The sequence below is a fragment of the Acinetobacter sp. TY1 genome (assembly GCF_048551395.1).
GTDB lineage: Bacteria > Pseudomonadota > Gammaproteobacteria > Pseudomonadales > Moraxellaceae > Acinetobacter.
On sequence record NZ_JBLYZK010000010.1, the window covers coordinates 57672 to 115139 of the forward strand.

Sequence of the window (57468 nt, forward strand, 5' to 3'; positions counted from 1 at the left end):
ATGAATTTGTTTTTGTTTAAAATAACTATTTTAAAAAATTTAATAATATTTGACTAGATTTAGAGTTGTAGTATTAAGAATGACTTTACCTGCGATATTTGGGTTATTTAATCTCTAACCGTGATAATAGTTAAAAAGTGGATATACTTTAAACAATAACCATTTTAAAATATCACATGAAATCGAACTCATTTTTAGATTTTAATTTTAAATCGATCAGATGTATTTAGGATGATCTATGTCTACGCAACCAAGCTCGCAACAATTAATGACCGTGATTCAAACCCAAACTGCCATTGCTAAATTGGGTTTAGACCTTAATGCGGTAATGACACTTGTTGCTGAGCAAGTTCAAGATATGACACAAGCCAAAGGTGCGATTGTTGAGCTTGCTGAAGATGGTGATATGGTTTATCGAGCAGTGTCGAATGGTGCAGATCAGTTTTTGGGCTTACGTTTAGGCATGCATAATAGTCTGTCAGGGTTGTGCATTGAACAAAATAAAACGCTGTATTGTCAGGACAGTGAACATGATGTTCGCGTAGACCGTGAAGCATGTCGCCGTGTCGGGTTACGTTCCATGGCAGTTGTACCTTTGATTCATGCAGGCGAACCTATCGGCGTATTGAAAATCTATTCAGAACGGGTTGATGCTTTTCAAGAAAGTGATATGAATTTATTAGGGCTTATGTCTGAATTGATTGCAGCAGCCATGTATCACGCTACTCGTTTTGGTGAGCAAGAACTTTATAAACTTGCGACACAAGATCATTTAACAGGGCTTGCCAATCGTGCATTATTCCTAGATTGCTTGCGACAAGGAGTTGAGAAAGCGAAACAAGCAGGTAAAGTTTTGGGCATTTTAATGATTGATATGGATGGGTTAAAACCAATTAATGATCAATATGGACATCGGCTTGGCGATGAGGCTCTCAAAGAAATTGCCCGTAGAATTGTCAATAATACTCGTCAAAATGACTTGGTTGCCCGTCTAGGCGGAGATGAGTTTGCTGTGATTTTAAGTTCAGTTGCCGATCAAGAATTAGCAACATCTGTGATGAATCGGGTTGCACAAGTATGTGGCTTACCCTTTGTGTTTGAAAATATTAAATTAACCATTGGTGCGAGTGTTGGCTTGGCATTTTACCCTGTGGATGCAGCTGAACTTAACCAACTGATTGAATGTGCAGATCAAAAAATGTATGCGCACAAACGACAAAAAAAATCTTTGAGTTTAAGTATTTAAGTTTAGGGATGTATTATTCCTTTCTTTCTCTTAAGAAAGTCATGGCACAAAATTTTCAACCAAGAAAAATTTAAAATTACAGTGCTTTTTTCATATATAGTGTAAAAATCATGTGAAAAGATTGTGTAAATGTTCGGTCGCTCTAAGGATATATGGATTATTTTTGCAGGCTTTATTGCTGCAATGCATATTGGAAAATTACCGCCAGTTGTACCTGTTTTACAACAAGAATTACAGATTAGCTTTTTTCAAGCAGGTTTACTGTTGTCCTTGGTACAAGGTGCAGGCATGTGTTTTGCCTTACTTTTTGGTAGTTATGTAGAAAAATTGGGGTTACGCCGTTGTATTGTTACAGGATTAATGCTGCTGACGAGTGCAAGTATTTTGGGCAGTATAAGCCAAAGCGTAAGTGCATTACTTTTCTTAAGAGTTATTGAGGGTTTTGGGTTTCTATTAGTGACGACAAGTGCGCCTGCATTGATCCGTCAAATTACATTACCTGAGCAAATTAATAAAAAAATGGGGCTCTGGAGTGCCTATATGGGCGGTGGTATGGGAATCGCTTTATTGTGTACGCCCTATTTATTATTGTTTATGGGATGGCAGGTGGGTATGGTTGTTCTTTGCAATGCTGTCCGGACTGATTGCATTCATTATTTATATTCAAATTCCTGAAACGCCTCGACATAGACAAACTGTAGATATTCAAAAACTCATTGCTATGACCTTAAAACATTCTCCTGCATGGTTGTTAGCACTGATGTTTGGTACTTATGCAGGACAGTGGTTGGGTTTGGTCGGATTTTTACCGACTATTTATCAACAGAATCAAATTTCATTACAAATGGCAGGTGTGCTGACGGCTGTTGTTGCCATGAGTAATGCTGTAGGCACTGCGTGGTGTGGCGTTTTACTACAACGAGGTATACAGGCAAAATTGTTGATGCAATTTGCTTATGTGGTCTTGATGGTCTGTGCGATTGCTTTTTATTGCTTTAAGCAATTTTTACCTTTTATCGTACAATATGTTTTAGTGTTGAGCTTTTCGTTATTCGGAGGCTATATTGCTGCGATTATTTTCTCTCAGGCAATTCATTTTGCAGCTAAGCCAATTGCAATTAGTACGACAATTGGTTTAGTTTTACAGTTTTCATCTATTTCTCAGTTCATTTTACCCCCTGTCATTGCATTCATTGTTTCAATTTCCGCAGACTCTTGGTTTTGGGTTGGAATCTTAATGGCGACACTATCTGGTTTCGGTATGATTTTATGTCAAAGACTATTTCATCCCAAAACGCTAAATCTTCAACGTGATGCAATTGTTGAGTAAAATTACTGAATTAGTATATAAATACAATGAGTCAAGAAAGGCTGGGGCACTAAGACTAGATTCTTAATATAGAGGTTAAGCTAGATCTATTAAGATTGTCCAATCAATAAAGAGAGTAATCCTGCTGCAATGAGTGGACCAACAGGCACGCCACGTAACAACGCAACGCCTGCAACTGTACCAATCAATAAGCCTGCGACTACATTAGGCTGATTACTCATCAATTTAACACCACGTCCACCAAGCCATGCCACTAAAAGTCCAATGGCAATCGCAAGTAATGACTTCCAACTTAAAAAGGATTTGAGAATTTCCTCTCCTGGAATTTTACCACTTGCAATAGGTGTGAGTACGCCAATGGTTAAAATAATAATACCGACTTCAAGTCCATGTGTTTGTAGTAATGGGAAAAATTGACTCAGTGGTGTGATTCTGAAGACAATCAGCACACCTGCGGCAATGGTGACAGCCGTATTGTGACTGAAAATTCCACAGCCAAGCAGCACCAATAAAACAATTAAATTTAAATCGAGATGGGACATATCAACTTCGATAACAAGGACAGCATATTATTGTAACGCTTTTTACTCGCTAGATTGAATTTGAGTTGAGTAAAATGATTAAGACTCAGCATAAAGATTGAAGTTAAGTTGCTAGGGATAGAGGTGTTCAATACTGCGTATAAGATTCTACACGAGGTCATGCCCTAGATCGGGTACACTACGCAGATTCAGAATGTATAGATTCAAAGGATTATGCCGTGTTACTCGAAAAAATGTTGCAATCACAGGGTTTTGGCTCTCGTAAACACTGTCAGCAATTGATTAAAAACGGTGCTGTGACTATCCATGGTGAGGTGATCAGTAATCCTAAGTTTAAACTGGATTTAAATGAATTGACTTATTCGGTCTATGGTCAGACGTGGCAATATCGTGAAAAGGTTTATATTGCGCTAAATAAACCACAAGGTTATGAATGTTCACACCAGTCGACGCATCATTTTAGTGTATTTGATTTATTTGATGATGTATTACTTAACCGAGGTTTACAGTGTGTGGGGCGACTTGACCAAGACACTACAGGTTTATTAATTTTGACTGATGATGGCCAATTTTTACAAGCTTTAACCCATCCTAAAAAGCATGTGCCTAAAGTCTATCAAATGCAAACAGCTGATCTCATAAACACAGAACAGATGGCTCAACTTGAAAGTGGGGTTGAGTTACGCAATGAAAAAGGTATTTTTGCTGCAACAGATGTTAAAGCATTGGCAGAAAGTAAATTACAAATGACTGTACATCAAGGGGTTTATCATCAAGTGAAGCGTATGCTTGCTGCTGTAGGCAATAAAGTTGAAAGCTTACATCGTGCACAAATTGGTCAACTTAGACTTTCACAATTGGCAGAAGGTGAATGGATATATTTAACGGAAGCACAAATACTCGCAGCTAAAAACACACTTGAGACATTGGTAGACATTTAGTCGTTTATTTTAGGAAGCAGTGATAGGTCTGAAACTCACTGTCTCTAACAAATCCCATCTGTTCATATAATTGGTGGGATTGATGGTTATTTTTTTGTGTTTCAAGGCTAATGCGCATAGCATTTTGTTGTTGTGCAAATAAAATCGCAGTATCAATTAATTGTTTTGCAGAGCCTTGTCGGCGATATATAGGTGTTACGTAAACATCATCTAAAATATAATACGTTGAACAAGCAACTGAAGAAAATCCAAGATATAACAGCACAAAACCTGTAAAGGTTTCATCTTTTACATGAATAAAAATGACACTTTGTTGATTATCAAAACGTTGTTTTAGAAATTGATGAGATTGTTTAATATTGGATGACGAACCATAAAATTGACGGTATTCATCGAAAAGAACAGCGAGTTGATTTAAATCTTCTTGAACAGCACGACGAACAATCATTTAGATGCTCCTTGCAGTTAATTTTAAACTCTGCATTGAGCATAACCAAAAGTGAACGCTAGAAATTTAAAAAATTGTTTAAAAATGCAACACTGTTAAGTTTTGTCGCTTTCATTCAAAATTGCATTCAACTCTGCAAAAATATCATCATCAATTGTAGTGTCATCCATTGTTTCTGATGAAAGGGCAGTGGATTGTTCAAGCTTTATTTTTTTTAATTTAAGTAATTGTTCCATATTGATACTTTGATTTTCAATTGCAAATGGAATCGATTTTGTCAGTACGACTTGTTTGAAAAACAATCTGACTGCTTGAGCAGGTGTAATTCCCAACTGCTTAAAAACAGCAAAAGCCTGTTTTTTTTCTTGTGAATCAAGTCGTACTTGGTAGACTTCAGTTTTTCTCATAATTACAGCCAAACAGATTTAAATTCTCAGCCTATTTTAATCAAATTTGCTGTAATTTCAATCGAAAATAGATAAAAAGTATACTTACTGTCATTACAATGGAATCACAATGTCAATTCTTTATTGGAGTGGAAGTGCATAGGTTGTTGTGTGATTGGATCTAAAAAGTATATTTCTTTAGCAAGCAGTTGTAGCGGCGCACTAAAATCGGCTGCATCTTTATGAATGACTTCAGGGTAAAACGGGTCATTCTGAATCGGAATATTCAAGGAATTGAGATGGACTCTGAGTTGATGTTGTTTACCTGTGATCGGTTTAAGTTGATATTTTGCCCAAGATTGATTGTGTTCAAGTAGATTAATTTCAGTGCTTGAATTTACCTGACCGCTAACAATTTTCATCGTATAAAAAGGTTCGCCTTTTTCCATACGTAATTCAACAGTTTGAGGGAACATTAATTCAGCATAATAAGGTGCAATTGCATGATAAATTTTTTGCACTTTTTTTTCTGCAAATAATTGTTGATAGATACCACGGCTACTTGGCTTTTTAGAAAATAAAACCACACCTGCTGTTTCTCGATCGAGTCGATGAATGGGGGTTAAGTCAGGGTTATTGATGGTTTTTTTAAGTCGAACCAATAGTGTTTCCTGAACATATTGCCCCGTTGGACTTATAGTTAAAAAGTGAGGTTTATCAACCACCAATAAGTCCTCATTTTCAAATAGAATTTTCTCTTGAAAGGGCACAAAAATTTCATGTGCTAAAAAGCGATAATAATAAATATGGGTATTGGCTTGAAAGGCACTCTCTAATGTTAAAACATTGCCTTTTAAGTCAAAAATTAGTTGATCATTGAAGCGTTGTTGCCACTCAGTGACTGTAATATGTGGAAATTGTTCACACAGATAGTTAAAAATAGTATTGAAATATTGTGTAGTTTCAGCCAAAAAAACTTTAGATGCAGTGACACCATTCAGCATTGGGGGAGTAAAATCGATGGTTTCTTGCACAGTTTAATGTTCCAAAGATTGAGCAGTTGGATGAAATTTTGGCGTAAAGCCATGACGAAAGGCATTCACTAGAGAAATAGGGGTAAGTACTTTAACCATCGTAGTTGAATCAAATTCAATTGTTGTTTGATAGCCTGTAAATGACCATGTTTGATAAAGTTGATTAGCGACAATCATCACTGCTTGGTCATGCCATTCAAAACAAGTGCCAATCGGAAGTTCTGCCAAAGTTGTTTGAAATGTCACTTTTTCGTGTGCAGAATTTATGCGTTCAAGGTGAAGCTGTTGATCGATGTCTGAAAGCTTAAATTTTTGACCTGAGGCATTGGCATTGACCCAAGCTATTTTAAATTGATTACTACGTTCACGTTGACATTCTGCACATGGGCGATGTCCTGCTGAAAAAGCAGTCGCTTCATCTAAAAAGAAGAGTTCTGAATAGCGTCCTTCACTGAAAATTTTTCGTGTATTACCTTTAAAAGACAATACACAGCTAATCCAAGCCTTGAGCTTCCAAGGGCGAACAATTTGCTGAGATTTATTGTGTAATACGCCTCGATTTCCCATTCGTGTTGCTGTTTTTACAGGATTTTGGTTGAGCCTTGACCACGGATCTACTCTGTTTTGTAAAGTCATGATCAATCCTAAAAGTTGTAAAGAAAACACGAGTTATAATGCGCATTTTACCACGAATAGCATAGTGAGTTATTCATACAGCTATACGCAATAAGAAACATTATCTTAGGCATTATCTTGGGTATTTGGCATGTGTAATGCTATCATATTGCCGAGTTCAAATCATGTTGTTAGTACAATGCAATATTCATGTAAATTAAGTCTAAGCAATGAGCAAGATACACAAAAAATGGCGGCTATATTGGCGCAGTCCATTGCAAAGGGCGTGATTTATCTTATCGGTGATTTAGGTGCAGGAAAAACCACACTGACCCGTTATTGGTTGCAAGGACTTGGGCACAAAGGTACAGTAAAAAGTCCTACCTATACCTTGGTTGAGCCTTACAATATTGAGGGTACAGACGTTTTCCATTTCGATTTATATCGTTTAAATGATCCTTATGAAATGGAATTGATGGGCATCCGTGATTATTTGGATGTGCCAAATGCTTTATTTTTATTTGAATGGCCGTCTAAAGGTGGCGATGAAATTCCGCAAGCAGACCATATTATTGAAATCCTAAAAACAGAGGATGAAATGGGGCGTGAAGTTCAAATAAGCAGTATTTCTGAAGATTTAATCAGTGCCTTAAAGGTACTTTAAACGTCTATTAAAAATCTCAGTGAATAAAGTATTCTGCTTTTTAAAAGAGATGATCGTTTACTTATTATGCCGTCCATTCGAAATTGAGGTTAATGCATGCAGCGTGAAGAAATCAGTGTCAGACGAATTCATACGCTCAATGCAGCACTTGCGAACCAAATTGCTGCAGGTGAGGTGATTGAGCGTCCGTCATCCGTGGTGAAAGAATTACTTGAAAATTCGATTGATGCGGGTGCAACAGAACTGATTATTCGGATTGCACAGGGTGGCAGTACGCTGATTGAAATCATTGACAATGGTCGTGGTATTCATGCTGAAGATTTAGCGTTGTCCGTGACTCGGCACGCAACGAGTAAAATTCAAACGGCAAATGATTTACACGCCATTATGAGTTTAGGCTTTCGTGGTGAGGCATTGGCATCGATTGCTGCGGTTTCACGTTTGACTTTAACGAGTAGTCAAGATGATTCAGGTGTAGGTTATCAGTTAGAAGTAAATGGTACAGCTTTTGATGGGCAGGATATTCAAGCAGTAGCGACACAGCAGGGTACGCATATCCGCATTCAAGATTTATTTTTTAATGTGCCTGCTCGTCGTAAATTCTTAAAAAAACCCACCACAGAATTTGGTCATATCGAAGAAATTGTGCGTCGTATGGCATTGACACACTTTGATATTCGCTTTGTTTTGGAACATAACGATAGTATTCGCCTTAATTTACCCATTGCAGACAGTGGTGAATTACGTTTTCAACGTGTTCAACAATTGCTTGGGCGAGCATTTACTGAAAATGCATATTGGATTGATGCTGATAGTATTAGTATGCGTTTGTCAGGGTGGCTAGGGCATCCTTCTGATGCACGCTCGCAGGCAGATTTACAATATGTGTATGTCAATGGACGCATCGTAAAAGATAAAACCATTTCACATGCTTTACGTATGGCGTATGACGGTATTTTGCATGGACATCAACATGCAGCATATCTGTTATTTTTAGAAGTTGAACCTGAAAATATTGATGTCAATGTGCATCCAACAAAACATGAAATTCGTTTTTTAAATCAACGTGAAGTACATGAGTTTGTACGCCATTTTGCCAAAAATACGTTGTCTCAATTTCAAACAGCAACGGCTGATTTGTCAAGTGCAATGAAACAGTCTGAAGATGCTTCTGTGCATTGGCAGCCACAGCCACGAATTCAAGAACAATTTGCCTTGCATCGCAATGTGGAATCACAAAATACAGTTAATATACAAGATATAAATAGCCTAAGTAGCACTAACGGTCATGCTTGGCAAGCAGATTCTTCTGAGTCAGCAGAGCGTCAAGCGGCATTTCAAGATGGACTCACTGAATTTCGTACGAATGTACCCATGTATACAGGTGTGCAACCAGTATCGTATGCATCTCAATCAGATTCACGAGCAAATTATCAAGGTTCTCAACAACTTAATAATGCACTTAAAAGTTATTTAGCTCCTTTGAGAGAACAATCGAGTTATTCGTCTGAAAATTCTAGTGAAGATTCACCAACGCAATTAAAGCAAAATCGTGTGGATGAGTTTCCGCTTGGGATTGCAATTGCGCAATTACATGGCATTTATATTTTAGCGCAGAATACAGAAGGGCTAATCATTGTCGATATGCATGCTGCACATGAGCGAATTTTGCTACAGCAAATGAAAATGGCATGGGATAAACCTGATTTTTGGATATCACAACAATTACTCATTCCTAAAGTCATCAGTATTACGCGCATGCAAGCGACTCGTATCGATGAATTAAAGCCACAATTAGAACGGCTTGGACTCGATATCGACCAATATGGCGATGAACAAGTCATTGTTCGAGGTGTACCTGCCATTTTGCATAAAGCAGATTTTGGCTCGCTCGTGCCTGAGTTACTGAATGATCTTGACCCCAATGATGAAGCACAGGCATTGCAACAAAAACGTGATCATTTACTTGCAGGCATGGCATGCCATGGTGCAGTGAGGGCACACCGAATGCTGAGTCTATCTGAAATGAATGCTTTACTGCGTCAGATGGAACAAACTGAATTTGCGAGTCAATGCAATCATGGTCGTCCGACATGGAGAGCTTTTCCATTGTCACAGCTTGATAAATTATTTGCTCGAGGAGAGTAGTTTTACATGTCAAATCAATTGCCCGTCATCAATTTAATGGGACCGACAGCCAGCGGTAAAACGGCTTTGGCTTGCGAACTGTATGAGCGTGGTAATTATGAGTTGATCTCTGTCGATTCAGCGCTTGTTTATCAAGATATGGATATTGGCACCGCAAAGCCAAGCAAAGAAGAACAGGCGCTTTATCCGCATCATCTAATCGATATTATTACGCCACTTGAAGTGTATTCGGCTGCAGAATTTGTGGAAGATGCATGTAAATTAATTGATGAAATTCATGGCCGTGGTAAAACACCGATTTTAGTTGGTGGCACAATGCTGTATTTTAAAGCACTGCTTGAGGGACTTTCGAGTAATTTGCCGAGTGCGGATTATCAAATTCGTGATGAGATTGTAGCAAAAGCAGATCGAGAGGGTTGGCAAGCGATTTATGAAGAGTTAAAAAGCGTTGATCCTTTGGCAGGTGAAAAATTTAAAGTCAGCGATAAGCAACGTATCATTCGTGCTTTAGAAGTTTTTAAAATTACAGGGCAGCCAATTACAAAATTACAATCAGAGCAACCTCGAAATGTACCCTACAGATACAGTTTTCATAATTACGCGCTATTGCCAGATCGCTTAGAATTACATTGTCGTATTGAGCTTCGACTGAAAAACATGTGGGAAATCGGATTTTTAAATGAAGTTGAAGAACTTATGATAAAATACGATCTAAATGAAAATCTTCCTTCAGCTCGATCAGTTGGTTACAGGCAAGCAATCGATTTTTTACTAAAGAGTGACAGGAGTCACAAAAGTAAGTTGGAGATGGAAGACAAATCATTGTTTGCGACACGACAATTGGCTAAACGTCAATACACATGGTTACGTTCTTTGCAAGAAGCACACCAATTTATAACTTTTTCAACAACAAGGCAGGCTCAAGAAGACTTGCGAAACTTACATAGATAAAGCAAAATTTACACACTGTCTTTTTTATAAATTTTAATTGAAAAAACAAAGGCAGTTTTTGCGCTGATTTTAAATTTTTTGGAGTATAAAATGTCTAAAGGTCAAACTTTACAAGATCCGTTCTTAAATTCTCTCCGTAAAGAACGCATCCCAGTTTCCATCTTCCTTGTAAACGGTATTAAATTGCAAGGTCATATTGAATCTTTTGACCAATATGTTGTTTTATTAAAGAATACTGTAAGCCAAATGGTTTACAAACATGCAATTTCTACGGTTGTTCCTGCACGTAACCCTCGTCCTGCTGGCGCACCTGCTGGTGCTCCGGGCGCTGGTGCTCCAGGTGGCTTTGGCGGTCAACAAGGTGGCTTCGGTGGTCAAGGTGGCTTTGGTGGCGGTCAACAAGGCGGCTTCGGCGGTCAAGGTGGCTTCGGCGGTCAACAAGGTGGCTTCGGTGGTCAAGGTGGTTTTGGTCAACAAGGCGGTTTTGGTCAACAAGGCGGTTTTGGTCAACAGGGTGGTTTTGGTCAACAAGGTGGTTTCGGTGGTCAAACTTCTGACTTCGGTACTGAACCAAAATTTGAAGATTCTCAAGATGACGAAAACAATCGTTAATTTGTGATAGATATTTACACCTTATGTTAAGGGTGTATGAATTCTCGAAAAACACCCGATAAATTTATCGGGTGTTTTTTTATGTATTCATTTTGAAAAAATATAGTTTTACGGTTTATATAGACCATGATCAGTTAGGTGCAGTTTTAAAATACGACGTAATTCCAATACGGCTTCAGGTGTCTCCTGAATAGAGTGTCCGCCTTTAATAATTTTTTCAGACACAGCACCATCTAAATGCGAACTCCGATAAGGCACGATACCATCAGTCATGATGTCAGGATCATTGCTGTTAGTAATGTTGCCCATAATTGAGTGATAAATCATACCTTTTTTCGGCATGACATTCTCAGTTAACTGTGTGAATTTTGAATTATGACTTAAATCACTTGGACCATTTTGAATAAGACCACCATCAATATCTTTGAGAATTTTTTTAGGATTAAGATTTTTCTCATCTACCGAGTCTGCTAAAGCACCTAAGAATGCCCCTGGTAGTTTAATGACTTTACGTGCAGCACGTGTAAACCAACGGTCTGCATAGTCTGTACCCCGATGCGGTGCTGAAATAAAGATTGCACGATTAAAATTGGGAACAGATTGAATATTCAAACGAGCATTAAAAACGGGATCATCTTTAAAACGATTGAATTGTCTGTTTTTTAACATTTTTTGAGCATTATTTGAAAGGTTTTGGTCACTGACCAATAAGCGAGCGATGATTCCACCCATGCTATGACCAATTAACACAGCATCTTTTGCCGAAGCTGATTTTTGATCAATACTTTCAAAGCCTTGATTAATAATCGTATTAATTTGGAAGCGACTTTCTAAGATTGGCATATTAGTAGAATAGAAAATTTGCCAGACTTGATAATGCTCACGTAAAGCATTATCCCCCATAATATCATTGGTTAAACGAATCCATGCTTCTGGACTGCTTGCGAGACCATGAACCAATACAATGACTTTTTTATTCGGGTTATAGGGTTCAAGCATATATAAATGTGGCATGGTTAAGCGCTTATCACGATCAATCAGGCTTAAATAGGCTGCTGCCCCCAAATTGTTTTCTGCTAACCAAAGCCCATAAGGTGCAGAAAAATTGGCTGCTAGAGGATAACTTTTTCCACTGACATCAATTTTTTCAGTGCTGTAAGGGTCAAAAACTTTTAACTTGAAATTAGGGTTGTGTAAGATGCTGTCAACTGACTCATTTCCTTCAGGCTGTGCAGTGATGGAAACTGCCAAGTAGCGAGGCTTGTGAATATTGGGGTTCATGCCGTTACTGTATTTATGGTGTACAGGATCGACAATATATTTATCTTCTTCAGCTTTTGTTGGCTCTTTTAAGATGGTGACAAATTCAGCACCAAAACCATCACGTCTATTGATAGAGCGTAGACCTGAAAAGTTCATATTGTATGTAGATAATAATGCTTCTGGAATATTTTTTTCTAATTCGGGATAGTGAGAAAAATCAAATGTATATGTACTATTTCCTGCTTTAATCACGGATGGTGATTTTGTATTTTGAACTTCAAGAGCAATAAATTTTGCTAAAGCCTGATTGTAGAAATCTCGAATTTGAACCTGACGGTTATTAAAAATACGGTCTTGAGGTTGTCGTTCAGTTTTAAATAAATAAGCATAGCTGTAGCGAATGCTTTTATCGAGCATAGAAAGCTGTTGTGCTTGGCAATCATCATAATTTTTTTGGATGATTTTTTGTTTTTCTTCGGACTTATGTTTGGCGACTAAACTAATTTTACAATTTGAAGACGATGCCAAGGCTAAAGCTTTCGTGAGATAAATTTCACTTGCTGTGGAGAATAGTTGTTCATCTTGAATTTCTTTAATTTCATCGAGTTCATCAATGCAACGATCAGGTGCTTCAGTACAACTTTTCGCTTCACGACCTGTCATCGATAATACATTAAGGCTTGCTTCACTCATTTTTGAGCGTGTCAAAATACTGTCGCGCTCATTAGCAATCGTGACATTAATTTTTTGATTTTTGACGCTAACGACTTGACAGCCACTGAGTAAAAGTGGGCTAAAAACAAGAAGTGTGAGCAGTATATTTTTTTTAGAATGCCGCATATATATGATCTGACAGATAGTACTTTCAGATCATACGATATTTATAAGAGATTTCAATTTTATTCTAAAGAATTTTGCTAAAAAAAATAGACTGATTAATCAGTCTATTTTATAGAAAAATTTTACTTATTTTGATAGAGCTGGGTTTTTCATAATTTGCCAAACATTGTAACGATTTTGTTTGTCAATTTCTAAAATTAAACGATCAGCAACTTCTGCTTCTTCAGGGTATTTAACTTTATAGTTTTTAAGAGCTTGGATCGCATTTTTTTTCTGTTCCATACCCAAGTAAGTATTTACAGTAGAAAGATAAGCTTCTTGAACACCTGCTTTGGTTGCTTTATCTAAATAAGGCATTGCTTCACGCTGACCACCACCTTCAGACAATGAAAAACCAAACCAAAGATTTGCTTCTGGATCGTCTTTGTTGATTTTTAAAATACGCTGTGCATAGTTTAATGATTTTGTAGTGTAGCTTGAACCTAAGTCGAGATTACGACCCATGACACTTGCCTTAAATGCGCGAATGAGAATGTCAAAAGAAGCATTATCATGTGAAGCTAGGGTATCGAGTTGTGTTGAAACTTCTTTTAATTTGCTTTCAAAACCACGACGTTCTTGACGGTCGGTAAATTGTGGTGGGTAATGACGTGCTTTACCTTCAACCATCTGTAAAAAATCATCAATTGCAGTGATATCAATTTCATTTTCACCTGCAAGAACAGCATATTTCATGCCACGCTTTGAGCTGTTTACTGTTGGTACAATGAGCTTGTTGCTGTCTAGAATTAATTTTTTATTTGGGTTATTTGGATCAGTGACTTCAAGTTTTTGGACAGGTTCTGCCGCTGCTTTTTTCAGCTCAAGTTCAAACACAGGAGGCTGTGCATAGTTAAATGGATTTAGTGCATAAAAAGGTGGAGTAATATCGGGTTCTGTATAAATAATCGGTTCGTTATTGACTTTATTTTGTGATTTAACAGGAGCAGTGCCGCAAGCGGAGAGTAATGAGGCGGTGACGAGTACCAATGCCAAAGGCTTAAGAGTCATATCTTTCTTCCAATGATTTGTTGTATAAGTTAAAAATTACATGTTGGTCAGTCTAAGAAAAGAATGGGCAACATGCAACTTCAAAATGATTACGTTATTAAAATTTATACATTAAGCTTTAGATTCATTGTTTTGTGCTTCGCATTCACGGCGCACATCTTCAATAATTTTAAGTTCCTCTTCACTATACGGCTGTTCAGCATCTTGCTGCGGTTTAAAGGTGGGATCAATAAGAGATAAACGCTGACATAAATTATTCATGCGTTTTTCATTTTGAGCCAAGCGTTCAAGTAATACACGCATACCTTCAAGCATTGGATCGGTCACATCTTGCGTTGCAGCATAGGCTTGGAATGCAGGATTTTGATCTGTATTGTCTAAGCGAATATCTGTCTTTTCAGGACATGGCGCATTTTGTGTTTTTGGTTGATCCTTATTGATGAAGCGAGCAGGGTTACCAACCGCGGTCGTATCTGCAGGAACAGCTTTGGTCACTACGGCATTGGAGCCGACTTTAGCATTTTTACCGACTGTAAAAGGACCTAGAATTTTCGCACCAGCACCGACTACTACGCCATCTTCAAGCGTTGGATGACGTTTGCCAGTATTCCATGTTGTACCGCCCAATGTCACACCATGATATAGCGTAACATCATCACCAATTTCGGCAGTTTCACCAATCACCACACCCATGCCGTGATCAATAAAAAAACGTTTACCAATTTTAGCACCGGGATGGATTTCAATGCCTGTAGTGAAGCGGCTAAAAGAAGACAATAAACGTGCAGAAGTTTTACATTCCTTGACCCATAGCTCATGTGCAACGCGATGCATAATAAGAGCATGAATGCCAGGATATGTAGTTAGAACTTCAAATGTATTGCGTGCTGCAGGATCTCTCGCAAATACAGCTTGGATATCTTCTTTAAGCCATTTCAGCATTATTTTTGATCCTCTTGAGGTTTACTTTTCCATGTACCATTATTAAGGGCTTGTACACGGGTAAAAATACCTCGTAGTAAGTGGTATTCCATTTTATCTAATTGTATACGTCCGAAAAGACGACGCAAGCGTAAAGGCAATAATCTTGGGTTCTTTGGGTCCATAAATTCGATTTCTGCGAGCATTTTTTCGATATGTGGATAAAATTGCTCCATTTGCTCATGAGTAACCAAAGGTTCATCCCAATGCATGTCTTCTGAATCAGTCACATGCATGACTGCTTTGGTATCTTCTTGTTTATCTGCAAGCTCAATTGCTGCTATACGCATTTCATAGCAAATGACTTGAATGGCTTGTGCAACATTGAGAACGCCATAATCAGTATTGACAGGAATGGTGACATGATAATTTGCCATTGCCAATTCTTCGTTAGTCAAGCCACGATCTTCACGACCAAAAACAATCGCAATTTCTTGTTGCTCATGAATCACCGATTGCATTGATTTTTGTGCAGCAGGGCGAGCATCTAACAGTGGCCAAGGGATGGTGCGGCTACGAGCACTTGTACCAAAAACCAAATGGCAATCTTTAATCGCATCTTCGAGCGTATCGACAATTTCAATCTGTTCAATGAGATCAGTCGCACCCGCAGCTAAAGCATCAATATCAGGATGAGGGTAAGTCTTTGGTGCAACAAGGACGAGTTTTGATAGCCCCATGGTTTTCATTGCACGTAAAGCACTGCCTATATTGGCAGGAAGTGTCGTGTTGACCATGACGATGCGTACATGGCTTAAATGCTGAGAAATTTCAGCATTGTCGATAATGTCCATTGTAATTCCACAAAAATAAATCAGGCAGTTAATGTCTGAAGAATGAATCGGGTTTAAATTGATGGGAGAGATCAATTTAAGAATAATTAAATTTTAAAATAAAGATTTAAGTGCCATATTTTAGATAGTGTTGTTAAGAGATTTAAAGAATATTCATCAAGAATACTGACTCAGATCTTCATTGTACTGATCCATTGCATCATCCATGCTGATATTTGTCGCAGGTGGTGGGCTTACCACACGAGCAGGAGGTTGATATGCTGCGACTTTAGCAGCTTTAGATTTCACTTGATATTCAACATGCAGTGATTCTTTACCAAAATAATCACGCATTTTCGATAAAAGTTCATCGAGTGGTGCAACTTTCCATTGCTGTCCGAAATGAAACTCAGCAGTGGCATAATCATAATCAAGCATGATGTGTACAGGAATGTGTTGACACATATCCACATTACAATAAGGTTGTAAAATCTTTTGTAAATCAGATGTCAGTGTTTTTGTCAGTACTTCAGGACTGAGTTTAATTGCAATATGATTGGCACGTTTTTGACGAATTTCATTGAGGTTAAAGGCTTTGGTTAAGCGTCCCATTGGACGATCAAAACCTTCACGTTCATAAATTTCACCCTCAATCACCACGACTTTTTCATTTTGAATGATGTCTTTAAAACGGTTAAAGCGTTCATGGTTGGCAGAGACTTCAATACGTGCTGTACCATCATCCAAAGTCACCATCATGCGGTTCGGGAAATTGGCAATATCGACGACAAGACCTGCAAAAACAGTGGTAACACCACGGCGAGTAGGCGTAAGTTCATTAATACGCTGTGAAATAAAGGCTTTTAACTCAGGGCGGTACACATCAATTGGATGTCCTGTGAGGTATAAACCAAGCGTGTCTTTTTCACCTTTGAGACGCACTTCATCTGACCACGGCTTAGTGGGTTTGGCAGGTTTCCGCTGAACTTCTTCAACTTCACCAAACAAATCCATAATGCCAGTTTCACGGTTTGAACGTGCTTGCTCTGCTGCTTGAACTGCTTCAGGCAGTTGTAGCATGAGGCTTGCACGATCAATACCTAAACAGTCTAATGCACCAGAACGAATTAGGGCTTCAAGAGTACGTTTGTTGATTTTCTTTAAATCGACACGATGGCAAAAATCAAATAAATCTTTATACACACCATCATGCAAACGTGAATCAATCACAGATTGCATGGCTTGTTCACCGACACCTTTAATGGCACCTAAGCCATAAATAATAGTTTCAGCATCACTTGCATGAAATTGATAGAACGACATATTAATAGATGGTGGTAATACATTTAAACCATTGATTCGACAGTCATCAATTAAGAATACAATACTGTCGGTATTTTGCATTTCTGATGATAATACCGCAGCCATAAATTCAGATGGGTAATGCGCTTTGAGCCATGCCGTTTGATAGGCAACAAGGGCGTAGGCGGCCGCATGTGATTTGTTAAAACCATAGCCTGCAAATTTTTCCATATAGTCGAAAATATGGTTTGCAGTTTTTTCATCAATATCCTTTTTCGCAGCACCTTCAATAAAGATTTGGCGCTGTTTGACCATTTCTTCGGGTTTCTTTTTACCCATTGCACGGCGCAAAATGTCCGCGCCACCAAGAGAATAGCCTGCGCAGAATTGTGCAGCCTGCATCACCTGTTCTTGATACACCATAATGCCGTAAGTCGGTTCAAGTACGCCTTCAAGTAAAGGATGTAGATATTCAAATTCGCCACCATGCATACGGTGGATAAAGTCAGGAATAAGATCCATTGGACCTGGACGATACAAAGATACAAAGGCAATAATTTCTTCAAATTTGCTCGGACGTGCTTCCTTGAGCATTTTCTTCATGCCGACGGATTCAAACTGGAACACCGCCGTTGTATTGGCATCAGCAAATACGGTGTAGGCTTTAGCATCATCTAAAGGGATATATGTGATATCGAGAGGCTTTTCAGATTGGATGCGTTTATTGATATTTTGTACGGCATCTTCAATTACAGTGAGATTACGCAGTCCTAAAAAGTCGAATTTAACCAAACCTGCGGCTTCAACATCATCTTTATCGAACTGTGCAACACGACCTGTACCATCGGCTTCACATAGAACAGCAGAGTAGTCGGTGATTTTGGTCGGTGCAATCACTACACCACCCGCATGCTTACCTGTATTTCGGGTAATACCTTCAAGTTTGAGCGCCATTTCCCAAATTTCAGCAGCATCATCATTGTCAGGATTTGATGGATTGGTGACGATATCTTTGAGTTGTGGTTCAGCTTCAATTGATTCTTCCAAGGTTAAACCTAAAGGTTTTGTTGGAATCATTTTTGAAATGCGGTCAGCTAAACCATAAGATTTACCCAAAACTCGTGCAACGTCACGAATCGCACCTTTAGCAGCCATTGTACCGAACGTTGCAATTTGTGAAACGGCATCTCGACCATAATGACGTGCCACATAATCAATAACTTTATCTCGGCCTGCGATACAAAAGTCAATATCGAAGTCGGGCATTGAAACACGTTCAGGATTCAGGAAGCGTTCAAAAAGGAGTTCATAACGTAGTGGATCGAGATCGGTAATTTTAAGACTATAGGCAACCAATGAACCTGCACCTGAACCACGCCCTGGACCTACAGGAACTCCATTGTTTTTAGACCATTGAATGAAGTCCATGACAATCAGGAAGTAACCAGGGAAGCCCATTTTGTTGATGATATCTAACTCATATTTTAGACGTTCATCATAAGGCTGACGAATTTCAGCCCAGTCCTCATCACGCTTTTCAAGTGGATACAGGACATCTAAGCGTTCTTCAAGCCCTACTTCGGATAAATGCTCGAAGTAGGTCTCAATGGTGTGACCTTCAGGAATTGGGTAGTCAGGTAAGTCATTGAAACCTAAGCGAAGTGAAACGGTACAACGCTTGGCAATTTGTATAGTATTTTCAATGGCACTTGGAATATCTGAAAACAGCTCAATCATTTCAGCCGAGCTTTTAAAGTATTGCTCAGGCGTATAATTTTTAGGACGTTTGCTATCACCAAGGACATAACCATCGGCAATACAAACACGAGCTTCATGAGCTTCATAGTCTTCAGCACGAATAAAATGCACATCATTAAGCGCAACGACACCAATGTTGTATTTTGCTGCCAGTTTGACCGCTTCTTGAATAAAGTCTTCTTCCATCGGGCGTTGTGTTCGCGTTAATGCAAGATAAACACGGTTACCAAATTTTTCAATCCACTGTTCAAGCAGAGGTTCAGCTTTTTCAGGATAAGCTGACACCAACATTTCACCGACATCACTGTGCAAACCAAGTAAAACAATAAGGTCTTGTGATTGTTCAAGTACCCATTCTTTTTGAACACATGGAATACTGAGTTGCTGACCTTCAATATAGCCACGAGACACGATTTCAGTTAGTCCACGCCAACCTTTTTTAGTCATGGCTAATAAAGTGGCTCTATGTGAAGCATCATTTAAACGAATCGTACTGCCCAAAATTGGCTTGATGCCTTTGGCTAAAGTCTTGTTATAAAATTTGACCGCAGCATGCAGGTTAGACAGATCGGTAATTGCCAATGCAGGCATTTCATCACTTGCAGCAGCCTTCACTAAATCAGGGATCCGTACGATCGACTCTGTGATCGAAAACTCTGTATGAATACCAAGATGTACAAACTGCATAAAAAGATCCTGTGCTGAAGCAGGCAATATTTTAGCACGCTCTGTGTCTGATATGCTGTTCAAAACTTGAAAAACGTGTTGATGTTATCAAGAACTTGTCATGTTTGAGCATTTTAATTTGCCAAAGAAATCATTTATGATGATGCACTAGAATAATTTTTAAGTATCTTTTTATACAACTGAAAAATCATAGACTGGGAAAAATTAAAGTTATGAAAATTAAAGCACTCGCATTGTCATTATTTTTAGCATGTTCTATTGTCCCAAATGTTTATGCTGACGAAGCTGTTGAATATAGCGCTGCATTGGTTAAAAAAGCTGAAAAAGGTGATGCTCAAGCGCAGTATGATTTAGGCGAAGCTTATTACCAAGGTAACAATGTTGAACAAGATTACGAACAAGCTTTTGAATGGTATAAAAAGTCAGCGGCAAAAGGAAATTTAGACGGCATTTTTTCAGTGGGTTATATGTATGACAACGGCGAATTTGTCGAAGAAAATAATCCTGAAGCGATGAAGTGGTATTTGAAAGCAGCCAATAAAGGGCATGCATTTTCACAATATTATATTGGTTCAATGCTTGAAGAAGGTGAAGATGGTGTTGAAGCCAATCCTAAAAAATCAATTGAATGGATAAAAAAAGCAGCAGATGGTGGTTATGCACAGGCACAAAATCATTTGGGCTATAATTATGCCAATGGTATTAATGTTGACGAAGACAAAGCTTTAGCGGTCAAATATTATCGTTTAGCTGCAGCTCAGGACTATGATGAAGCACAGAACAACTTAGGTACGATGTATCACTTAGGGGAAGGTGTAGAACAAAATTATGCTGAAGCAATGCGTTTATATAATCTTGCTTATGATCAGGGTAATGAACTCGCAGCTTCAAACATTGGCTTGCTGTATGAAAATGGCGAAGGTGTGAAAAAGGATTATAAAAAGGCAGCAGAATATTATGAGCAAGCCGTTGAATTAGGTGATTCAAGCTCACTAGAAAATTTGGCCGATTTGTATGAAGAAGGTGGTTTTGGTTTGAAAAAAGACATTCGTAAATCAAAAGAATACCGCGCACGGTATGCAGATTAATAAAGACGACAGCATGATATTGATGTGAATATCATATTATTACTTTGAATCGTATAAATAAAAAGTGCCTAAATTTTCAGGCACTTTTTATTTTCAAGGTTTATTTGTGATTAGATTTAACAGGTCTTAATCCTAATAATCCCAAAATATACGCTGAATTTCTTTTGCATCGGTAGTTTTAGTCAGCGCAAGTGCAGCAAGCAGTTTAGCTTTTTGTGGATTGAGGTCATGTGCGACAACCCAACCATATTTATCATCGGGTTGTTCTGCGTTACGTAGGACAAAGCCTTGTGGAACACGAGATGAGCGAATGATTTGAACGCCTTGTTTTTGGAGTTCATTCAAGGTCGGTACAATATAATTTGCTACAGAACCATTGCCTGTTCCTGCATTGATAATCGCTTTTACACCTGCTTTAGCATAAGCATTATAGGCATCAGGGAGCATATTGCCTGAGCCATAAACAATTTGTACTGGAGGGAGGTTGTCGCCTTTGATATTTTCAATATTAAATTCTGAGCTGTTGTTATGGCGTTTTACTGTATTACGGAACCAATAGGGCTTGCCTTCAACAAGCATACCAAGCGAACCCCATTGGCTTGTAAAAGCGTTGGTGTGAATATTGATCGATTTTGTTACATCTCTAGCTGCAAAAATATCATCATTCATGAGAACAAAAGTACCTTTGCCTTTTGCGCTGTCATCAGCAGCGAGCGCAACTGCACTATAAAGGTTCAATGGACCATCAGCAGAGAGTGCAGTTCCGGGGCGCATTGACCCAACTACCACAATAGGTTTGTCAGAATGAATGACTAAATTAAGAAAAAATGCAGTTTCCTCAAGAGTATCTGTACCATGTGTAATGACGACACCATTTACATCGGGTTTTTTCAATAAATCATTAACTTGACGAGCAAGAGACAATAATTCCTTGTCGGTAATACTTTCAGATGCGACTTGCATCGCCTGCACGCCTGTGACATTGGCAAGGTTTTGTATTTGTGGAACAGCATTGAGTAATGCATCAACAGGGACTTTTGCCGCCGTGTAAGTCGCACTATTTGTAGAGCTAGCACCTGCCCCCGCAATTGTACCGCCCGTTGCAACGACAACGACATTATTTTTGGCAAAAACCATACATGGAAGTAATAGGCTTAAACTAAGTGTAAGTGCTGAAATTGTTCTTTTCATAAAGATTCCTTTAAAATTCTGTCCATGTTCTAAGCATTTTTTGTACCAACTTTTAAATTAATACAGATGAGTTGTATTTGCCTATACTGATTTTAAAATGTGAAGTTTTAAATGATCATTCAAATTTATAGTGTATGTATTTATTGTTGAATATTGGATAAATAAATTGCTTTATAACGCTATTTTAAAAATAAAATAAAGGTATATATGATTTTTTAGACAAAAAAGGCACTCAACTGAGTGCCTTTTTGATCATTCTTATTTAACTTAATATTAACATTAACGCATTTTTGCCAAGAAGCGACCTAAACGAGTCATTGCTTCACGAAGTTCATTTTCAGCAGGTAAGAACACCACACGGAAATGATCAGGTGTAGGCCAATTAAAACCAGTTCCTTGAACTAAAAGTACTTTTTCTGCACGTAAAAAATCGAGCATAAATTTTTCGTCATCCTGAATTGGATAAATTTCAGGATCTAGTTTAGGGAAGCAATACATTGCACCTTCAGGTTTTACACAACTTACACCAGGAATTTCATTGAGCATTTCCCAAGCAATATTACGTTGCTCATATAAACGACCGCCGGGACGAATCAAGTCATTAATGGACTGATAACCACCTAAAGCAGTTTGAATAGCATATTGAGCTTGATGATTAGCACATAAACGCATAGATGCGAGCATATCTAAACCTTCAATATAATCTGTAGCACGTGATTTATCACCAGTAATAGCCATCCAACCCGAACGATAGCCTGCAATACGGTAAGCTTTAGATAAACCATTAAACGATACGCACAATTGATCTCCTGCAAGCGCAGCAACAGCAACGTGTTCAATACCGTCATAAATAATTTTGTCGTAAATTTCATCAGCAAATAAAATTAAGTCGTATTTTTTTGCAAGTGCAACAATTTGTTCAAGTACATGGCGTGGGTACACAGAACCTGTTGGATTATTTGGATTAATAATCACAATACCACGCGTATTTGGCGTGATTTTACTTTCCATGTCTGCAATGTCAGGGTACCAATGGTTTTGGTCATCACATTTATAGTGAATTGCTGTACCACCTGATAAATTCACTGCAGCAGTCCACAGCGGATAGTCAGGCATTGGAATAAGCATTTCATCGCCATCATCAAGTAGACCTTGCATTGCCATCACAATCAGTTCAGACACACCATTGCCGATATACACGTCATTGACATGCATGTCTAAAATACCTTTTTGTTGATAGTACTGACAAATGGCTTTACGCGCAGGAAAAATTCCTTTTGAATCAGTATAACCAATCGCATTTGGTAAGTTTAAAGCGACATCTTTAATAATTTCTTGTGGTGCTTCAAAACCAAAAGGTGCAGGATTGCCGATATTGAGTTTAATAATTTTATGTCCGGCTTCTTCCATCTCATTGGCGGCTCTTAACACTGGCCCACGAATGTCGTAGCATACATGCTCGAGCTTTGACGATTTTTTGATTTCGCGTGGAGAAGTGTTACCTAAAACGGACATAATCCCATCCAATTATTTTGAGTTAGAAAAATAGATTACTGAAATATCACAATCTATGTTGAAATTTAGCTGGAATTTTTTTAAATGACAGCGTAAATATGGAAGTACGGAGAGCATGACATTGAATCTCGAAGAATTAAAGGAGTTTAATGATGGGAAAACTCAATAAGACAGACCGTGAATGGCAAAGAGAGTTATCACCAGAAGAGTTTAGGATCACTCGCCAAAAAGGAACGGAAGCTGCTTTTACGGGGAAATATTGGGACACTAAACAACAAGGAACTTACGTCTGTCGTTGTTGTGGAGAAGCACTATTTAGTTCAGATAATAAATACGATAGCGGCTGTGGTTGGCCGAGTTTTTATAAGGCACTTAATGGAACTGCGATAGAAGAGCACGATGACCATACACATGGTATGGAGCGTACAGAAATTGTGTGTCACCACTGTGATGCGCATTTGGGGCATGTCTTTGAAGATGGTCCAGAACCGACCGGATTGCGCTACTGTGTCAATTCCGCTTCACTTGAATTAAAAACACAAGAAAAAAATGATGAGGATACATATCCATGACCAGCATTTATCAATTTGAAGCTGAACTATTGGAAGGGCAAAATAAGTCACTGTCAGATTACGAAGGAAAAGTATTATTGATTGTGAATACGGCAAGCAAGTGTGGTTTTACACCACAGTTTGCTGGTCTTGAAAAATTATATGAACAATATAAAAATCAGGGTTTTGAAGTCTTAGGCTTTCCAAGTAATCAATTCGGAGGACAAGACCCAGGGAGCAATGAGCAAATTGGTGAGTTCTGTCAGCGCAATTATGGTGTGACGTTTCCTATGTTTGCCAAAGTTGATGTCAAAGGTCCTGAAGCCCATATTGTATTTCGCTATTTAACCAATAACAGTAAAGGTGTTTTGGGTAATGGTATTAAATGGAATTTCACTAAATTTTTAATCAATAAAAAAGGGCAAGTGGTGAATCGTTATGCACCGACAACAAAGCCTGAAACGCTAATAGCAGATATTGAACAGGAATTGGCGAAGTAAATTTAAATCATTAGAATACAATTATGAATTTTAGGCGATCAAAGAATCGCCTAATCTTAAAAATTAATCTGCTTGTAGTTAAAGTGAGTAGAGGTGTTGAGTTGATGCAATTCAATTGATGGACTTATTGGACTTATAAGTTATAGGTATTGTAATAAAATTTAATTTTTTTGTAATTTGCGTTATCATCAGACGAAGTAATTAAAACGCCGAACAGGGTCATACTTAGATAACAATGAAAACTAAAATTTTACTTATAATCGTATCAGTAATACTTGTACAAACTACTTTTGCTAGTCCTGAATCGGATAAAAGCAAGCAATTATTAAGTGTGTTAAATCAGAGTACGTTTATGGATGGTTATCCTGACATAAAAGATGATTTTAATGCGGATGAATACGTAAATCGTTATAAGCGGGGATGGGAAAAGGCACCTGTTTTTAATTTAAGTAACAATGAAGTTAAAGCAGGTAAAGAAAATATTGAAGTCAAAATTACCGCTTTTCCTGATGGGCGCATTCAGAATGTAGAACTTTTAGAATCAACAGGTAGTAGTAAAACGGATCAGAAAGTTGTCTCTGCAATTAAAAAAGCTAAATTAAAGGCAATGCCTTATCCTGATGAAAATTTGACTTATAATATTATTCAAAATGTTAAATTACAGTAATTGATGTAAAGACTTAGCTAATTACTAAGATGATATTGATGAAAATTTGTTTGAGCGAATAGTTGTGAATTTGTTTTATTATTTTGGGTGTCTCGGAAACCAATAGTATAGACAATCGTTTAATGAAGTCATTTGAAATTGGCAATATTAAAAATAAAGTTATGTTAGGCGTCGATTATTATAAAAATAAAACTGATGGTGTGAATAATGGTTTTGGTTTTGCCCCACCGATAGACATGTTTAACCCAGTGCATCAATCTACACCGTATCATTTTAAATGGACTGCGTCTGGGGGCTGGAATTCGTTATATCGGTAGTACGAATGATGAACAATATTATGAAGGATATAAGGTGGATCCTTATACGCTATATGATGCGATGCTTAGTTATCCGCTAAATGAGCAGTTTGATGTACAAGTTAATGCGACGAATTTAAGTAATAAGGAATATGTAAGTACATGTCAATTCTATTGTTACTATGGGGCTGAATGTGCAGTGGATATACGTGTAACGTATAAATGGTAATTTGATGAGTATTTAAGTAAAAAATGGGCTGTGTAGCCCATTTTTATTGATCAAATCTAAATACTTAAAGAATAGATTTTAATCGTTTAACTACTTCTGCACATTGTTCAAGATCTGCAACGAGTGCAAGACGGACATGATTTTCACCAGGGTTCCCTTGCTCTGTTTCACGAGATAAATAACGACCTGGTAATACTTTAATGTGAGCTTTTTCCATGAGCATCTTGGCAAAATTTTCATCATTATCGACTTTGAGCCAATAGTAAAAGCCTGCATCAGGTTTTTTCAGTGGTAATAAATGTCCCAATTCTTTTTGGAAAAGATCAAATTTAGCGCGGTATTGAACACGGTTTTCTTCTACGTGGGTTTCATCATTCCATGCTGCAACTGAAGCAAGCTGATGTTGAACAGGCATTGCTGCACCGTGATAGGTGCGGAACTTTAAATATGGTTTCAATAAAGTTGCATCACCCGCAACAAAGCCTGAACGCATGCCTGGTAAGTTTGAGCGCTTAGACAATGAATGGAAAACGACACAATTTTTATAGTCATCACGTCCCATTTCAGCACAAACTTCGAGTAAACCAATAGGTGCTTCATCGAACCAGAGTTCCGAATAGCATTCATCCGATGCAATTACAAAATTGTATTGGTCAGATAAAGCGATTAGTTTTTTAAATTGTTCTTTTGATAATACAGCACCTGTAGGATTTCCTGGTGTACAGACAAAGAGTAATGCTGTTTTTTCCCAAACTTCGGCAGGAACAGCATCAAAGTCACCTAAATAATCATTTTCTTCGGTACAGTTGATAAAATAGGGTTGTGCGCCTGCAAGTAAAGTTGCGCCTTCATAAATTTGATAAAACGGATTTGGCATTACCACATAAGGTGCTTCATCACGGTTAATCAAGGCTTGAACAAAAGAAAAAATGCCTTCACGTGTACCTGTAACAGGAATGATGTGATCTTCTGCACTGATATTATTGAGTTTAAAGCGACGAGTTAACCAATTGGCAATACTCTGACGTAATTCAGGTAAACCTTTGCTGTTTGGATAAGTCGAAAGATGTTGGAAGTTATCAATAATTGCTTGTTTGACAAACTCAGGTGCAGGATGCTTTGGTTCACCAATCGACAGAGGAATCTGTGGCAGTGCAGCAGGTTGCACATCCTGAAAAAGTTTATTTAACTTTTCAAATGGATAGGGATGTAATAAAGACAAACTTGAGTTCATGAAACAATTACCAACTTTTGAATTTGAATGAAAAATAGTGAGTAAAATGAGGTGGAAGATTTACTACATATTATCAGGTTGAATACTCATGGTATGCTATTTTTCAAAATTTTATGAAAGATCTTAAATGAAATTTAGTTGTATTTTGATGCATAGATGGCATGAGTAAAAATATTTAAATTTCCTTCTCCTTTCGGGAGAAGGAGGATCTTTCAGAATATTAAAGAGCACATCATAAAGCGTGCACCATTAGAATCGATCTGCAACAGCTAAATTCCACATTCTGAAATAAAAGTTTTCATCATCTTTGTTTTCACAATTGAGCAATTCACCTTCTTTTAACCAAAAATGTAGCTGCGCATAGTTTTTGATTTCACGGTCGCTAATGCGCTGTGCAAGATGATGCGCTTTAATTTCATTTGGATGCTCTAAACCAGCGGCAGCAAGCATTTCTGCAAGTGCTTTCATTGTATTTTGTTGAAAATGAAATACCCGATCTGCTTTGGTCGGAACATCAAGTGCTTTTTGACGTTGAGCATCTTGTGTTGCAACCCCAACAGGACATTGGTTTGTATGGCAACTTTGCGCTTGCACACAACCTACGGCAAACATAAAGCCACGTGCAGAATTGACCCAATCGGCACCCATCGCCATGATGCTTGCAATATCAAAAGCACTGATGATTTTACCACTGGCACCAATTTTAATTTGATCTCTTAAGCCTGCACCAACCAGTGTATTGTGCACAAAAAGTAGGGCTTCACGTAATGGTGTTCCCATGTGATCAATCAGCTCGATTGGTGCTGCACCTGTACCACCTTCAGAACCATCTACTACAATAAAATCGGGTACAATTTTTGTTTCAAGCATAGCTTTGACAATGCTCATAAATTGCCATGGTTGCCCAATACATAGTTTAAAACCGACAGGTTTACCACCCGATAGTATGCGTAGTTTTTGGATAAACTGCATCATTTCAATTGGTGTACTAAATGCGGAATGACTTGCAGGTGATACACAGTCACGATCACGAGGAACACCACGAATCTGTGAAATTTCTTCTGTAATTTTATGTTTGGGTAAAATACCGCCGTGACCGGGTTTTGCTCCTTGTGAAAGTTTAATTTCAATCATTTTAATGACATCGTTGTTGATTGCCTGTTGTTGAAATTTATCAGGATCAAATTTGCCATCAAGTGTACGGCAGCCAAAATAACCACTACCGATTTCCCAAACAATATCACCACCATTTTCAAGATGATAAGGGCTTAAACTGCCTTCACCTGTATCATGGTAGAAATTGCCCATTTTGGCACCTTTATTCAAGGCACGAATCGCATTGGCGCTTAAGCTTCCGAAGCTCATTGCTGAGATATTCATAATCGCTGCACTATAGGGTTGTGAACATTGTTCATTACCAATTTGAATGCGGAAGGTTTTAAAGTCAGCAGGTGTGCGGGGCGCAAGGGAATGGGTTAAAAAGCGATAATCTTCTTGATAGACATCAATAATTGAACCAAATGGTTTATCGGCATTTTCATTTTTTGCACGTTGGTATACAAGGCTACGTTGTGAGCGTGAAAAGGGTAAAGCATCTTCATCTGATTCAATGAAATATTGACGAATCTCAGGTCGAAAACTTTCAAAAAAAAAGCGGAAATGTCCCATAATTGGGTAGTTGCGTAAAATGGCATGTTTGTCTTGGATCACGTCATAGAAGCCCACAACTGTGAGGAAAAGACTAATCACCCAGACAACATTAAGTAAAGTGTCTGAAAAAAAATAATAAATTAAATGAGATTGCTGAAATAAAATGACCCAAGATAAATAAATGGCGATAAAAATGCAGAGAAACCAGACCGAATTACGGGAAAAAAAAGTATTTAAAAGTTTACTTCTTATTGCTTGCGAAGGGCTTGCCATTGTTATTAAGAATCCTGCTAATTATATAGATGATTACGTTGCATTTTAAAAAGAGAATTCTCAAGTATATATTTGTTAGAGCTGAGAATCATTCTAACTTTTTGGCATTTAACAAGAGTTAAAATAAAAACCTGTGCAATCATTCATTACACAGGTTTTTATGGATTTAGAACGAAATTTTAAGAGACTAATTTAGTCTAAATATAATCTATTCCTCAGTTGGGACTAGCATCATGATTGATTCATTGAGTAGACCTGCGATGTTTTCTAAAACCTCATCATCTGCCAATTCAATATTCAATTCTACGGCTTGACCATCTGCAATTTTTTTCAATGTTGGTGCAAATTGGGCTGAAATACAGATAGATTCACCATTTGCCCAAAACAGTAATACATTGTTTTGCTCAGTATAAATTAAGCGTGAAGCAGGCTCGATTTGCAGTAAATAGCCTTGCTCAAGCACTTCTTCCAAGTCACCTGTACCAATCGATTCTGCTTCAGGAATATTTTCAGGGTATTTAGACTCTGCCATTAGACTCATAATGGCATCTTCTAAAAGGGTAGAGTCATTCAGTTTTGCTAATAATTCAGCTTTGAGGTGGTCTAATTCTACTTGAGTCACTTGACCAATTGGATTTTGATGATTACGTAAGACATCGATCAATGGATTGCGAAGTGATTGATTTGACATGAATTTATCACTAACACGATCCATCATATCTGCAACATTGGGCATGCGGAAACCAAATGAGTAAGTGAGACATTCATCTTCAGCCACGCCAAAGTGTGATAAACCTGGGGGCACATAGAGTAAGTCACCTGGTGCAAGGACTTCATCAAAATGTACGTCTATTTCAGGGAGTAATTTGAGTGGTTGACCCTCGACAAATGCAGAGTCAGTATCACACATTTGACCCAACTGCCAACGACGATGTCCATAACCTTGAACAAGAAATACATCATAAAAGTCAAAGTGTTTTCCGACAGAACCGCCTTGAGGTGCATATGACACCATAATGTCATCACGACGCCATTGTGGAATAAAGGGAAATTTTTTCCAAAGTTCAGCTAAATCAAATGAATAATGATCTACAGCTTGAACAAGAAGCGTCCAAAACTTTGGCATTTTTTGGAAATCACCTTTAACAAGTGGTGAATTTTTCACTGTCCACTGATTTGGGTCTTTGTCTTTTTGTTTAATTAAACGAGCAGTTGTATTTTCATCAAGGGCAAGTTCCATCACATCATCAGGAACTAAAATCTCTGCGATTTCTGGTAGGGCATTACGTACCAATAACGGTTTTTTTTGCCAATATTCTGAGAGAAATTGTTCTGCGGTAATTCCGCCTAAAACATCTAAAGGTTGGGACATGAAAATAGCCTAAGCAAAATTAAATCAATATTGAGTGTATTGTCTTATGATCAAAGGGGGTGGTGCAAGTTTTTACAAGTTTATTTAGATCATTGAAATAAAGATGAGATTGGTTTGAGCTTATTTAACTTTCAAGGTAATAAAATTCCGAGTGTTCTCAAAATCCTACACAACTGAATCATTGGCATACCCATCAATGTGGTTTGATCTTGCCCAATCATTTGTTCAAACAGACTAATTCCCAAACTTTCACACTTAAAACTTCCTGCACAGTGCAAAGGGCTATCCAACAGCACATAACGCTGAATTTCTTCAAGACTTAAATCGCGGAACTTGACATGATAATGTTCCACCAAGGTTTGCTCAAAACCTGAAGCTAAATGTTGCACACTCAATGCTGTACTGAAATAAACATTCTTACCCGAATTTGCCTCCAACTGCTGAATGGCTTTTTCAACAGTCAAAGGTTTACCAATAAATTCTTGCGGTGAATGCTCTCGCCAAGCCACTTGATCTGAGCCAATGACAATGGCATGAGGATGATCTTGTGCAATCACTTGTGCTTTTTCAAAAGCCAATCTTTTCGCTAAATCATCTGCATGAGTTTCACCTTGAGGTGACTCATCAATATCGGGAGAAATGCACAGATAATCTAAACGTAGGCGGTTCATCAAGTCTTTACGTGTTTGACTTGATGATGCCAAAATGATCTGAGTTCGGTTATTCATCGAAGATGCTGAATATGACATTAGACTGCATATTCCATAACAACATCTAAGGGTACATAAGATAAAACTGCTTGATGACAGGCTTCCGCTTTGACACGAGGTGCTTGACCATCTTGATAAGCTTGAACCCAACGTGTTACGCAAATGCACCAAAAATCACCAGGTTGTAATCCCGGGAAACCATGTTCAGGTAAAGGCGTGGTTAAATCATTACCAGTACTTAGCGAATAACTTAGAAATTCAGAGGTCATTTCAGCACACATGGTATGTTGACCCAGATCAGAAGGGGAAGTATGGCAAAAACCATTACGGAAATAGCCTGTAATAGGTAGGAAACAACAACTTGCCAATGGCTCACCAAAGACATTTAAACCATTGATTTTTGGATCAGGATGAAAAGACATAAATCACTAAAATAATGCAGAGATTGCTTATAATAATCAAAACTAACAATTTCTACAGCATTTCTACAAAAGTCGCTAACCTTTTTTTCTCTAATCATTTAGAATCAACGCGATTTTAGACTATAAGAGAACGATGCATGAACTTTCAGCGTATGACTGACCTCGATTTAGCAGGCAAGCGTGTACTTATTCGAGAAGATTTAAACGTACCTGTTAAAAATGGCGTGATTACAAGCGATGCACGTTTACGTGCAGCTTTACCGACAATCAAACTTGCCCTTGAAAAAGGTGCAGCGGTAATGGTGTATTCACATTTAGGTCGTCCTGTTGAAGGTGAACCAAAAGCTGAACAATCTTTAGCACCAGTTGCTGCTTATTTGACTGAAGCTTTGGGTCAAGATGTAAAATTATTTACTGATTATTTGGATGGCGTTGAGGTGGTAGCAGGTCAAGTGGTACTACTTGAAAACTGTCGTTTTAACAAAGGTGAAAAGAAAAACAATCCTGAGCTTGCGGCAAAATATGCAGCACTTTGTGATGTATTTGTTATGGATGCTTTTGGTACAGCACATCGTGCAGAAGCATCAACAGAAGGCGTTGCACGTTTAGCGAAAGTTGCAGCAGCAGGTCCTTTACTCGCAGCAGAATTGGATGCTTTAGGTCGTGCGCTTCAAACTCCTGAAAAACCAATGGTTGCAATTGTTGCAGGTTCAAAAGTATCGACTAAACTTGATGTCTTAACGTCACTTTCTGATTTATGTGATCAATTGATCGTGGGCGGTGGTATTGCCAATACATTCCTTGCTGCTGCAGGTTATAATGTCGGTAAGTCATTGTGTGAACATGACTTAATTGACACAGCAAAAGCGATTGCTGCGAAAGTTTCTGTTCCACTTCCTACAGACGTTGTGGTTGCCGATGCTTCTGAAATTAACTTTGATGATTTCTTAGGTTCACTTGCTGTGGCAAAAGCTGTAGTTAAAAAAGTTGAAGATGTTACAGACAACGACATGATTTTAGATGTCGGTCCTGAAACTGCACAAGTATTCGCGGACATTCTAAAAACCTCTAAAACTATTCTTTGGAATGGTCCAGTTGGCGTATTTGAAGTTGATCAATTTGGTGAAGGCACTAAGGCACTTTCATTGGCAATTGCAGAATCCGCAGGCTTCTCAATCGCTGGCGGTGGTGATACTTTAGCTGCGATTGATAAATATGACGTTGCAGACAAAATTGGTTATATCTCTACTGGTGGTGGCGCTTTCCTTGAGTTTGTAGAAGGTAAAACATTACCTGCTGTTGCTGTACTTATTGAACGTGCTTAAGTATATTCTTTAAAAGTAATATACAAATGATGTATTTAAAAGGTTGGCTTAGGCTGACCTTTTTTTGTTTTTGAAGGTTTTGTGACACATTCGTTTGTCATTCATCATTAAGTCATCAAAATGAAATATTGCTGAAATAAAATACATCGTATTCAGTCAGCAATTATTGGAAAAATGTGATGAAATTTAAATTTGTACTTGCAGCATTGATTGCTCTACCTTTCGCTTTAACTGCATGTTCAAAACAAGAAAATGCACCTGCATCTGAACAGGTTGCAGTTTCTAGCGCAGCGACTACAGAATCTGAAACAATATCAGCAGAACAAAAAGCAGCAATAGATGCACTTGACCAACCCGTTTTAGATGAAAAAAATACAGATATTCCTGCTGAAAAAGCTAATGCACCTGCAGATGTGGCAACACATGCGACAGAAGAAGAAGCACTAATAGCGCAATAATTTTAGTAAATACTAGATTTTTAGAAAAAGTCCCTGCCAATGCAGGGACTTTTTTTTGAAATACTACATATTGTTGCTGAATTGAAATACTTCCGCATGTAGAATATGGGGCATTGCTTGGGAGGATATTATGGCTCTTATTTCATTGCGTCAGCTTTTGGATCATGCCGGTGAACACAATTACGGCGTTCCTGCGTTTAACGTAAACAACTTAGAACAAATGCGTGCAATCATGTTAGCCGCAGATGAAACAAATTCACCTGTCATCGTGCAAGCTTCGGCAGGCGCGCGTAAATATGCGGGTGCACCGTTTTTACGTCATTTGATTTTAGCGGCAATTGAAGAATGGCCACATATTCCAGTGGTTATGCACCAAGATCATGGTACTGATCCTGATGTTTGTCAGCGTTCAATTCAATTGGGTTTTTCATCAGTAATGATGGATGGTTCTTTGGCTGCAGATGGTAAAACACCAACGTCATACGAATATAACGTAGATGTCACTCGTCGTACAGTTGCAATGGCGCATGCATGTGGTGTTTCTGTAGAAGGCGAAATTGGCGTTTTAGGAAGTCTTGAAACAGGTATGGCAGGTGAAGAAGATGGTGTAGGCGCTGAAGGCGTACTTGACCATTCTCAACTAGTCACTTCTGTTGAAGAAGCACGTCAGTTTGTTGCTGATACAAACGTTGATGCCTTGGCAATTGCTGTTGGTACTTCACACGGTGCGTACAAATTTACACGTCCACCTACAGGTGACATTTTGGCAATTGAGCGTATTAAAGAAATTCACGCTGCAATTCCAAATACGCATCTTGTTATGCATGGTTCAAGTTCTGTTCCTCAAGAATGGCTTGCAATCATTAACCAATATGGCGGAGACATCAAAGAAACTTATGGTGTTCCTGTTGAGCAATTGGTTGAAGCAATCAAACATGGCGTTCGTAAAATCAACATCGATACAGATTTACGTTTAGCATCTACAGGTGCGATGCGTCGTATGATGGCTGAAAAACCAAGTGAATTCGATCCACGTAAATTCTTTGCAGAAACTGTAACTGCAATGAAGCAAATCTGTGTAGATCGTTATACACAATTTGGTACAGCAGGTAATGCTGACAAAATTCGTCCAATTTCTTTAGAGAAAATGGTTGATCGTTATAAATAATTTTTAAAATTATTAAACGATTAGAACAAGAAAAAGCCCACAAAATGTGGGCTTTTTCTTGTAAAAAATGAGTGAATTCATATGGAACTTATCTTTACCGCAGCGACATGTAGTGTCATTGTGTCTATTCTTTTAAAATGGTTTAAAGCACAAAATTATGTGCCTATGCAGATGATTACTGCCAATTATGCGATTGCAAGCCTGCTAGCATATTTATGGTTTAAGCCTGATTTAGCACATATTTCGGTATCGGAAACGCCATGGTGGCTTATTATTTTACTCGGTATTGCTCTTCCGAGCGTATTTTTGTGTTTATCGAAATCTTTACAGACAGCAGGTATCGTTAAAACTGAAATTGCACAACGACTAGCGGTAATTTTATCACTCAGTGCAGCCTATTTTTTATTTCAAGAACAATTCTCGACCTTAAAAATTATTGGAATTGTTTTGGGTTTAGGGGCTGTGGGTTGTATTTTATATTCACATCAGCAGCAATCCGAAAAATCCACAAAACAAGGCATGTATGCTTTACTCAGTGTATGGTTAGGCTATGCACTTATTGATATTCTACTCAAATATACCTCAAGTTTAGGTGTGCAATTTGCTGTTAGTTTAAATTTAATGTTTTTTATGGCATTGATTTTAAGCATTTTATATTTACTGATCAAAAAAACCAAATGGCATACTAAAAGTTTATGTGCAGGTTTATTACTTGGATTGTTAAATTTTGCCAATATTGCATTGTATGTCAAAGCGCATATTTTGTTAAAAGATTCTCCTGCGGTTGTTTTTGCAGGGATGAATTTTATAGTGATTTTATTGGGTGTAATTGCAGGCTTATTTATATTTAAAGAAGAAATGAAAACATCAACAGTATTGGGCTTGGTGCTCGGATTAGGTGGAGTTATTTGTTTAGCGTTGGCAATTTAGTATTTTATTCATCACGGTGACCTGAAAGGTAGCAGATTATGCAGTCCAATTTGTTTATAGAAAATATCAAACTTGTTCTCAATAATATTCGTTTAGTTCCGTTAAGTTATGAACATGAACAGGGTTTAGCTGAAGCCGTGAAAGATGGTGAATTGTGGAATTTACGGATAACATCAACACCACATTTTTCAGAAGTCCGAAACTATATTGAAATAGCATTGATACAAAAGGAAAACGGCAGTCGTTATCCTTTTGCAGTGCTTGAAGAAAATACGGGAAAAATTTTAGGAACAACGAGTTATCACGATATTCTTGAAAATGTAAAACGCTATGAAATTGGTTATACGTGGTATGCGAAATCTGCGCAACGTACGCATGTGAATACGACTTGTAAATTATTGCTTCTCGAATATGCTTTTGAGCAATTGGATGTAAATACAGTGGGTTTACGAACGGATCAATTTAATTTTAAAAGTCAGCGAGCGATTGAGCGTCTAGGTGCGAAAAAAGATGGCGTTATTCGTGGAGATACAATGCGAAAAGATGCTACGATCCGAGATACCATCATGTACAGTATTGTGAAAGGCGAGTGGGGTAATGTAAAAGAACATCTGCACTCGTTATTAGCGTTGCGCTGAGTTAAATGGTCTGTTGATTAGAATAAGTATCATCAGAAAATTAAATTAGATTATTTCAATCATATAAGCGATAAATGCCACTAAATTTTTCACAGCCGACTTGTGTCGTTTTGACCACCAAAAGTGCTTTTTGGAAGTTGAGTTGATATTTACAATCATGCTCATTGTCTAAAATTTCATTCTTTTTGTCGGGAGTGGTATAGGCGAGTAAAGAAACAGTTTGGCTTGAAGTACGGTTATTGGGATTACGATAAGCTAAACCTTCAATTTTAATACGATCTTTGCTGAGTTGATGCACTTGTAGATGCACAGGTGATTTGGCCATTTTACCATTTGTATACTTAATAAAATGCTGCGTTAGGCTTTGATTCATTGATGTATAAAAATTCAAGTCTTCAAGGCGAAGTTCAAATTGTGCTTTGACACAAGCGGTATTTTTACATTGTTGTAAGCGACTAAACCACAGGCGATGGGTGTCATCAATTAGGCGAAGTGGGGCATCAGTCACCAAATAAGCAGTTAAATATTTATCATTTAACTGTTCGCGTAAAGGACTAAGTTTGTCACTACAAATGAGCTTCGAATTTGCGAAATTTAGAGTCGAATTACATTGAATAGGCTGTGCATAAGCTGTGCTTAAACCTACAACGCTCAGTAGAAGTACGGTCAGTGGTTTATTAATCAATTTAGTCTCGGTATTCAACAGCATGATCGCTTATACTTTCACAATGTATGCAGATGTACTATAGCGAAATCGCAGGTGCATATACAACAATTAAACGTTTAATTCCGTATCGAAAACAGTTGAGAGGTGTCTAACATGATCATTCCAATCCGTATAGGGCAAGGTATGGATGTACATGCATTTGAACAAGGTGATTTTGTGACACTAGCAGGAATTAAAATTCCACATACACATGGTTTAAAAGCACACTCTGATGGTGATGTGGTTTTACATGCACTCTGTGATGCTTTATTGGGTGCACTAGCATTGGGAGATATTGGACAACATTTTCCAGATACGGATGCTCAGTTTAAAGGTGCAGATAGTAGAGTATTGCTTAAACACGTTTATCAATTGATTTTAGATCGTGGCTATGTGTTAGGTAATGCCGATATTACTGTGGCATGTGAACGTCCAAAATTAGCGAAGCATAATTTGGAAATGCGTCAAAGTATTGCAGATATTTTAAACGTCGATGTGACGCAAATTAGCGTAAAAGCGACTACGACAGAAAAATTGGGTTTTACTGGACGTCAGGAAGGGATTTTATCGACTGCGACGGTATTGATTATGCACCAAAAATAAGTCTAAAAAGAGAACAGAAATTGAACTCTATTCTCTTTAAGTATTAATTTACATACAGTTTAATTTATACAATATTAAGAAAATTGATCAGCATTCATTAAAGAATGCTGTAAATCTTGTGTTGATTTACGTCCTTGTAATTGTAATGAAACGGCATAAATGAGTCCCGTCCATGTTTCATTCGGTTCCCAAATTTCATGCATTAACTCTTGTGCTGTTGGCATATCCATATCTAAATAATACTGACGGTATAAATAGATCAAGCTACTGACACGTTTATTGGCAGCACAGTGTACCCAAACCATTTTTTCTTGTACCAAATGGGCAATTAAATCCAAAACAAACAGGCACTGATTATCTTCAGGCGTGTCCCATAAAATTGGGATTTGAATATAATTTAATCCAAGCTCAGCACAGATTTTATCTTCATTGTCTAAATTAGGTTCGGCATCGGAAAATGCCAAATTAATGACTGTATCGATGCCATATTCTTTAATGTGTTGAAATTGTTCAGCAGTGGGTTGTCCTGAGCTAAATAAATGCTCGTGGATAAACTGAAAATGGGCAATTTGGCTTAGTTCTTGTTCAAGTGTATTCATAATACTCATACAGACTCTATTTCCCTAACATCATAATGCAAAACGCCATCTATGTAGATGGCGTTTTGTTTGACTTAGCGGTTTGCTAAAAGATCTTTGAGTGCTGCATCCATTTCAAGTAGCGTTTTTTCGGTGGTTTCCCAATCGATACAACCATCAGTGACAGATTGACCATAGACCAAATCGTTTAGGTTTTCAGGAATGTCTTGGCGACCCCCTTTAATATGGCTTTCAACCATTAAACCCACAATAGACTTATTACCGTCTTGAATTTGCTCAGTGATATTTCTTAATACTAGTGGCTGTAAATACGGGTCTTTGTTTGAGTTTGCATGGCTTGCATCAATCATAATTTTATTGCTGACTTTGGCTTTAGCCAATGCATTCTCAGCTTCAGCAACAGAGCCTGCATCATAATTTGGTTTGCCATTACCACCACGTAAAACAACGTGAGCGTATGGATTACCTTGGGTGCGAATAACAGAAACTTGTCCTTCGTTATTTAAACCCAAGAAACTATGACCATGTTTCACCGATTGCATGGCATTCGTTGCAACGGTTAAACCACCATCTGTACCATTTTTGAAGCCTACAGGAGATGAAAGACCTGAAGACATTTCACGGTGTGTTTGGCTTTCGGTGGTACGTGCACCAATAGCAGACCATGAAATTAAATCTTGATAGTACTGCGGTGAATTTGGATCAAGTGCTTCAGTCGCACAAGGTAAACCTTTTTCATTGAGTTCAAGTAAAAGTTTACGACCTAAACGAAGACCTTTTTCAATGTTGAAAGAGTCATTCATGTCAGGATCGTTAATTAAACCTTTCCAACCAACTGTGGTACGTGGCTTTTCAAAATATACACGCATCACGATATATAAAGTATCTTTGACTTTTTCGCTAAGAACTTTTAAACGATCTGCATAATCATGTGCAGCAACAGGATCATGAATAGAACAAGGACCAATCACGACAAAAAGACGTTTGTCCGAGCCATCTAAAATATTGCGGACAGTTTCACGACCATGTAATACCGTTTGATAGGCTTGCTCATTAAGTGGTAATTCAGCTTTTAATTGTGCTGGAGTTACAAGAGGTTGAATGCTTTGTACATTCACATCATCAATATCTGACTGTGTAATTTGATTTGACTTTACTGTATTCATTGCCGTCACTGGTATTAGATCATACAAAAGTATTGTTAGTAGTCCGAATATAGCATGATTTTATGGATGTTTAACCATCTAAAACATCAATAAAATCTATAGGACCTATTAAAAAAATTGTCATCCAATTTTGTCTATGCATTTGAAATGCGGGTGCTTTAAACTGAAATGGCTGTTGTAACTTGCATTTGAGATATAATCATCGCTGTTTGTGGTTTCTCTACAGGTTTGCTTTTAACAGGGTGTAGAATAAAGTTAATGCCGAGTGCAAAGAGCGTTATACCTAAAATTTTACGAATCAAACGTTCTGGTAAGCGTGAGCTAATGAGCGTACCAATAATAATGGCAGGAATTGAACCTACAAGTAACCAACCGAGTAGATGGAAATCGACATTGCCTGACGTCATGTGAGCAAAGCCTGCGACAGATGTAAGTAATACTGCATGTACGACATCTGAACCAATAATACGAATCATCGGTAAATTAGGAAACATTAAAATAAGTGCCATAATCCCGAATGCACCAGCACCGACTGAAGACAACGTCACAAATATGCCTAAAACAATTCCCATAATGACGACATAAGTTTTTTTACCTTTAATATCGAAATTTTGTTCAAGCTCTGATATTTGTCCTTTACGATATTTCGCAAAGAATTTTTCAATTTGTGCACGAAATACAATTGAAATACCTGTAAGGGTGAGCATAAAGCCCAAGACTGTGGTGAGCACTGCTTTATAATGAGTTGAGCCACTTAAATAATTATCCAATATCCAATGCGTAATAATAGATGCAGGAATACTGCCTAAAGCGAGCCAAAGGACAATTGGCCATACGATATTGAGTTTTTTAGCATGCACCATTGAACCGCAAAACTTTGAAATTGCGGCATACAGTAAGTCTGTACCAATCGCGATATGTGGTTCAATACGAAATAGGCTAATCAGAATAGGGGTCATCAATGAACCACCTCCAACACCTGTAATACCAACGCAAAAACCAACTAAAACGCCTGCTAAAATAAACTCAATAGGACCAAACATGACTATGGGTGCCAATTATCTAAAAACAGCCGTATGTTATGACTTTTTCATATAAGGGGTTGTCTTGATTGTTCATTTACTTATGCAAAAAAATGCTAAAGTTGTTTTGTAATTTAGTGAGCATTGTATTTTTAACCTCTTTTGGCATGTTTAGTTTTATTTTTTAAATCATTGAACCATAATATAAAAATGAAAAATACTGGTGTCATAAAGATCCATAAACTGACTATGCCAATACTGATTCCAAATTGATCACATAAAATGGCTAATGCAAGAATAATCAAGAAGAATGCAATAAAACGGCTTAACTTTGCATAAGAAATAATCCTGAATTGTATGGGGTGCTTGTGTTTGTTGGCTATGATTTTAACGCTTTGTTTCGAACTACATAAAAACAGTAGGTAACTTGCAAGCCAAATACAGATCAGAATACAGGAGATGAGCAGAATGAACATTATGCTGAAGGCTCCTTAATGCTGTGCTGATCTTGTTGTTTAAGCAATTTTTTTTGCATTTTGAGGGTGGCTTTATGTTGAATAGGTTGTAATTTTTGATGTAAAAATACTGCGCAAAGTGCTAATGCCCAAATTGCTAAGTCAATGCGTAGGAAGTGCCAATAATCTGCGAAAGAATGAATATATTGATGATTCAATAGTTGATAAAGATTCAGTAGAGGTAAACATATCGCTAAAATAATCAATACTTTTAGTTGACTCTTCCACAGCCATTTTTGTGGCGTACAGAGTGCACATATAAAAGTGAGCAACCACACTGAAAAGAAACTATAAATTTCATAATTCGGCGATCCCGCAGGTAAATCAACTAAACGGTTGGTATATAAATAGCTCAGCATCGCAGTGGGTAAGCCAATAATAACACTAACATTTAAACGATTAACTAAATAATGCCCGAAATGAAATTGGTTTTGCTTATTTTGTAGTTGTCTTTTTAAGCTCCACAATAAAAGTCCTGAACCAATCATTGCACAGCCTAACAAGCCTGAAAAGAAGAGTCCAAGCCTTAACAGTGGTTGTGCAAAAGTCGCCATATGTAAGCCATACATACTTGCATTTAAAGTTGCAATTGCGCTGTGATTTCGGGTGTCTTGAAGAAATTGCCCTGTATGTGCATTAAAACTCAGTTGTGCTTGATTACGTGTTATTGAATGATCTTTTAATTCTGTTACGGTGATTTGTGCTTGATCTGTATTGGGTTGTTTAATACTAATATTATCGAATGCAGTTTTACCCCAAAGCTGTTCTGTCTTTTGTAAAAAGTACTCATTTGGTAGCATGCTTGCAGGTTGAGCTGTCGCTTGATTGGGGACTGAAATGGTACGAATTTCTTCAAAATATTGAAATGGATTGTCGGGATAGACCTTTTTTAAGCCATCAGGGAGAAGTACATAGAAAAAAATAGCCAAACCTGTAAAGGTCATTGTCAAGAAAAAGGGGAGTGCAATCACAGAAGTGACATTATGAAAGTCTAAATAAGATCGTGGTCCTTTAAAGGCTCTTAAAGTGAAAAAGTCAGTTATGATTTTTTTATGTGTGATAATTCCCGAAATGAGCGTAATGAGCATCATTAGTGCTGCAATAGTCATAATCAGCCGCCCAATCATGATGGGAATGCCAAATAACTGAAAGTGAAAACCATAGAAAAAGTCGCCACCTTGCGTGCTTGAAAGTGTCAGTTCTTTACCTGTATTGGCATCTAATGTTTTACTTTCATATGCACCATCGGCTTTTTGCCAATAAATTTGATTGACAGGATGTTCAGGACTTGCCAAGCCAATGTACCAACTTTTTGCATCGGGTGCATGAGTATTGAGGTATTGAAAAGCACTTTGAATAGCTGTGTTTTGTTGTACTTGCATCGTGGCAAATTGTGGTTGCATCCATAGGCTGATGTCGTGACGGTAATAACTAACAGAGCCCATAAGAAAAATAGCGAAGAACAGCCATCCGAAGCTCAAACCGAGCCAAGCATGTAACCATGCCATTGATTGTCTAATCGATTTCTGCATGATTCAAGTCATTCCATCATTAAGGGAAAAATTCAACACGAAAAGCACAGCAAAAAGTGTTGTGCTGACCAGCGTTAATTTTATAAGTGATTGAATACAAAAACTAACAATGACATAAATCGTCATGAAGATGAGTGAAATAAACGCCGATAAATAAATGGCTTCAGCCTTTGGTAATAGACTTTGAAATATGCTAATCCCAAGATTGGATAAGGTGCTCATACATACATAGCCCAATCCAAAAGCGATAATGAAACGGTAGATCACCGCAAGACGATAGCGCCACTGTGAAAATAGAAACATCGAAGGCATTTTAGGGGAGAGTATTTTGGATAAAAACATGATTCTTCTCTGTAAGCTCTATATTTTAGATCATCATATATATTAAAAATTGAGTTTATGCTTTGGAGTGAGAAAAATTCAGCATTTGGATAATGATTCAAATCCAAATGCTGTATAGAGTATTATCAATAGTTAAAATTAATGCACATAAAAATAAAAATTAGTACTTCAATTTCACAGCAACACTATAGTTTGCTGGTGCGCCATAAAACCCTTGGCCATCAGGGAAGTTAAATAAATATTTTTCATTGGTTATATTGTTACCATTGGCTTGCAGTGTAATGTGATCATTTAACTCATAACTCGCCATTAGGTTAACCAACGCGTAAGCGTCTTGTTGAATCGTTCCTGCTTTTTGTGTCACAACACCGTTAGCACTCGATTCCGCAATATCTAAATGCGTTTTGTCTTGCCACTGAACACCCAAACCGAGTTTTAATTGGGGTAGTTGTGGGACTTGGTAGGTTGTCAGTAAATTCAAAGATTGTGTAGGATTAAATGTACGGGCATCTCCACCATTTTTTAGATCTTTTAGACTGAATTGCGTATAACCAAAACTTAGATTTAAATCATCGGTAAGTTGCCCCGCAAAGCCAAATTCATAACCTTGTGAGCGTAAATCACTGACCTCTGTTTTGCGTAGTGTTGGTAAGCCATCAGAATTACGCAATGGGTAGTTATTTTCTTCGGTACGGAAGACTGCCATGCTTGCAGTTAATCGATCATCAAGCCAACTACTTTTCACTCCAACTTCATAACTATCGCCTTCAATCGGCTTGTTAATACTTCCATCAAATGCTTTAGTGGTTTGTGGTCGGAAAATTGAGGTGTAATTCATATAACCTGTATATTCAGGACTAAAGTTATAGGTTAAACCGACATAGGGCAGGACTTTATTTTCATCATAAATGGTGTCTGTGCCATAACTTGCCCCTTTACTTTCAGCTTGAATATAATTCGCACCAAGTAATAATTTCAGATCATCTGTGAAATGTAAGCGTGTAGAAGCATAAATACTCTGATTTTTTTGCTTCATATGCATTTCACCACTCGTTTTGGATAAATCCCAATCAGGTTGGTCTGGTGTCCAACTATCTAAATCTGTAGTGAGGTGATTAGCGTAACTGCCACCATAGCCTAGTTCATTTGCATTATTTTGTGACCATGTGTAGCCTAAAGTTGCTTCATGACGTTGACCTAAAAGAGGATAACTTCCTTTCAATTGAATATCTGCTTGACGAGCTTTGTTATCATCTACGTATATTCCCGGCCACAAATAAACGTTTGATGTACCGTCTGCCCCTGGGTTACCTGATAAAAATAATAGTTTTGAATTACGTTCAGTATGCTTTTCATCATAAGCAATTTTAACTGACCAATTGTCACCGAGTTTTTGGGTTAACTCAGCAAAATAATTTTTAATATTATTGTCCCAATAAGTCCAATCGGGGCTGAAATTATAATTCCGTGAATAGCTGAGCTGCTCACCTTGGGTATTGATGAGTGGATTTGCACCCCAATTATTGCCGTTAGATTTACTATTGGTTTCGGTATAACCCAATGTTAATAAGGTTCGATCGGTTAAGTCCGCTTCAACGATTGCACCAATGCCATTTTTTTCGAGTGAATAATTGTCGAGATAGCTATCGCCTGTTTGCTCAAAACCAAATACACGACCTCGTATAGAGCCACTTTTATTCAGCGCTGAGGAGGCATCAGCTTCATAACGTTGGGTATTCCATGAACCATAACTCGCATTTAAGGATGCTTGTAGATCTGAGGTCGGACGTTTACGAATCATATTAATGGTTGCACCAGGATCACCCACGCCATTATTTAAAGAATCTGCACCTTTAACGACTTCAATACGATCAAATTGGAAACTGTCAGGGTTGTCATTATTATAATTGTAGCCTTCAAGTGGAAAGCCCACACCATCAATCAAAATATTTGAAATTTCAAAACCACGAGCCGTATAGCTTGTACGTTCAGTTTCTTGATTGTTCACCATGACACCAGGGGCATTGCGTAAGATGTCGCGTGTATTGGTTAAGGCAAAATCATTGAGTTGTTGGTGTGTTACAACATTAATGGTTTGTGGTGTTTCTTTGAGGGGAATATTAAGTTTCGTTGCACTGTTCGATTTTTGAATGATATAGGCTTTAGTCTTTTCAGAAGATACTTGATCAGAAGAACTTGCTTGAATCACTTCAGTCGGGAGTTTTTCGGTTGAATCTGCGAAGCTAGATTGAGTTTGGAAAATAGCTAATGTTAATAATGAAAGTTTAAAGTAAGAATGAGAGATGAGCATTAATAAATACTAATGAAAATGATTATCATTAATTTTATTTATTATGGTGTTGGGATACAATACTTTTACAATTGGAAATTTGAATAAAAAATAATGCGGCAATAGGAGTAGTACTGTAGGGAGAATACTCAAAAATGGTTTGAATTGGCGTAAAAATGATGTGCTGATATTAATTTTTTAGTCTTTTACTGTAATAAGAATACAACCATCATGTTAAAAAAGTGTCGAGTATACGTCCATTCATGAGTCATGTTACACTTCAGATGAATACTGCATTTGAGGATATTTTCTTGCAAAATCGGAAGCTTAAAATTGGAATTGTGGTTGGTGAAGTATCGGGTGATACTTTGGGTGTCCAACTGATGCGCAGTTTTCGTGAGCAAGGATTAGATGTGGCGTTTGAGGGCATTGGTGGCCCTCAAATGATTGCGGAAGGTTTTAACAGTGAATATCCAATGGATATTTTGTCAGTGATGGGGATTGTTGAAGTTTTAAAAGATATAAAAAAACTCTTCGCCGTACGTGATGGTTTAGTGGAAAAGTGGGAAAAAGATCCAGTTGATATTTTTATTGGGATCGATGCGCCAGATTTTAATCTACGCTTATCAAAAAGTTTAAAAGCTAAAAATCTACCGATTAAAACAGTCCAATATGTCAGTCCATCTGTTTGGGCATGGCGTCAAGGACGTGTACATGGCATTAAAGCAACGATTGATTTGGTGTTGTGTTTATTTCCATTTGAAAAAAACTTTTATCAAAAGTTTCAAGTACCTGCTGTTGCAGTCGGGCATCCTCTGGCAAGTCAATTGCCTTTACAAAACTCAATTTTAGATGCAAAACAAGAGCTCGGTTTAGATATTAGTCAAAAGCATATTGCTTTACTGCCAGGGAGCCGTCGTGGTGAAATTGAGCGACTCGGACCTTTAGTCCTTGACGCTGCACAAATTTTACAAAAAAAATATCCTGACTACCATTTTATTATTCCTGCAATTAATGATGCTCGTAAACAGCAGATTGAAGGTTTATTGCAAAATTATCCAAAGGCTCTAATCGATCAAATTCATTTATTAGAAAATACTGATAAAGAGTCCAAAATTGGTCGTCAAGTCATGAATGCAGCCAATATTGTAGCATTGGCATCAGGTACTGCAACACTTGAAGCTTTGTTATTACACCGTCCAATGGTGACGTTTTATAAACTTAATTGGTTGACTTATATTATTGCGAAGTTAATGATCAAAATTCCATACTATTCTTTGCCAAATATTATTGCGGGCAAGAAAGTTATTCAGGAGTTAATTCAATCAGATGCAACGGCTGAAAAATTGGCTGCTGAAATTGAAAAGTTGACGAATCAAGAAACTGCACAAATTCAAGTTATGCAGTTATTGACTATGCATAAACAACTTTTAGCAGGAAATAGTGAAGATCCTGTTCAAGCCGTTTTAACATTGTTGAAATAAACATATGAAGACTTCTATCCAAAAAGCTCAAGCGAGCGATATTCAACACCTTGCAAAAATCCATCAGCTTACTTTTATTCGTCAACAGGATTCATATCAATGGATTCTTTCAACTTTTTCTGCATATCCTCGTTATATTTGTTATGTGCTTAAATGTGATGAGCACATTTCAGGTTATATCTTTTGGGCGCAAAAATCAGGGTTTCGTCCAGAAGTTATTTTAGAATTAGACCAAATGGCTATCCACCCTGAATTTCAAAGAAAGGGCTTAAGTAAACGGTTGATAGAGGAGTCGTTGATCCTTTTAGAAGAAGAGTTGATGCAAAATCAGCAAAGTATTAAAAATATCTTGGTCAATACGAGTTACGATAATTTTGCTAAAAAAATTTATGAAGATGTTTTAGCTGCAAAAGAAGTTGCAATCATTGCTGACTTATTTCGGTTGCCTGAAGTTTGTTTGAAAAGCGACCGGCACGATTTAAAATTTTTAGATGTTGAATCTTAAAATTATAAAACGTACTCCCAATCAGAAAACCCTCTACTTTTAGAGGGTTTTCTGATTGGGAGTTATTATATTAATGATTATTCCGCACGAATTTTCAGTTCATAACCTGTATATTTACGAATATTGATCACACCTGTATCCATGATGAGATACTGCCCTTTAATGCCTTGTAATTTGCCACGAATGACAGGGGTTTTATCGAGGTTATGTGATTTAATTTTTTCAGGATAAATATCGACAGGATAGATAAACTCTCGAGGTAATTCATGCTCTAAAATTTCAACATTTTCATTGAAATCTAGGCTCATGCTGAATTCATCACGAATCATTTCAATGTGTGACCCAAATTCATTGAGTAACTCATCACGTGCCTCAATCAAATTTAAAGGTTCAGCTTCACCTTTAAGCAGTTTGCGCCAATCGGTTTTATCGGCAACTTGTGTACCAAACATCACTTCAAGCTGCCCTGATAAACGTCTTGAACCCACTTTCATAATTGGCAATGCTTGTGTTGCCCCTTGATCGAGCCAACGCGTGGGCATTTGACCAAGACGTGTAATGCCTACTTTTAAAGCGCTTGAATTTGCCAAATATACAATATGTGGTTGAAAGCAAACTTCTCGTGCAAAGCTTTCTTCACGGCATGTACCCAAATGATAATGGCACGTTTCAGGCTTCATAATGCACATATCACATGAAGCTTTGGTTTTCATGCATTTAAAGCAGTGCCCTTGAGAATATGATTTTGGTGTTTTAGAACCACAGCTTACACAGTAAATGCTACCTGTGGCTTCAAGTTCAATTTCTTGCCCAAGCTGAAATGGACGTTCGATTTGTGAGCGATCTAGTACAAATTTATATTCAACATTTGCCTTGTGGCTTTGCTGATCAGTTACACTAAGATCTTTCAGATCTGCATGCATTTTATGACAAATGCCTTGTAGTTCCATGTTGTATTACTCTTTCAATATAAGGTGCAGGTATGGCGGAGCAAAATGTCATCACGTCAATGCTAGACGATTTGTCTGCGGAACAACCTATTCAAACTGCATTGTGTATTGGGCAGAATTTAGCGCAATATCAAACAAATCATTCAATTCAATGGCACTATTTTAACGTATCTGAGTTTTTAAGTCTGCCTTTTACACAGCGATATGATCTTGGATTTGTTCTGCTCGATAGTGACGAATTTGCCAATGTTAGCGACACGCAAAAAGCACAAATGCTCGTTAAACTCCGAGATTTGTTGGCAAAACGCATTGTCGTAACCTGTAAATTACAAGATGAAAAACTATTACGTGCTCTTGGTTTCACTCAATTGATTGATAAAACTACCCACGAAAGTGATTTTGCTTTGTGGCAGTTCAATATTTTGACTTATAAGCATGTCCCTGATTGGTTTAACTCAAAATTTTGGGCAAACCCTGAAAATTGGAATAAATTCCGTTGGTAATTAAGTGCATCATTACAATATTAAATTAGCACACTACTGAATGAGATTTTTTAGTGGATATATAGAGTAGACAATCATTGCTACTGAGCTGACATCCGCATAAAATCATATTTTTAAATGAACAGATACAGGACGGCATTATGCTACAAGATTTTATTGAAGAGCAGAAATTGGTCTGTGAAGAATTTGACTCAAGATACATTAAAGTCAATGAAGATGATCTTGTTGCAATTGCAAAACAGACGTTGACTAAAGAACCGATTGTCGGTTTACGTAAAAAGCCAGATGAAGATAAAGTTGCTTGGTTTATTTACGGTGGTGAACTTGAAGATGGTAAAGATTTCTTTGACATTATTACTGTTAAAGAACTTGAAGAAATTTTTCCTGATGCGTTGGTGTATCTTGCGCTAGAAGAAGGTTTTCGTTTTATGATAGATGCAGATGAATATGAAGATGTATGGCGTGAAGGCGCGTTATAAGTTTTGAAAAATACTTGGGATAATGACTGCATTATCCCATTTCTAAATAAAAAAGATGATTAAGCTATGCCAAATAAAACAAGGATGATACAAGTATTATTGAGTACATATTTGTTAGTATGTACAAGTTCTATTTATGCTATTCAACAGATACCTACTCGGTTAGAAATATCAAAAGAACACATGCCACAATTAGGCATTCAATCGGTGGAAGCGAATCAAAAACTTACCCAAGCACAATATGATCAGCAGATTGAACACTATACAGCGCAAGTGAATGCGACCAAATTAATACTAGATGTTCCTAATGCTCAAAGTGATGCCTCTGCACAGAAACAGGCATTTTGTAGCCGTATAAAGGCGTATCATCAAATTGCAGAACTTTCTAAGCAAAATATAGAACTTGATATGGCATCTGCTATGCTTATGATTGCCAATAATTTTATTGAAAAGCAACATCAAAGCTTAGTCAATTCAGGAATGACGGAACAAGTTTTTTGTACATCTATGGAAAATAAGGAATGAATTTAAGTTGAAAAGATGAATTGTCAGAAAATGACATAAAAATGGCAGAAAATGATAAGCAGTTATTCATAAAAATACTGATAATAACGCTATTGAAACAAGATGATATTCGATTTTCCCTGGTCAGATATGTTTGTCTCAATCATCAATTCATGATTGATGCGTCCGACCCGCTGTCATAGGCGGGTTTTTTAATGCACGTGATTTAAGGTGGCTTTAAACATCTTAAAAGTAAAATAGCACTTTTTAAACCTTACAAAAAAATCTATAATTTTCTAAGAAAATCAATTTTATGAAATGGTTTAGCCGTATGAAATGGGATGATATTGGTCAACAACCGTGCTCAATTGCTCGGACATTATCTGTGGTTGGAGATCGTTGGACAATGCTGATTATTCGTAATGCATTTATGGGGTTACGTCGTTTTGATGATTTTCAAGAAAACTTAGGTGTCACTCGGCATGTGCTGTCTGAGCGTTTAAAGCGTTTGGTGGAAAATGAAATTTTACAAAAAGTTCAATATCCTGATCGTGCTGATCGTTTTGAATATCGCCTGACAGAAAAAGGTTTGCAGCTTTATCCTATTTTGCTCAGTATGACCAATTGGGCAGACCAATGGATGGATCAAGGTTTGGGTGCGCCTGTGCAATATCAGCATAAAGCTTGTGGTAAGATTTTTCAGCCTTTATTGACCTGTTCAGAATGTGGTGAAACGATTCAGGCACGTCAAGTTAACGCTATTTTTACCGATGCTTATTATCAAACAGTGCAAAAACAGGCGTGATATTTGCTTTTCAAGCTTCAATTTGAAAAGATTAGATCTTATTTTATAGACAATTCGCAGGTTTAGGCACGCCAGCAAGACGACTTAAATGTCGTGCGACTAATCCTGTATTAAACTTTTCCTGCAATACAGCATTGTTGATCTCAGGACTAACGGTTTTCATGAGAAATTTAATCAGTGGGCGAGTCGCAGGAGCGTGTCCAAATTGTGCATAGAACTGACGTACAGCATTTAAGACTTCAAAATGCCAAGGGCTAAGCTCAATCTCAAGACTTTCAGCGAGTTGCTGTGCAACATCTTCATTCCAAAGGGTGTAATCCACCAAATGTCCATCTTGATCCAATTCAAAGTTCATAAAATAGCCTAAGCAGTATGGTCGATTAATTTTAAATAGATGAATAAGGGCTGTCTATATCATCTCATCATAATTTCTTAAAAATACTTTTGTGTGCTGAAATTTTTAAGTCATTATTTATTTCAAACTGATACACCGCGTAAAATTAAGCACTAAATTCGCCAAGTCATCGTAATTGAGTTGTTGAATGTGAGAGGGGAGTGGTATGGGGTTTAATTCAGCATCTTGTTTTAAAATATACAGATATGGATAGGCAGCTAAGCGTTGATCTTGAGCAAACAGTACAGCATCAGCAAATAAAACAATGCTGTCATTTAGACTCACCATTTGCCATAATTGATTCAAAATCATATCCGTTTTAGCAAATTCAGATTGAATAAAATAAAGTGTTTGATCACTCATATGATTGTTCCTATTCATATTTTTAAATTGCAATAATACTGATATTTAAAATGTTCAACATATCAGGAAATGGTGTGATTCAGCAGATATGGCGTTGAAAATGTAGATTACCAATATAGGACATGATCAAATTTTTGAATAAATGTTGTGTTTAATTCTACAAACTCAATGTCTTGTGTAGATGCTTTGATAAAAGCTGATGCTTGTTCAGTTAATTCCACCAAAATAGGCGTTAAATCATAAAACTCAAAGCTATCAATTAAATTTGAGGCAGGTTTAAAGGCATGCTTGAGTGGATCAAATGCTCTTTCAGACTGTAACAGACTTAACGCACCTTGTTTGAGTAAGACTTTCACTTCACAACCAAATGTGGCTAAAACCATAGTGGCAGAAAGACTTTCAGAGACTTGCAGACGGTTTAAGTCAGGCTGCGTTAAAATAACAAGAACATTTTTCACACAATTCCACCCTTCAATTGAAATAATTTCATAAATATAACCACTTAGAATTGAATTAGACGTTCTGTAGATTGAACTGCATCGGCAAGCTCACCGAGTCCGACCAATTCATAGCCTGAAGCAAGATTGTGTGCCTGAATTTTATGGCGTTGTGCATTTTCAGCATCGGTGATACCTCGTGCTAAAGCCGCACTTACACAGACAGGAAGTCGGATCTGCAATTTTTGCCATTCAAGGGTCAGATTACGCTGATCATCGGGAACCCATTGAAATGCATTGGCAACCTGAACGCCATCTTGATAAAAGAAGATACGGACTTCCTCTTTTTTTACGATGAGTGATTGTGCAAGTCCTAAAGCATGCCACGCATGAATTGAACTCGGTGCAGATGTAATCAGCAATAAGGTAGACATTGAGTTTTGATCCGAAGAGTGGAGAAACAAGCTTTGCTATTCTGACTTGATAACAAATAGGTAGTATACAATTATTTTAGTAGGCATCTAAAGAATTTAAAGCTAAATATTAAAAATATTAAAAAATAAATATTTAAAAACAATGATTTATTTACCAGTGGGTTTGTAAAGTGATGATACGTGGAATGGAAAATAATTGAAAAGCCCTCAATTGAGGGCTCAATCCTTTTAGTTTGAATTGTATTAGATCAATTATAAATCTTAATTTTTAATGATATTTATTGAAAATAACTTCGCCAATTTCATTAATTATTTTTGATCTTTCATCAAGGGTAGTGTTACTTTTTCTTACATAGATACTTATAAATAATGGCTCTTGAGTTGCTGACCACACCATTGATGTTATCCCTCTAATACCATAGTCACTTGCTCCAGAGCGATCTGCTATTGACCAACCTTTTGGTAATCTAGCTCGTAGCAGATTGTCAGCAACTTTATTATCCATCATCCAGCTTTTAAGTTGTTCTTTAGAATTTTTAGAAAGCGTATTCCCAATGAGTAACTTGCTTAAACTTTCACTCATTGCATCAGCAGTCGTTGTATCCCTTAAATCATATTCTGGATTAATAACAAGTTCTGGTTCATACCTATCAGATCTGGTTTTTGTATCACCTAAATCTCTCATGAACTGAGTCAATTTTTGAGGGCCACCAACGGCTGAAATAGTAATATTTGCGGCAGTATTGTCACTATAAGCTGTTGTTGCAGCACAAGCTTCTCTAAGAGTCATATTTTTATTTATTCGTTTAATTGTGACAGGAGAGTATGTAACAATATCTTTTTTATCGATCAATATTTTTTTGTCTAAAGATAATAATTTCTTATCGACATTAGCAAGTACGTTTGCACATGCTAAAGCTTTAACCGTGCTATCTAATGGGAAACGAGTGTCTCCATTTACTGATTCAAGCTTTTTTGAATTAGCATCAAATATAGATACACCGACTTTCCATCCTTCTTTTTCTAATGAGTTTACTTTATCTTCTAATAGTGAAGCATTAGTCGATGTTAGGCATAATGTAGAGATAAGTGTGCCAAGTAAAATTTGACTTTTTGATATTAAATTCATATTAATCATAACCGTAAAAAATAAAAAACTTGAAAAAATAATTTCTTTAGAATTTAGAAAGTGTTGTTACTGATGATGAGGTAATATTTTTATTACTCCTTTTGTGAACAATGATTGGTTAGATTTCAATAATTATAAGGGATGAGTCTTAGAATTGGTGGGACAATTAAGCTTGATTACATTTTATATACTTTATACAAAATTCTTGATGTTTAATTATTAGTAACTATTTCTTATATGAAACGGGAAAAGTTTTCAGCGTACTATCATGGTTTCTTCGACCTACCTAGTGAAGATTGATCTGAATAAAATAGCGTCATTTTTTTCATAAACAATATACGATTAATAGCCACAACTACAACACATGTAATATTATGAACTTGTAAAATAATAATGTTGGAAAGCTGTTACGTATTAGATGATGTAATAGAAATTTTAAGTTACTTTTCACTTTTAACATGTGTGGGTAAGTTATTGAAAATACATAATTAACACCAATATCCTATAAGGCTTTGACTACTATGAGGAGTGTCTAAACAATGATTTTAGTGACAGGTGGTTTAGGCTTTATTGGTTCACATGTTGCACTGACATTATTGGCACAGGGGCAAGAGGTTATTTTGGTCGATAATCTTGCCAACTCAAATTTGCAAGTTTTAGAACGCCTTGAATATATTGCCAATATGTATATTCCTTTTGTGAAAATTGATGTACGTAATACCCCTGCATTAAACAAGGTTTTTGAACAATATCCGATTGATGCGGTGATTCATGCTGCAGGGTTTAAATCAATCGAAGAGTCTTTGCAAAAACCACTTGAATATTATAATGATAATGTCAGTAGTATCATGAGTTTGTTGCGCTCGATGCAACGGTCTGGTGTGCGTAAATTGATTCATTTATCGAGCCTTGCTGTGTATGGGCAGTCAAGCTTAACTCTGAATGAAGAATTGGAACTCAATTTTCATTATCAGAATTCTTATGTGAAATCACAGCAAATGATTGAAGAAATCATCAGAGATACCTTTCAAACGGACAGCGAATGGCGTATTGCAATTTTGCGTTTGGGGAATGTTGCAGGCGCATTTGAACATGGGGGGTTGGGTGAATATATTGCGCCATTACCCAAAAATATTATTCCTTTAGCAATGCAGGTGGCTTCAGGACAGCGAGAACTGATTGAACTACGTAAAAGTACTGAAACGGAAGATGGAAGTTTTGAGCGTAGTTTTGTGCATGTGATTGATGTATGTAGATCGATTCATGCGAGTTTGTATTGGCTATCTACACAAGAACAGCATTGTTGTGAAGCGATCAATATTGTAGGTGAAGTCAGTTCCATTCGTCATGTACTGAAGCTTTTGGCTGAAATTACTGAGCAAGCCATTCCAGTGATAGATTCAGAATATTGTTTCAATGAATTGGCACAAATAGGCTCTCAAAGTGATAAAGCGGAAACATTATTGGGTTGGACTACCCAGAAAAGTTTAAAGCAAATGATTGAAGATCAATGGCGGTTTTATCAGAATACATTAAGTGTTAAAAATTAATAATGATTATCATTTACATTATTTGATGATTTGGTTAAACTGAGAATGATCCTGATATTCAACATGTTTTTGAATCAGAATAAAACGAAATTGATCATTTTATAAAGTTGAGGTTGCTATGCAAACAAGAATTGAACATGACACAATGGGCGAAGTTGCAGTTCCTTCAGAAGCCTTATGGGGTGCGCAAACTCAACGTAGTATTGAAAACTTTAAAATCGGTATTGAACACTTACCTCGTGCAATGATTCGCGCAATGGGCTTAGTGAAAAAAGCAGCCTCAATGACCAATGCTGAGCTTCAGCAGATTCCACAAGAGTTAGCTGGCTATATTGTAGATGCTGCCGATGAGGTGATTGCAGGGCAATGGGATAGTCAATTTCCACTTGTGGTCTGGCAGACGGGTTCAGGTACGCAAAGTAATATGAACTGTAATGAAGTCATTGCCAATATTGCCAATCAAAAACTAGGCAATCCGCTTGGCGCACAAAAACCTGTGCATCCCAATGATCATGTCAATCGTGCACAATCGACAAATGATTCTTTTCCAACAGCCATTCATGTGGCAGCAAGTTTGCAAATTAATGAGCTTTTGATTCCTGCTGTGCAACAATTACGTAACACTTTAAATCAGAAGTCAGAAGAGTTTAAAGATATTGTCAAAATTGGGCGTACACATTTGCAAGATGCGACACCATTAACCTTAGGTCAGGAATTTAGTGGTTATGTGTCACAACTTGATCATGGTATCAAACGCTTACAACAAGCTTTGACAGGACTTTATGAATTGCCTCTAGGTGGAACGGCTGTAGGAACAGGCTTAAATGCGCATCCTGATTATGCAGAATTAGCAGCAGATCAATTGGCAACATTAACAGGTTTACCTTTTGTCACAGCACCCAATAAATTTGAAGCCCTCGCAGGACGAGATGCTGCAGTATTTGCATCGGGTGCATTAAAAACACTAGCAGTAAGTTTAAATAAAATTGCCAATGACATCCGTTGGCTGGCAAGTGGTCCACGTTGTGGTTTGGGTGAATTGCATATTCCAGAAAATGAGCCGGGTTCGAGCATTATGCCAGGTAAAGTCAATCCAACGCAGTGTGAAGCGATGACAATGGTCGTTGCTCAAGTGATGGGGAATGATACAACGATCAATTTTGCAGGTGCTTCAGGTAATTTTGAATTAAATGTATTTATGCCTGTAATTGCTTATAACTTAACGCAGTCAATTCAGCTTTTAGGTGATGCCTGTAATAGTTTTAACGAGCATTGTGCTATCGGAATTGAGCCAAATCGTGAAAAAATTGATCATTTCTTACATAATTCTCTGATGCTTGTAACCGCACTAAACCCTGTTATTGGTTATGAAAATGCGGCAAAAGTGGCTAAAACAGCATATAAACAAGGAAAAACGTTAAAAGAAGTTGCTGTTGATTTTGGACTAGTAACTGCGGAGCAATTTGATGAAGTGGTACAGCCTGAAAAAATGGTTTTTCCAAATGCAAAATAAAAGCTGATGAGTATTTTTAATAGGTGCATTGTCCATTGTTCGGCTCAATGTACCTAGAAAATGAGTTGAATTTCAGAATAAATGAGTTGAAATATATAACACCAAGGCATTTTCTGCGTACAATATGCCTTGGTTATTTTGAATGATGAAGATTATGCTTGAAGTTTTTTTAACAGATGTACAGAGCAAGGTGCAATTCAAGGACTATCCTGGTGATCATCCTGTTAAATTTATTTTGAATTTTAAAAAAATATTTCCAAGTGTAATGGAGTTATTATTACCTGTTTTACCTGAAAGTGAAGATCTTGAGCAAATGACGTGGGAGTCGACTACACAAGATTTTGAAACTTTTAAAAAGCTATTAAGTGGATGGGGTGTGATTGAATTGCGCTTACAAGCCTTAAGTCAGTATAAAAATAAAAAATTTGCTGATCAGTTAGTCAAGCAAGCTCAGGCAAAACGTAAGTTATATGCCAAAGAACAAAAGAAACTCAGTACAGTTGAGTTGGATTATTTATTGATGCATGAAATTCACGCACTCATTGATGCTGAATTGGTTGAATTAGGCGAAAAGTTTTATTTACCCGTTCTACGTGATTTATGGAAAGGTCAACTTTCAGCTCATGTCTTAAATGCTAAATTCTAAATTAGTAAAATAAATTACGATGAAAAATGAAAAGGGCAAAATATTGCCCTTTTTTATGATCAATTTTTGGTGAAACAACTGGGGAATTTAAAGTTGATAAAACTTTAAACTCAGTCTTGCAAAAAGTAACAATTTGAATTGAGTGTTTAAATCAAAAGCCAAGTATGATTTGTTGCAGTCATAAAACTTAAAAAAGGAAAAATAAATGACAGATTTAACCAATATTGTAGAAATTCTTGCAAAACAAGCACTCGGTGGCGGACAACAACAATCACAGCAAGGTGGTTTAGGCGGGATTTTAGGTTCAGTCCTTGGTGGCTTGGGTGGCGGACAACAACAATCACAACAAGGCGGATTAGGCGGAATTTTAGGTTCAGTTCTTGGTGGTTTGGGTGGGGGACAACAAAATCAAGCACCGCAAGCAAATGGTTTTAATGCATCATCACTTTTAATTGCTGTTGTGCCACTTATTTTGGGTTGGATTCAAAGTAATGGGGGATTGCAAGGTGCATTGGCAAAATTACAAGGTGCAGGTCTTGGTAATCAAGTTCAAAGTTGGGTTGATCCATCACAAGGAAATAGTAATGTGGATTTACAACAAATTCAGAGTTTGTTTAATGGTCAAGAAATAGAACAAGTTGCACAACAAGCACAAGTGCCAACGACTGAAGTGTATGGTGCTATTTCGACTGTTCTACCACAAATTATTGATTCATTGACACCACAAGGTGATGCAACAGATCATGGTGAAGCAAATTCAGATATTCAGAATGTAATGAATATGGTCTCAGGGTTTCTAAAATAAAATAGAAAAATGATATAAAATATAAGGCTTTAAACCTAAAAAAATTAAAGCCTTTTTTGTTGCTGCGATGTCTATATTCACATATTAATGAATATTAGATCGTTTTTTTATCATAATACGCTAATACGCTATGTTAGCAATAATAGTTTTCTTATTTCAGAACAACAACTTAAAAAAGAATTAAGCCAAATGATTTTGTCATACTTAGCATTTGATTAAAAAATTAGCTTTTAATCTTAAAATAATTATTTATAAAAAACATATATTTATTCTTATTGTGGTTTATAAAGCGAGCACCTAAAAAATTAAAATTCAAAAAAGGGTTGTGTGGTATAAAAAATACTGTAGAATGCACATCCATCGGCGGTGATGAAGATTAAAACTTCTTGAGAAACAAGGACTTG

Annotated in this window: 59 protein-coding genes and 1 pseudogene; 31 read left to right on the forward strand and 29 right to left on the reverse strand. The window is 37.2% G+C overall.

Annotation, left to right across the window (positions count from 1 at the left end):
* Positions 1-238: 238 nt before the first annotated feature.
* The 3 genes from ACK2M2_RS08255 to ACK2M2_RS08265 all read left to right on the forward strand — a co-directional run bounded on the left by ACK2M2_RS08255 (position 239) and on the right by ACK2M2_RS08265 (position 2576).
* Positions 239-1246: a diguanylate cyclase domain-containing protein gene (locus ACK2M2_RS08255; RefSeq protein WP_409511388.1), complete on the forward strand. Its 1008-nt coding sequence runs from the start codon at positions 239-241 to the stop codon at positions 1244-1246.
* A 129-nt stretch (positions 1247-1375) separates the two neighbouring features.
* Positions 1376-1921 carry an MFS transporter gene (locus ACK2M2_RS08260; protein ID WP_419347409.1) on the forward strand — a complete coding sequence of 182 codons (546 nt, stop codon included), beginning with the start codon at positions 1376-1378 and terminating at the stop codon, positions 1919-1921.
* Positions 1875-2576, forward strand: coding sequence for an MFS transporter (locus ACK2M2_RS08265; RefSeq protein WP_419347411.1), 702 nt, complete (start codon positions 1875-1877; stop codon positions 2574-2576). Before ACK2M2_RS08260 ends, ACK2M2_RS08265 begins: the two co-directional genes overlap by 47 nt.
* A gap of 89 nt (positions 2577-2665) precedes the next feature.
* Here the strand turns inward: ACK2M2_RS08265 and ACK2M2_RS08270 are convergent, their stop codons facing one another.
* On the reverse strand, positions 2666-3118 hold the full coding sequence (locus ACK2M2_RS08270; RefSeq protein WP_409511386.1) for a DUF441 domain-containing protein: 453 nt from the start codon (positions 3116-3118) through the stop codon (positions 2666-2668).
* A 218-nt stretch (positions 3119-3336) separates the two neighbouring features.
* Here ACK2M2_RS08270 and ACK2M2_RS08275 point away from each other — a divergent pair, with 218 nt between their 5' ends.
* Positions 3337-4059, forward strand: coding sequence for a pseudouridine synthase (locus tag ACK2M2_RS08275; RefSeq protein WP_419347414.1), 723 nt, complete (start codon positions 3337-3339; stop codon positions 4057-4059).
* Between the two features lie 4 nt (positions 4060-4063).
* On the opposite strand, the gene ACK2M2_RS08280 is transcribed toward ACK2M2_RS08275, so the two are convergent.
* From ACK2M2_RS08280 to ACK2M2_RS08295, 4 genes are all read right to left on the reverse strand, one after another.
* Positions 4064-4507, reverse strand: a complete 444-nt coding sequence (locus ACK2M2_RS08280) for a GNAT family N-acetyltransferase (RefSeq protein WP_409511384.1) — start codon at positions 4505-4507, stop codon at positions 4064-4066.
* A 95-nt stretch (positions 4508-4602) separates the two neighbouring features.
* Complete coding sequence (locus tag ACK2M2_RS08285) at positions 4603-4914, reverse strand: type II toxin-antitoxin system RelB/DinJ family antitoxin (protein WP_409511383.1); 312 nt, start codon at positions 4912-4914, stop codon at positions 4603-4605.
* A 104-nt stretch (positions 4915-5018) separates the two neighbouring features.
* The gene (locus ACK2M2_RS08290) at positions 5019-5897 is read right to left on the reverse strand and encodes an RluA family pseudouridine synthase (RefSeq protein ID WP_409511467.1); all 879 of its coding nucleotides are present in this window, start codon (positions 5895-5897) and stop codon (positions 5019-5021) included.
* A 33-nt stretch (positions 5898-5930) separates the two neighbouring features.
* On the reverse strand, positions 5931-6563 hold the full coding sequence (locus ACK2M2_RS08295) for a hypothetical protein (protein ID WP_409511382.1): 633 nt from the start codon (positions 6561-6563) through the stop codon (positions 5931-5933).
* Between the two features lie 178 nt (positions 6564-6741).
* Between ACK2M2_RS08295 and tsaE the strand changes: the two genes are divergently transcribed.
* The 4 genes from tsaE to hfq all read left to right on the forward strand — a co-directional run bounded on the left by tsaE (position 6742) and on the right by hfq (position 10917).
* Positions 6742-7206, forward strand: a complete 465-nt coding sequence (gene tsaE, locus ACK2M2_RS08300) for a tRNA (adenosine(37)-N6)-threonylcarbamoyltransferase complex ATPase subunit type 1 TsaE (RefSeq protein WP_419347504.1) — start codon at positions 6742-6744, stop codon at positions 7204-7206.
* A gap of 96 nt (positions 7207-7302) precedes the next feature.
* The gene (gene mutL, locus ACK2M2_RS08305) at positions 7303-9354 is read left to right on the forward strand and encodes a DNA mismatch repair endonuclease MutL (protein WP_419347419.1); all 2052 of its coding nucleotides are present in this window, start codon (positions 7303-7305) and stop codon (positions 9352-9354) included.
* A gap of 6 nt (positions 9355-9360) precedes the next feature.
* Positions 9361-10305, forward strand: coding sequence for a tRNA (adenosine(37)-N6)-dimethylallyltransferase MiaA (gene miaA, locus ACK2M2_RS08310; protein WP_419347422.1), 945 nt, complete (start codon positions 9361-9363; stop codon positions 10303-10305).
* Positions 10306-10395: 90 nt separating this feature from the next.
* Complete coding sequence (hfq, locus tag ACK2M2_RS08315) at positions 10396-10917, forward strand: RNA chaperone Hfq (protein WP_419347424.1); 522 nt, start codon at positions 10396-10398, stop codon at positions 10915-10917.
* Between the two features lie 108 nt (positions 10918-11025).
* Here the strand turns inward: hfq and ACK2M2_RS08320 are convergent, their stop codons facing one another.
* From ACK2M2_RS08320 to dnaE, 5 genes are all read right to left on the reverse strand, one after another.
* On the reverse strand, positions 11026-13020 hold the full coding sequence (locus ACK2M2_RS08320; RefSeq protein ID WP_419347427.1) for a lipase family alpha/beta hydrolase: 1995 nt from the start codon (positions 13018-13020) through the stop codon (positions 11026-11028).
* A 126-nt stretch (positions 13021-13146) separates the two neighbouring features.
* A complete protein-coding gene (locus ACK2M2_RS08325; RefSeq protein ID WP_409511377.1) occupies positions 13147-14070 on the reverse strand; it encodes an ABUW_2363 family tetratricopeptide repeat lipoprotein in 924 nt (307 codons plus the stop codon).
* A gap of 111 nt (positions 14071-14181) precedes the next feature.
* Positions 14182-15012, reverse strand: coding sequence for a serine O-acetyltransferase (gene cysE / locus ACK2M2_RS08330; RefSeq protein WP_409511376.1), 831 nt, complete (start codon positions 15010-15012; stop codon positions 14182-14184).
* Positions 15012-15845: an RNA methyltransferase gene (locus ACK2M2_RS08335; RefSeq protein WP_419347430.1), complete on the reverse strand. Its 834-nt coding sequence runs from the start codon at positions 15843-15845 to the stop codon at positions 15012-15014. The genes cysE and ACK2M2_RS08335 overlap by 1 nt, the downstream gene beginning before the upstream one ends.
* A gap of 156 nt (positions 15846-16001) precedes the next feature.
* Complete coding sequence (dnaE, locus tag ACK2M2_RS08340) at positions 16002-19571, reverse strand: DNA polymerase III subunit alpha (RefSeq protein ID WP_419347433.1); 3570 nt, start codon at positions 19569-19571, stop codon at positions 16002-16004.
* Positions 19572-19783: 212 nt separating this feature from the next.
* Here dnaE and ACK2M2_RS08345 point away from each other — a divergent pair, with 212 nt between their 5' ends.
* Entirely contained in the window at positions 19784-20659 is an 876-nt protein-coding gene (locus ACK2M2_RS08345) for a tetratricopeptide repeat protein (RefSeq protein WP_409511373.1), read from the forward strand.
* A 132-nt stretch (positions 20660-20791) separates the two neighbouring features.
* Here ACK2M2_RS08345 and ACK2M2_RS08350 read toward each other — a convergent pair whose 3' ends face one another.
* On the reverse strand, positions 20792-21850 hold the full coding sequence (locus tag ACK2M2_RS08350) for an asparaginase (RefSeq protein WP_419347436.1): 1059 nt from the start codon (positions 21848-21850) through the stop codon (positions 20792-20794).
* Between the two features lie 279 nt (positions 21851-22129).
* Complete coding sequence (locus ACK2M2_RS08355; protein ID WP_419347438.1) at positions 22130-23365, reverse strand: pyridoxal phosphate-dependent aminotransferase; 1236 nt, start codon at positions 23363-23365, stop codon at positions 22130-22132.
* A 152-nt stretch (positions 23366-23517) separates the two neighbouring features.
* Between ACK2M2_RS08355 and msrB the strand changes: the two genes are divergently transcribed.
* The 5 genes from msrB to ACK2M2_RS08380 all read left to right on the forward strand — a co-directional run bounded on the left by msrB (position 23518) and on the right by ACK2M2_RS08380 (position 25608).
* Entirely contained in the window at positions 23518-23937 is a 420-nt protein-coding gene (gene msrB / locus ACK2M2_RS08360; protein ID WP_409511370.1) for a peptide-methionine (R)-S-oxide reductase MsrB, read from the forward strand.
* Positions 23934-24416, forward strand: a complete 483-nt coding sequence (locus ACK2M2_RS08365; protein WP_409511369.1) for a glutathione peroxidase — start codon at positions 23934-23936, stop codon at positions 24414-24416. Before msrB ends, ACK2M2_RS08365 begins: the two co-directional genes overlap by 4 nt.
* A gap of 235 nt (positions 24417-24651) precedes the next feature.
* On the forward strand, positions 24652-25083 hold the full coding sequence (locus ACK2M2_RS08370; RefSeq protein ID WP_409511368.1) for an energy transducer TonB family protein: 432 nt from the start codon (positions 24652-24654) through the stop codon (positions 25081-25083).
* A 122-nt stretch (positions 25084-25205) separates the two neighbouring features.
* Positions 25206-25400 (forward strand): hypothetical protein, encoded by a 195-nt coding sequence (locus ACK2M2_RS08375; protein WP_419347442.1) that lies wholly within the window; start codon positions 25206-25208, stop codon positions 25398-25400.
* Complete coding sequence (locus ACK2M2_RS08380) at positions 25393-25608, forward strand: hypothetical protein (protein ID WP_419347507.1); 216 nt, start codon at positions 25393-25395, stop codon at positions 25606-25608. The genes ACK2M2_RS08375 and ACK2M2_RS08380 overlap by 8 nt, the downstream gene beginning before the upstream one ends.
* Before the next feature lie 64 nt (positions 25609-25672).
* Here ACK2M2_RS08380 and dapC read toward each other — a convergent pair whose 3' ends face one another.
* The 5 genes from dapC to ACK2M2_RS08405 all read right to left on the reverse strand — a co-directional run bounded on the left by dapC (position 25673) and on the right by ACK2M2_RS08405 (position 31269).
* Complete coding sequence (gene dapC, locus ACK2M2_RS08385) at positions 25673-26842, reverse strand: succinyldiaminopimelate transaminase (RefSeq protein WP_419347443.1); 1170 nt, start codon at positions 26840-26842, stop codon at positions 25673-25675.
* Positions 26843-27091: 249 nt separating this feature from the next.
* On the reverse strand, positions 27092-28765 hold the full coding sequence (locus tag ACK2M2_RS08390) for an FMN-binding glutamate synthase family protein (protein WP_409511365.1): 1674 nt from the start codon (positions 28763-28765) through the stop codon (positions 27092-27094).
* A 208-nt stretch (positions 28766-28973) separates the two neighbouring features.
* Positions 28974-30137, reverse strand: a complete 1164-nt coding sequence (locus ACK2M2_RS08395) for a JmjC domain-containing protein (protein WP_419347445.1) — start codon at positions 30135-30137, stop codon at positions 28974-28976.
* A gap of 131 nt (positions 30138-30268) precedes the next feature.
* Entirely contained in the window at positions 30269-30865 is a 597-nt protein-coding gene (locus ACK2M2_RS08400; protein ID WP_419347510.1) for a Maf family protein, read from the reverse strand.
* 20 nt (positions 30866-30885) lie between these two features.
* A complete protein-coding gene (locus ACK2M2_RS08405) occupies positions 30886-31269 on the reverse strand; it encodes a DUF2237 family protein (RefSeq protein ID WP_409511363.1) in 384 nt (127 codons plus the stop codon).
* Between the two features lie 137 nt (positions 31270-31406).
* Between ACK2M2_RS08405 and ACK2M2_RS08410 the strand changes: the two genes are divergently transcribed.
* From ACK2M2_RS08410 to ACK2M2_RS08430, 5 genes are all read left to right on the forward strand, one after another.
* On the forward strand, positions 31407-32594 hold the full coding sequence (locus ACK2M2_RS08410; protein WP_419347448.1) for a phosphoglycerate kinase: 1188 nt from the start codon (positions 31407-31409) through the stop codon (positions 32592-32594).
* A 179-nt stretch (positions 32595-32773) separates the two neighbouring features.
* The gene (locus ACK2M2_RS08415) at positions 32774-33052 is read left to right on the forward strand and encodes a hypothetical protein (protein WP_419347451.1); all 279 of its coding nucleotides are present in this window, start codon (positions 32774-32776) and stop codon (positions 33050-33052) included.
* A gap of 130 nt (positions 33053-33182) precedes the next feature.
* Positions 33183-34220, forward strand: a complete 1038-nt coding sequence (gene fba, locus ACK2M2_RS08420) for a class II fructose-bisphosphate aldolase (protein WP_419347453.1) — start codon at positions 33183-33185, stop codon at positions 34218-34220.
* A gap of 81 nt (positions 34221-34301) precedes the next feature.
* Positions 34302-35150, forward strand: a complete 849-nt coding sequence (locus ACK2M2_RS08425) for an EamA family transporter (RefSeq protein ID WP_419347456.1) — start codon at positions 34302-34304, stop codon at positions 35148-35150.
* 38 nt (positions 35151-35188) lie between these two features.
* Entirely contained in the window at positions 35189-35788 is a 600-nt protein-coding gene (locus ACK2M2_RS08430) for a GNAT family N-acetyltransferase (RefSeq protein WP_419347459.1), read from the forward strand.
* 55 nt (positions 35789-35843) lie between these two features.
* Here the strand turns inward: ACK2M2_RS08430 and ACK2M2_RS08435 are convergent, their stop codons facing one another.
* Positions 35844-36497, reverse strand: a complete 654-nt coding sequence (locus ACK2M2_RS08435) for an A1S_1983 family putative colistin resistance protein (RefSeq protein WP_409511357.1) — start codon at positions 36495-36497, stop codon at positions 35844-35846.
* A 111-nt stretch (positions 36498-36608) separates the two neighbouring features.
* Here ACK2M2_RS08435 and ispF point away from each other — a divergent pair, with 111 nt between their 5' ends.
* Positions 36609-37097, forward strand: coding sequence for a 2-C-methyl-D-erythritol 2,4-cyclodiphosphate synthase (gene ispF, locus ACK2M2_RS08440; RefSeq protein WP_419347462.1), 489 nt, complete (start codon positions 36609-36611; stop codon positions 37095-37097).
* Between the two features lie 74 nt (positions 37098-37171).
* Here the strand turns inward: ispF and ACK2M2_RS08445 are convergent, their stop codons facing one another.
* From ACK2M2_RS08445 to ACK2M2_RS08465, 5 genes are all read right to left on the reverse strand, one after another.
* Positions 37172-37696 carry a protein tyrosine phosphatase family protein gene (locus ACK2M2_RS08445; RefSeq protein ID WP_409511464.1) on the reverse strand — a complete coding sequence of 175 codons (525 nt, stop codon included), beginning with the start codon at positions 37694-37696 and terminating at the stop codon, positions 37172-37174.
* A gap of 74 nt (positions 37697-37770) precedes the next feature.
* On the reverse strand, positions 37771-38862 hold the full coding sequence (locus ACK2M2_RS08450) for a 3-deoxy-7-phosphoheptulonate synthase (RefSeq protein ID WP_409511355.1): 1092 nt from the start codon (positions 38860-38862) through the stop codon (positions 37771-37773).
* 158 nt (positions 38863-39020) lie between these two features.
* The gene (locus ACK2M2_RS08455) at positions 39021-39905 is read right to left on the reverse strand and encodes a sulfite exporter TauE/SafE family protein (RefSeq protein WP_419347464.1); all 885 of its coding nucleotides are present in this window, start codon (positions 39903-39905) and stop codon (positions 39021-39023) included.
* Between the two features lie 454 nt (positions 39906-40359).
* Positions 40360-41931, reverse strand: coding sequence for a PepSY-associated TM helix domain-containing protein (locus ACK2M2_RS08460; protein ID WP_419347467.1), 1572 nt, complete (start codon positions 41929-41931; stop codon positions 40360-40362).
* 502 nt (positions 41932-42433) lie between these two features.
* Positions 42434-44584: a TonB-dependent siderophore receptor gene (locus ACK2M2_RS08465; protein ID WP_419347470.1), complete on the reverse strand. Its 2151-nt coding sequence runs from the start codon at positions 44582-44584 to the stop codon at positions 42434-42436.
* A gap of 290 nt (positions 44585-44874) precedes the next feature.
* On the opposite strand from ACK2M2_RS08465, the gene lpxB reads away from it, so the two are divergent.
* The gene (lpxB, locus tag ACK2M2_RS08470; protein ID WP_419347472.1) at positions 44875-46047 is read left to right on the forward strand and encodes a lipid-A-disaccharide synthase; all 1173 of its coding nucleotides are present in this window, start codon (positions 44875-44877) and stop codon (positions 46045-46047) included.
* 4 nt (positions 46048-46051) lie between these two features.
* Positions 46052-46552: a GNAT family N-acetyltransferase gene (locus ACK2M2_RS08475; protein ID WP_419347474.1), complete on the forward strand. Its 501-nt coding sequence runs from the start codon at positions 46052-46054 to the stop codon at positions 46550-46552.
* Between the two features lie 77 nt (positions 46553-46629).
* Here the strand turns inward: ACK2M2_RS08475 and ACK2M2_RS08480 are convergent, their stop codons facing one another.
* A complete protein-coding gene (locus ACK2M2_RS08480) occupies positions 46630-47502 on the reverse strand; it encodes a DUF2797 domain-containing protein (protein WP_409511350.1) in 873 nt (290 codons plus the stop codon).
* A 32-nt stretch (positions 47503-47534) separates the two neighbouring features.
* On the opposite strand from ACK2M2_RS08480, the gene ACK2M2_RS08485 reads away from it, so the two are divergent.
* The 4 genes from ACK2M2_RS08485 to ACK2M2_RS08500 all read left to right on the forward strand — a co-directional run bounded on the left by ACK2M2_RS08485 (position 47535) and on the right by ACK2M2_RS08500 (position 49793).
* Positions 47535-48005, forward strand: coding sequence for a DUF6231 family protein (locus tag ACK2M2_RS08485; protein WP_419347477.1), 471 nt, complete (start codon positions 47535-47537; stop codon positions 48003-48005).
* 140 nt (positions 48006-48145) lie between these two features.
* Positions 48146-48484, forward strand: coding sequence for a hypothetical protein (locus ACK2M2_RS08490; RefSeq protein WP_409511348.1), 339 nt, complete (start codon positions 48146-48148; stop codon positions 48482-48484).
* A gap of 183 nt (positions 48485-48667) precedes the next feature.
* Positions 48668-49009: a hypothetical protein gene (locus ACK2M2_RS08495; RefSeq protein WP_419347481.1), complete on the forward strand. Its 342-nt coding sequence runs from the start codon at positions 48668-48670 to the stop codon at positions 49007-49009.
* Positions 49010-49319: 310 nt separating this feature from the next.
* Positions 49320-49793, forward strand: a complete 474-nt coding sequence (locus tag ACK2M2_RS08500) for a winged helix-turn-helix transcriptional regulator (RefSeq protein WP_419347513.1) — start codon at positions 49320-49322, stop codon at positions 49791-49793.
* A 43-nt stretch (positions 49794-49836) separates the two neighbouring features.
* Here ACK2M2_RS08500 and ACK2M2_RS08505 read toward each other — a convergent pair whose 3' ends face one another.
* The 5 genes from ACK2M2_RS08505 to bla all read right to left on the reverse strand — a co-directional run bounded on the left by ACK2M2_RS08505 (position 49837) and on the right by bla (position 52550).
* On the reverse strand, positions 49837-50148 hold the full coding sequence (locus ACK2M2_RS08505) for a TusE/DsrC/DsvC family sulfur relay protein (protein WP_419347484.1): 312 nt from the start codon (positions 50146-50148) through the stop codon (positions 49837-49839).
* A 117-nt stretch (positions 50149-50265) separates the two neighbouring features.
* A complete protein-coding gene (locus ACK2M2_RS08510; RefSeq protein ID WP_419347487.1) occupies positions 50266-50550 on the reverse strand; it encodes a DsrH/TusB family sulfur metabolism protein in 285 nt (94 codons plus the stop codon).
* A gap of 107 nt (positions 50551-50657) precedes the next feature.
* Positions 50658-51008 carry a hypothetical protein gene (locus tag ACK2M2_RS08515; RefSeq protein WP_409511344.1) on the reverse strand — a complete coding sequence of 117 codons (351 nt, stop codon included), beginning with the start codon at positions 51006-51008 and terminating at the stop codon, positions 50658-50660.
* Positions 51009-51052: 44 nt separating this feature from the next.
* A complete protein-coding gene (tusD, locus tag ACK2M2_RS08520) occupies positions 51053-51421 on the reverse strand; it encodes a sulfurtransferase complex subunit TusD (protein WP_409511343.1) in 369 nt (122 codons plus the stop codon).
* Positions 51422-51689: 268 nt separating this feature from the next.
* Complete coding sequence (gene bla / locus ACK2M2_RS08525; protein WP_419347492.1) at positions 51690-52550, reverse strand: class A beta-lactamase; 861 nt, start codon at positions 52548-52550, stop codon at positions 51690-51692.
* Positions 52551-53089: 539 nt separating this feature from the next.
* Here bla and ACK2M2_RS08530 point away from each other — a divergent pair.
* From ACK2M2_RS08530 to ACK2M2_RS08550, 5 genes and pseudogenes are all read left to right on the forward strand, one after another.
* Positions 53090-54100: an SDR family NAD(P)-dependent oxidoreductase gene (locus ACK2M2_RS08530; protein ID WP_419347495.1), complete on the forward strand. Its 1011-nt coding sequence runs from the start codon at positions 53090-53092 to the stop codon at positions 54098-54100.
* A 118-nt stretch (positions 54101-54218) separates the two neighbouring features.
* Positions 54219-55613, forward strand: coding sequence for a class II fumarate hydratase (gene fumC / locus ACK2M2_RS08535; protein ID WP_419347498.1), 1395 nt, complete (start codon positions 54219-54221; stop codon positions 55611-55613).
* Positions 55614-55767: 154 nt separating this feature from the next.
* Positions 55768-56259: a hypothetical protein gene (locus ACK2M2_RS08540; RefSeq protein ID WP_419347515.1), complete on the forward strand. Its 492-nt coding sequence runs from the start codon at positions 55768-55770 to the stop codon at positions 56257-56259.
* A gap of 205 nt (positions 56260-56464) precedes the next feature.
* Positions 56465-57064, forward strand: coding sequence for a YidB family protein (locus ACK2M2_RS08545; RefSeq protein ID WP_419347500.1), 600 nt, complete (start codon positions 56465-56467; stop codon positions 57062-57064).
* Between the two features lie 117 nt (positions 57065-57181).
* Positions 57182-57283: pseudogene (locus tag ACK2M2_RS08550) on the forward strand (TetR/AcrR family transcriptional regulator); the annotation flags it as partial.
* Positions 57284-57468: the final 185 nt, after the last annotated feature.

Coding starts and splice junctions, on each gene's coding strand:
- ACK2M2_RS08255 (WP_409511388.1), top strand. CDS start 239: ATGTCTACGCAACCAAGCTCGCAACAATTAATGACCGTGATTCAAACC.
- ACK2M2_RS08260 (WP_419347409.1), top strand. CDS start 1,376: ATGTTCGGTCGCTCTAAGGATATATGGATTATTTTTGCAGGCTTTATT.
- ACK2M2_RS08265 (WP_419347411.1), top strand. CDS start 1,875: ATGCTGTCCGGACTGATTGCATTCATTATTTATATTCAAATTCCTGAA.
- ACK2M2_RS08270 (WP_409511386.1), bottom strand. CDS start 3,118: ATGTCCCATCTCGATTTAAATTTAATTGTTTTATTGGTGCTGCTTGGC.
- ACK2M2_RS08280 (WP_409511384.1), bottom strand. CDS start 4,507: ATGATTGTTCGTCGTGCTGTTCAAGAAGATTTAAATCAACTCGCTGTT.
- ACK2M2_RS08285 (WP_409511383.1), bottom strand. CDS start 4,914: ATGAGAAAAACTGAAGTCTACCAAGTACGACTTGATTCACAAGAAAAA.
- ACK2M2_RS08290 (WP_409511467.1), bottom strand. CDS start 5,897: ATGCTGAATGGTGTCACTGCATCTAAAGTTTTTTTGGCTGAAACTACA.
- ACK2M2_RS08295 (WP_409511382.1), bottom strand. CDS start 6,563: ATGACTTTACAAAACAGAGTAGATCCGTGGTCAAGGCTCAACCAAAAT.
- tsaE (WP_419347504.1), top strand. CDS start 6,742: ATGCAATATTCATGTAAATTAAGTCTAAGCAATGAGCAAGATACACAA.
- mutL (WP_419347419.1), top strand. CDS start 7,303: ATGCAGCGTGAAGAAATCAGTGTCAGACGAATTCATACGCTCAATGCA.
- miaA (WP_419347422.1), top strand. CDS start 9,361: ATGTCAAATCAATTGCCCGTCATCAATTTAATGGGACCGACAGCCAGC.
- hfq (WP_419347424.1), top strand. CDS start 10,396: ATGTCTAAAGGTCAAACTTTACAAGATCCGTTCTTAAATTCTCTCCGT.
- ACK2M2_RS08320 (WP_419347427.1), bottom strand. CDS start 13,020: ATGCGGCATTCTAAAAAAAATATACTGCTCACACTTCTTGTTTTTAGC.
- ACK2M2_RS08325 (WP_409511377.1), bottom strand. CDS start 14,070: ATGACTCTTAAGCCTTTGGCATTGGTACTCGTCACCGCCTCATTACTC.
- cysE (WP_409511376.1), bottom strand. CDS start 15,012: ATGCTGAAATGGCTTAAAGAAGATATCCAAGCTGTATTTGCGAGAGAT.
- ACK2M2_RS08335 (WP_419347430.1), bottom strand. CDS start 15,845: ATGGACATTATCGACAATGCTGAAATTTCTCAGCATTTAAGCCATGTA.
- dnaE (WP_419347433.1), bottom strand. CDS start 19,571: ATGCAGTTTGTACATCTTGGTATTCATACAGAGTTTTCGATCACAGAG.
- ACK2M2_RS08345 (WP_409511373.1), top strand. CDS start 19,784: ATGAAAATTAAAGCACTCGCATTGTCATTATTTTTAGCATGTTCTATT.
- ACK2M2_RS08350 (WP_419347436.1), bottom strand. CDS start 21,850: ATGAAAAGAACAATTTCAGCACTTACACTTAGTTTAAGCCTATTACTT.
- ACK2M2_RS08355 (WP_419347438.1), bottom strand. CDS start 23,365: ATGTCCGTTTTAGGTAACACTTCTCCACGCGAAATCAAAAAATCGTCA.
- msrB (WP_409511370.1), top strand. CDS start 23,518: ATGGGAAAACTCAATAAGACAGACCGTGAATGGCAAAGAGAGTTATCA.
- ACK2M2_RS08365 (WP_409511369.1), top strand. CDS start 23,934: ATGACCAGCATTTATCAATTTGAAGCTGAACTATTGGAAGGGCAAAAT.
- ACK2M2_RS08370 (WP_409511368.1), top strand. CDS start 24,652: ATGAAAACTAAAATTTTACTTATAATCGTATCAGTAATACTTGTACAA.
- ACK2M2_RS08375 (WP_419347442.1), top strand. CDS start 25,206: ATGAAGTCATTTGAAATTGGCAATATTAAAAATAAAGTTATGTTAGGC.
- dapC (WP_419347443.1), bottom strand. CDS start 26,842: ATGAACTCAAGTTTGTCTTTATTACATCCCTATCCATTTGAAAAGTTA.
- ACK2M2_RS08390 (WP_409511365.1), bottom strand. CDS start 28,765: ATGGCAAGCCCTTCGCAAGCAATAAGAAGTAAACTTTTAAATACTTTT.
- ACK2M2_RS08395 (WP_419347445.1), bottom strand. CDS start 30,137: ATGTCCCAACCTTTAGATGTTTTAGGCGGAATTACCGCAGAACAATTT.
- ACK2M2_RS08400 (WP_419347510.1), bottom strand. CDS start 30,865: ATGAATAACCGAACTCAGATCATTTTGGCATCATCAAGTCAAACACGT.
- ACK2M2_RS08405 (WP_409511363.1), bottom strand. CDS start 31,269: ATGTCTTTTCATCCTGATCCAAAAATCAATGGTTTAAATGTCTTTGGT.
- ACK2M2_RS08410 (WP_419347448.1), top strand. CDS start 31,407: ATGAACTTTCAGCGTATGACTGACCTCGATTTAGCAGGCAAGCGTGTA.
- ACK2M2_RS08415 (WP_419347451.1), top strand. CDS start 32,774: ATGAAATTTAAATTTGTACTTGCAGCATTGATTGCTCTACCTTTCGCT.
- fba (WP_419347453.1), top strand. CDS start 33,183: ATGGCTCTTATTTCATTGCGTCAGCTTTTGGATCATGCCGGTGAACAC.
- ACK2M2_RS08425 (WP_419347456.1), top strand. CDS start 34,302: ATGGAACTTATCTTTACCGCAGCGACATGTAGTGTCATTGTGTCTATT.
- ACK2M2_RS08430 (WP_419347459.1), top strand. CDS start 35,189: ATGCAGTCCAATTTGTTTATAGAAAATATCAAACTTGTTCTCAATAAT.
- ACK2M2_RS08435 (WP_409511357.1), bottom strand. CDS start 36,497: ATGCTGTTGAATACCGAGACTAAATTGATTAATAAACCACTGACCGTA.
- ispF (WP_419347462.1), top strand. CDS start 36,609: ATGATCATTCCAATCCGTATAGGGCAAGGTATGGATGTACATGCATTT.
- ACK2M2_RS08445 (WP_409511464.1), bottom strand. CDS start 37,696: ATGAATACACTTGAACAAGAACTAAGCCAAATTGCCCATTTTCAGTTT.
- ACK2M2_RS08450 (WP_409511355.1), bottom strand. CDS start 38,862: ATGAATACAGTAAAGTCAAATCAAATTACACAGTCAGATATTGATGAT.
- ACK2M2_RS08455 (WP_419347464.1), bottom strand. CDS start 39,905: ATGTTTGGTCCTATTGAGTTTATTTTAGCAGGCGTTTTAGTTGGTTTT.
- ACK2M2_RS08460 (WP_419347467.1), bottom strand. CDS start 41,931: ATGCAGAAATCGATTAGACAATCAATGGCATGGTTACATGCTTGGCTC.
- ACK2M2_RS08465 (WP_419347470.1), bottom strand. CDS start 44,584: ATGCTCATCTCTCATTCTTACTTTAAACTTTCATTATTAACATTAGCT.
- ACK2M2_RS08475 (WP_419347474.1), top strand. CDS start 46,052: ATGAAGACTTCTATCCAAAAAGCTCAAGCGAGCGATATTCAACACCTT.
- ACK2M2_RS08480 (WP_409511350.1), bottom strand. CDS start 47,502: ATGGAACTACAAGGCATTTGTCATAAAATGCATGCAGATCTGAAAGAT.
- ACK2M2_RS08485 (WP_419347477.1), top strand. CDS start 47,535: ATGGCGGAGCAAAATGTCATCACGTCAATGCTAGACGATTTGTCTGCG.
- ACK2M2_RS08490 (WP_409511348.1), top strand. CDS start 48,146: ATGCTACAAGATTTTATTGAAGAGCAGAAATTGGTCTGTGAAGAATTT.
- ACK2M2_RS08495 (WP_419347481.1), top strand. CDS start 48,668: ATGCCACAATTAGGCATTCAATCGGTGGAAGCGAATCAAAAACTTACC.
- ACK2M2_RS08500 (WP_419347513.1), top strand. CDS start 49,320: ATGAAATGGGATGATATTGGTCAACAACCGTGCTCAATTGCTCGGACA.
- ACK2M2_RS08505 (WP_419347484.1), bottom strand. CDS start 50,148: ATGAACTTTGAATTGGATCAAGATGGACATTTGGTGGATTACACCCTT.
- ACK2M2_RS08510 (WP_419347487.1), bottom strand. CDS start 50,550: ATGAGTGATCAAACACTTTATTTTATTCAATCTGAATTTGCTAAAACG.
- tusD (WP_409511343.1), bottom strand. CDS start 51,421: ATGTCTACCTTATTGCTGATTACATCTGCACCGAGTTCAATTCATGCG.
- bla (WP_419347492.1), bottom strand. CDS start 52,550: ATGAATTTAATATCAAAAAGTCAAATTTTACTTGGCACACTTATCTCT.
- ACK2M2_RS08530 (WP_419347495.1), top strand. CDS start 53,090: ATGATTTTAGTGACAGGTGGTTTAGGCTTTATTGGTTCACATGTTGCA.
- fumC (WP_419347498.1), top strand. CDS start 54,219: ATGCAAACAAGAATTGAACATGACACAATGGGCGAAGTTGCAGTTCCT.
- ACK2M2_RS08540 (WP_419347515.1), top strand. CDS start 55,768: ATGCTTGAAGTTTTTTTAACAGATGTACAGAGCAAGGTGCAATTCAAG.
- ACK2M2_RS08545 (WP_419347500.1), top strand. CDS start 56,465: ATGACAGATTTAACCAATATTGTAGAAATTCTTGCAAAACAAGCACTC.